This window comes from Secundilactobacillus paracollinoides DSM 15502 = JCM 11969 (assembly GCF_001311135.1).
Lineage (GTDB): Bacteria > Bacillota > Bacilli > Lactobacillales > Lactobacillaceae > Secundilactobacillus > Secundilactobacillus paracollinoides.
On the sequence record NZ_BBAG01000027.1, the window covers coordinates 1 to 41,039 of the forward strand.

Here is a 41,039-nt window from a genome sequence, read left to right on the forward strand (position 1 = left end):
ATCAATGCGGTACTTTGTCGCCGACTTCCTTCAGATTCCACCTCACGATGGACACCCTTGTCATTGACTTGCGGTTCCGACTACTACGGCCCGCAACGGACTTTCACCGTCTAGTTGGCGCCCATGCCGGGCGCACCGAAAAAAGCGCATACATACTATGTACGCGCTTCACAATTCTCATTTTATTGTTGCTACACAAACGGCCGCTTCACACCAGCGATAATCGATCTTTGTGAATCTTTAACGGGCCGAATCATCGTTTTCGGCGGCCAGCTTTCAATGACCTGATTATGTCCGAGGTATAGTGCCACGTGCCAGACCGTGTGCGTTCCTGGCTGATAATAGAAGATCAGATCGCCCCGTTGCCGATGGGCATAGGACACCGATTTTAGCTTTTTAGCAGCAAACAGATTCCGACTATTCCACTCATTGCCCGGATAGGCGTGATGAATCGCACTGACGGGTAGCGGATCGATTCCGCCTGCGTACAATGCCTGCATCACAAGACCCGAACAATCCGTGCCATACTTGGGACTAGACGATGAGCCAACGAGATAGGGGTTGCCCAGATAGCGATAAACCTGGTTAATCATGGCTGTAATATGGGCGGAACGACCATTCCACGCCTGAGCGGCCAGCGGTGCAACGTAATCGTCAATACTGGTCCACGATGATTTAGAAAAGCCCATTTTCACCCAAGTGGCCTCATTGACGTTTCCTGTCACCGGCAACCCATGCTTCCTTTGAAATGCCTTCACCGCAGTATACGTCGCCTGATTATATTTATCATAACCCGCATACGTGTGCATTTTTCGCATGATGGTCCACGTTTTTATGCCCTCGTAGTTGCGTTTGACCGTGTAACCGACAGTCCCATAAGGTTTGATTTGTTGATACTAAACCTGATAATACTTCTTAGGATTCTGATAACCGTTTGACTTAACAACATATGCAGTGTTTGCGGTGAGGTAGGTCTTCGATGTCGTTTCAAGCAAGGGCGCTTTCCCGCTCAGCGTTATCTCCGTGGCGATATGTGCAAAATCCCCCGCATGCAGCACTTTTGCGCGATGTGTTCGTGCCTCATCCGTATAGGTGTCGGTCGTCCTGACAATTTTCACGATTTTCGGCGCCGTTGTCAGATAGGTGCTGGCGTGCACTTCAATTGCCGCCATGAATCCCATACTAGCCGCAAGTATCGCAACAAGCACGCTTTTTTTCTTCACAATGAAGCCCCCTAAATTTAGTAGCTCAGTGCCCGATAAGCATCGCCCTTCCGATGACTCGTCATGTTGGCGTTCGTCATACTCGTCCGCTTCACCAGCCACGGGTCGTTGTAGTAGATCCGCGTGCTCGAATACCCGGTCACACAAACAGCGTGGTTACTGAACCCGTCCAGGTTCGCAACCCATAAAACGACCAGGTGGTTCTTGCGGACCTGGGCTTTAACTTTTGTCAGGCTGTCCCCGGTCATATTGATGGCTGATCCAGCGTGCTTCTTCACCAGTGCCATCAGCCGCCGGGGTGAATGTACCAACCGGATGTCGAGTATGGACTGCCAACGAAGCCTTATTCGGGTCGCTGCTGCGCGGCATTTCCTTGGCCAAACTCAACTTGGTGACGTTCGCGCCAGCAAACTGCAGCATCATTGTCGTGGCAGTGATTTCGCACCCTGTCGGTAATTCCGGGCGCTGACCAATCAGCGGTGCCATGGCTCGATAGTACGTCTTGTCAGTGCCGTTAACACCCATCCACCCCACTTGTTTGTGGTTGTACAGGAACCGGACCCACGTCCCCTGCGCCGTTGTTTCCGTTCGAGTGACGTGAATACTTACCGGCGTAATCCCGACCATGCGCGATTGCGGTGACGTTGGCGGCTGAGGTTTTGTAGCCGCCTGAGGTGTAGATGCCATAGTTGTGGGTGGTGTTGGCACCGACTTTAGTGTAGTAGTCTACCTTTTTTAAGTTGGCTACTTGGTAGTATGAGGTTGCTGCTTGTGCTTTTGGTGTTGCGCCAAACGTTGTGATGACGAGGGTTAATGCTGCTAGTGCTAATATGAGCCAGTTGCGTTTTTTCGGTTTTTGCATGGTGGTCACGCCCCTTAACCTTTTCTTAAGGTTTATTATAGGCTATGTTTTGGGTTTTTGGGTATTAAAAAAGCAGGATCCGTGGGGATTCTGCTTTTTTGGTTTATTGGTTTTTATTTTTAAGTGGTATTGGCGACGTGGGGTTATTTTACATTGCCGAAACGTGTTCCGCAAGGCAAGGGGCGGCCATGTAACGGACTCTGACAAAAAATCCAGAACCGGGATTTTCTGCCAGAGTCCGTTACATTCTGCCCCTTAACCGCCTTGCCCCACACTCTACCACAATCCCACCTTCCCCGCCAACTTAGCCCGATCCACATCTCTTTGTGACAAGGATGCTGATTCTAGTCGATTGTCGTTCGGGTCCTTTGGGCCGTTCCATGCATACTTGCCGTCCACTGCGCTGCTGAAGCCATCGTCGCTTGTTTCTGCATACATGATATCAGTCAGGTATGGCGTGTGATCCAAGCCCAGGGCGTGGCCCAGTTCGTGGGTCAGGACGCCACTCCAGTAGTCCGTTGCTGACGGTGCAGCCTTTTTCTGGGCTGCAATCAAGGCGTTATAGAGTTTTGTCCCTTCGTTGTAGTACTCCTGTTTCTTGGTTGCATTCGTTTCAGCCTTGTATTCCGACTTCACCGTTTCGTATTGGTCATACAAGCTCCGAATTTCTGGCGTATCCGCAACACTCTGCATGTAGCTTGGATCGTTCAGATAGTTCGTGCTGAGGTAAATGTGGGCGCCATCATACAGACCGTCCCATTCGCCAGAGGTCTTCGTTGCCATCACAATGTCGTGACTCTTCGCTGTCCCGGCAACAAACACTTGCTTGCCAAGGGCTTTGTTCCAAGTGTTCATGGCATTTTGCGCGTAGGTCTTCATCGCACTGGATTCAACGTAAACGCGTGCCTGTCCCTTGCTGCTAAAGTGGGTCAGGCTCGTCGACATCAGGTTGAAGTTCTTTTCCAGTGTTGACTTATAGGCGTTGTAGAAAGCACTATTTTGACTCAAAATTGTTGAAGATGGGTCAAGGTCAGTGCCGTTTTTAATTGCGGTACTTAACGCACTCGACGACATGATCTTAACCGAATTCAAATAAGTTCGGTTGATCCAGCCCGCCTTTTTCTTGTCGGCCGACTGCACATAATAGTAGTAACTATACTTACCGTTAACTTTGATCTTCTCGTGTTGTTTCGTGTAGAACACGGTGCCGCCGTAGTTGCTCAGCTTAAACACATGCTTAAACGAGCTCGAAAACGCGTAGGCGTTCTTTGCCTTACTTGTGTTGATCTGATACGTGTGCGACCCCATTGCCTTTCGCCAAACAACCTTGATCGACGATGCTTGTGCGTTGGTCGTTTCAGTGCTTGGTAAGACTGCTGTCGCCGTCAACCCAAGTGTCATCGCTGCCACCGCTAATAGCCCAAATTTACGCATGTGCATAAGCCCCCTAATGCCTTGTTGATTTTAGATTCTAAATTTTGTAGGTGTTATCGCTATTTTACCACAGTGGTGCAAGAGTGTGGAGCAAGCCGGGTAGAGGGCGGAGCCTAAGCCAACTCTGACGGAAATGCCTGAACCTGGCATTTTCGTCAGAGTTGGCTTAGGCAGTAGCCTCTGGCTTGCGGAACACGTTTCGGCAATGTAAATAAAAAGCGCCAAACCACTGTTTCGAGCATTATCGTATCATTTAAGGCGTGAAACATAAAGCGGAAAATGTTTAAGCTTTTTGACACTGGATTTGGTTTGTGTATACAGCATGTGTTGAATAAAGTGAAGTCAAGAATCCGGATGCTTAATGAAGTGGTTCTATATCCGCAAAGGCTCTGAATCCGACTGCTTTCAATCGTCTTCCCCGGCTATATCATTTAATCTTTCTAGTCAGCAGTGCCGAAACGCGTTTCAGAAAACAGAAAGCTACATGTAAGTCTACTCTGGCAAAAATGCCAAATTCGGGCATTTCTACCAGAGTAAACTTACACTCCGCTTCCTACCGTTTTCTTCCACGCTCTGTCCTCGAGTCTAAACGCGCTCCGCCCCTTAACCGCCTTGTTCCGCGCTCTGCTCCTACCAAAATCCCAACTTCATCCCCAACTTAGCACGACTCACATCTCTGCTTGAAACTGCCGGCTTCATCAAACGGGTTGATTTCGGGTCCTTGGCACTTGACCAGGCATACTTACCATTCACCGCAGAAGTTAAACCGTTGTTACTCTTTTCCGCGTACATAATGTCAGTTAAGTATGGCGTATGGTTCAAGCCTAACGAATGGCCCAATTCATGAACCATGATGGCGGACCAATAGTTAGTCTTAGTTGGTGCGGCTGACTTTTTGGCTGCTAACAATGCGTTATAGTTCTTCACAACTGTACTATAGTAAGCGACACGGGCCTTGTTGTTCGTCAACTTGCTGTACTTGGACAAGGAGTTCTTATACTGGGTAGTCAGGGAACGCGTCTTAGCTGAGTTCCCAAGGTTTTTCAGATAGTTGGCGTCATTTAAACGATTACTATTTATGGTCAACGTCTTACCGTTGTTCATCCCATCCCAGGCGGTGCCAGCGTTTTTCGTGGTCACCACAAGATCATGCTTGCTTGCTGTTCCAGCAACGAAGACTTTTCGACCCAGGACCTTGTTCCAGGTGGCCATGGCTTTGGTCGTATAGGTCTTCAGCGACGGACTCTTGACGTAAACGTACGTCTTATGATTATGGAACGTCGTGATCTTCTTACTCATGTTAAAGTTCTTGGTCAACGACGACTTGTATCGGGTATAAAAACTGGCTGGTTGTGACAATATCGTTGCGGACGGCTTCAAATCAGTCCCCTTCTTGATAGCCGAATTCAACGCAGCTTGCGTCGTAATTGTTTTTGCAGCAGTTGCCTGCTGCGGGTTGACTGCAGTTATGCCTACTCCTCCCAGTAGTAGACCAACCATGGTCACGGCTCCCCACTTATTCATTTTTACTCCCCCTAATTCGTGATAGGGCCTTCCCCTGCCCTCTAACTATATAGTATCATGAGTAGTAAGTTTCACAAACATAAATGCATTTTTATTTTGTTCTGTAAGATGGTGTTCACAAATGTGTAACATTGGTGTAAACAACGGTATACCAGCTTTCTCATTATTATTAAATTAGGAAATATGTTTACTGTTAAAGGTATCATAACTGTGAAAAATTAGTTAGTTTGTGAATAAAGTTCCACTTTATTTTATGCATAAAATCAGCCCTAATTCGTATGAAATTACATTTTTTATTTTGCTCAGTTTTTTAGGGAAGCGTGTAAAATAAAAAGCCTTTAAATTAGTATTTTTAAGGCTTTTTTTTGAGTTTGTTCAGTTTTTTGTTTTTTGAGTTGTTTTGTTGGGATTAGCGACGTGGTTCTCGTCCACATTGCCGAAACGTGTTCCGCAAGGCTGAGGGCTAACGTGTAACGGACTCTGGTCAAAAAGTCAGGCCCAGACTTCTCTATCGCATTGTTTGGCGATGTGGTTCTCGGCAACGGAGCCGAAACGTGTTCCGCAAGGCGAGACTAACGTGTAACGGACTCTGGTCAAAAAGTCAGGCCCGGACTTTTCTATCGCATTGTTTGGCGACGTGGTTCTTGTCCACATAGCCGAAACGTGTTCCGCAAGGCACGGGGCTAACGTGTAACGGACTCTGGTCAAAAAGTCAGGCCCGGACTTTTCGACCAGAGTCCGTTACACACCGCCCCTAACCCGCCTTGCTCCACACTCTTACTCTACTCAATTCCCAAAATCAACCGAATCTCATCATCCGTCAACGATCCCTTATTCTGTGTCCCACTCAGCACCTGATCCACAAAGTTGCGCTTCTTTTCCTGCAGCTTATAGATCTGCTCCTCAATGGTCCCCTTTGTGATCAATCGATAGACTTCGACCGTATTCTTCTGGCCGATTCGGTGGGCACGGGCGGTTGCCTGGTCCTCCACCGCCGGGTTCCACCAGAGGTCGACCAGGATGACCATGTCGGCCCCCGTCAGGTTTAATCCGGTTCCCCCTGCTTTCAGGGAGATCAGGAAGATGTTATTCTCGCCGCGGTTGAAGGCATCGACCATCGCCAACCGGTCCTTGGGCTTGGTATCGCCCTTCAAAACATAGGTTGGCAAGCCGCTGTCCTTCAATTCATCCTCAATGATGCTCAGCATCGTTGTGAACTGCGAGAAGATCAGGATGTGCCGGTCGGAATCGACCGCTTGGCGGATGAGTTCGTTCAGCTGTTCGAGCTTACCGGACTCGCCCTCGTAGTCGTCCATGTACAAGGCTGGCGTGTCACAGATCTGCCGTAAACGCGTCAGCCCCGCCAGGATTTCAATCTTATTCTTGACGAACGCCTGTGACGACAGTCCGCGCACCTTGACCTGCATCTGTTTGAGCTGAGCGAGGTAAACGGTCTTTTGAGCTTCCGTCATTTCGTTGGTCAAGTTGGATTCGACCTTTGGCGGCAAGTCCTTCAAAACGGCGGCCTTTTCCCGCCGCAGGATGAAAGGTTTCACCCGAACGGCGATCTCTTCAGCCGTCAACTTCTTAAACGCCCGTTTATTTGGCAGCAAGCCAGGCATCACCAGCGCGAAAATGGACCACAGCTCTTCAGCACGGTTTTCAATCGGTGTCCCGGACAACGCAAAGGTGTTCTTTGGCATGAGTTTACGCAGGCTCTGATTGGTCTTGGTGCCACTGTTCTTCACGAACTGGGCTTCATCCAACACGAGGTAATCTAGGTCTGACTCCTGGTACATCGAAATATCCAGACGTGCGCTGTTGTAGCTGGTGATCAGCACATCTGCGTCCTGATCCGCGATGATCTCACGGCGGTTTTCCTTGGAGCCGTCGACCACCACGGCGCGGATGTTGGGTGCGAACTTTTTGAATTCTTCCAGCCAGTTATAAATGAGGGAAGCTGGGGAAACAACCAGATCAATGTGATTGTGATTCAGATGATTATTTAATAACGTGATCATCTGAATCGTTTTCCCAAGGCCCATTTCGTCGGCAAGAATCCCGCCGAACCCGTGGGAGTCCAGCATTTCAAGCCACTTAACGCCAATCGTCTGATAAGGACGCAGTGTGGCGTTGACCGGCGCTTCGTGGGCAATGTTAAACGATTCTGGATGGGCCAGGTCATTCGTCAGGCGTTTGAACGTCTGGTTGAACTGGGCATCCTGGCCTAACGCAGCTTGCACGGCCATGGCCTGCGCCGCGTGGACTTGAACCTGCCCATGATGCATGTTGCCTTCGCGGCGGATCCGTTTCAGGGCACCGCTGACCCGCCGAAGTTTATCGTCCAGCAGGACCAGTGTGCCATCCGGCCGTTGAATATACGGCCGGTTGACGTCGAGCTGTTCCAACATGTCGTCAACCTGGTCATCGTCAATGCCAGCAAATGAGAAGTTCACGGACAACAGCCCGTCACCTTCTGAGACTTGAATGTCAGGCGTCAGCGTATCGCCAGAGCGCACGAGGTTCTGGAGGCTGTCAGAAACCGTCACTTTCCCGTTGCTGCGCAAGTTCGGCAGCTCGGCAACGAAGAACTGGTAAAGCCGTTCCGTATCCGTGCAGTCCTTCTCCCAGCCGCCGTTTTCATAAACAAAGCCTAGGTCTTCCAGGTAGCTGGCTGACTGGTTTTCCTGTTCAATGTTCCGCTGATTATCCGGCAGTGTCTTCACTGTATCAGTGTCGTACAGCTGCCCATCGTATTCGTATCCTAATTTGAGTTTCAACACCTGTGCGTCATTGCTCAGGTCAAAATGGACAACCATGTTCTGTCGTTTCAACGCATCCGGCAAGTCCACCACCGCGATGTCGTTGATAAAATTAATAAAGTCGATCAGGTCGTTCACTTCAGCTAAGCCAAAGTGAATGTGCCGGTTCGGTGCCGGTAAATGCGACACGCGGCGGGCATAACTGTCCGTCACCCGGTTAAACTGTGATACCTGTTGGGTCGTCATTTGATACAGCGTGTCTTGTTTGATCACCACTTGTTCGCTGGGGACGATCATGTTGAAATTCTCGGTCAGGGTCAGATCATAACCACTGCCAACTTTGGTCACTGTGGCCTCTAACAGCCCCTGTTTAGCGTCAAACGGTTCGAGGTTGAAATGATCATATTCGAGCCCCGACTCCTCGATTTCAAAGTCAAAGTACTGGAGTTGCGCAAAGTCAGCCTTGATCTGCGTGAGTACACCCGGATTCAGCAGGAGTTTCTTCTTATCTTCTAAGGGAATTCCGTTGTCAGTGCCAGATAAGGCCACCAGGTGGTCCATCAATTGAGCTTCCGGTTCAAGGAAGTGGTCGCGGGTCAGGTTAAACTGCTTGCGGCCGCCAGTTTGGTACATGGCTTCTTCCTGGTAAGCGGTCAAGAACGACTCAATGTCCTTGATAACGTAGAACCGGCTGCCGTCGCTGCCCACACGCAGTTGAATGAAGAAGCGCGCCTCAGAGTTGTCCCAGCCCCAGCCGAGACTGCCGACAAGCAGTGTGACTTCAAGCTTTAACCGGTCATCTGCGTCGGTCGTAGTCAACGGTTTGAAGTACGTCTTTTGGGGAATGTTCAACCCGAGTAAAAACGACTCAGCAGTGCTCATCTGCCGTGACGGTTCGGTCGGCTGATCATCGTATAGGCCACTGCCATAAAGGCTGGCGTAGTCGATGTCATCATCCGGCTCTGGCACGTCGTCAGCGTGATGATTCAACCCGTTAAAGTAGTCCTCGATAGCCTGTTGCTGGGCGTTGGCTGCCCGTTGTTTCGGCGTATCTGGCGTAACTTCGTCGTTGTCGTGTTGCTTGAAGTAGTCTGCCCACTGGTCGGGTGTGGCGCGCAACGCATTGTAGCGCGCCTTGTCACGATACAGGACATCAGCAGCGTTTGGATGTTTCGCCAGTTCGGATTCAAACTTGAACCCCACTGACAGACTGTTTTCTGGATTCTTAATTTGTAACTGATCCGCAATATCGAGATCCACAAACAGGCCATTGATATCGCGGTGCTGTTGACGGAGGAGGATCTCGAGGGCGGCCAAGTGCTTACAATACCCGTGTTCAGGAAAGTAGGGACACTCGCAAAAGTCGTTTTCCGAATCCTTTGCCAACGTGACACCATACGCATCCGTCCCAAAAATGGTCCCGTCAACCTCTTCGCGTTCGTTATCCACGAAATCAATCTGCGCTTTTCCGTTTTTGACAATGTCGCGTCCTCGCTGCCAAATCACATCAGGCATATTATTTCTGGCCATGGTCGTCCTCCTCAGTTATCAGTTACTATGTACTACCGCAATTTTGCGCCAATCTTCATTATAACAGCTAATCAGCGTGATTGTTACGATGAGACAATAAAAAATTGGCACCAGCAACAACTGATTCCAATTTCCTACAGTATACAACTATGGTTATTCCAAGAGCCCCTATATTACTTTCGGAATAAGTGTTAAACGGTCTTAATGAAGAAACACTCACACTGTCAAATGACAATCCCCATTGCGCATTCACGAGTGACAGTAGTTCTCTTTCAACTGCATTTCGGTTTGACCTTAAGCCGTGGTGGTTCACATCGTAGCGTTACCGCTCCGTACATCTGATACTAGTCCATTTTACATACTGCCGACTTCGCGTATCCCCATACGGTCCGTCCAAATCCTCCAAAGATTTGATTAACGCCGGGTGTCATCTAGAACCCAGCCGTTAACAATCACCGTAACAGGAATTACAGCAACTGCCCCATGTGCACAAGCAAGCGGATGATGGATATCCGCTTCTTTGTACAGATTCTAGTATAGCACAGCAGATGAATAAAATAAACAAAAAGTTCGAATTTGTTACTTATGCCAATTTTAAATGAACATGTTCGAACGTTTTCTCACATACTACGGCCGCAAGGGATTTCGTGGAATCAAAAAATGTGAAGTCATACTAATTTAATCACAATTAAGCGAAAAATTATGCACCTTTTATTCATTATCATGCGGATTATTCGTGTTTTATATCGTTTTACCTGTATTTTATGAGAAAATAGATGCTTACATTACGTAAGTGACGTTATCCAACAATTGTCCGTTATCCTAACCTTGAACAGCTGTTATAAATTCGAACAACTTCACAATGTTCCTTTTATTTATTATTGGTATATCACATATTCAAATGATTGCTGAAATAAAATCGTTTTAAAATGAGCGGCACGTGTCCTACTTCGGCTTTAGTCGCTTTATCTCCCATGGAGAAACGCGATGGTTCGTGATTTAAATTGAATGGCGGGGTACCGCCTCACATGGCGCCGAAGACATGCGAAAAACCCCAGCTGCCGATTCATCTTGAATCGCAACTGAGGTCCGTTGAGGTAGCCTTACATCTACCAGTTCCCCCTTAGTTTAGTAGTACGTTGCCACCTGATACAACTGATCAGCAAAGGCCTTTTGCGCCACGCCATCTTTGACTGGTGTCTGGTTGCTAAAGACAACGGCTGAATGGTAATTTCCTGTCGTGGCTTAGTAACCAGTATGGTAGCCAAACCCATCAAACGACCCGTTGTTAAACTTCACCCCGCTTCGAGTGACGTAGAAGCCGCCCGAGTAGGTGCTGCCATAACTCAGTAGCTGATGGTACTGGGTCTGACTGAGCACTTTACCGTTCTGTAGGCCTAGAATAAAGGCCATGTAGTCGGTCGGTGTCGTCAAAATATTACCGGCGCCCGGAATCGCAGAGATTGTTGGGTAGTTGATCATTTGCGGTTTCGTATACTGGGTCTTGCCGCTTAGCGTGTATGAAGTGGCGACGGTACCCGTTAAGGTCGGCACCGTTTGGTTAACGATAAACGTGTGGGTCATCCCGGTCGGCTTTAAGATCCGTGACGTCACATTACTGCTGTACGACTGGCCAGTCACCTTAGAGATGATGCCAGCCAACAACACCAAGTTGTCGTCCGAGTAGTTAAAACTGGTCGAGTTGCTGACCTTCAACGTTTTGATGGCCAACGCAATCGCCTGTGACTCGGTCGGATCCGTCTTTGGATGCTGTTCAACATCGCTGATACCCGAAGTCATCGACAGCATCTGTTTGATCGTGATGTGGTTACTGTTTTTGACCTGCGGATAGTACTTGGACAACGGCGTGTTCGCCGACAATTTTCCAGCACTGATCAGCTGCTGGATGATGGCCCCCGTCATCGCTTTTTGCAGCGATGCCAGCGGGTACAGCACGTTACCAGTACTGCTGTTCGCAAGTCCCTTGGCCTTGTTGGCATACCCCGTGTTCACAACGGTCGGCGTCTTCTCCCCCGCGGAAATTAACGCTGCCGACCCAACGAAGCCGTACTGCGTCATAGTGCCCTTAGCGACCTGTGAGAAACTGACCGCCTTGATGCCATGGACGTTCATCCAGCCAAGCGTTTTGCTGTAATACCGCAATTTGACGTAAGTCCCAGTCTTAGTCGTTTTCGTTTGCATGACCCGCACATAGTCGTTCTTGTACAAACTGCCATTCGCGTCACGCGTCTGGGTAGACTTGCTAGTGTAGTAGGGACCGGCAGTATAGAGTGCGTAGCCGCCCTTCCCCACTTGGTTCACCACCTGCGCGTCATAGTGGCGATTACTCGTGGAAGTGACCTTGTTATAGACGTTGCTGGCTTTCATATCGTAGACGTGATACACGCCAAACGCGCCGGCCAGTAACACACCACCTAAAAAAAGCAGCGGTGCCTTCCACCTGTGAGACTGTCTTTCATTAATTGTTGTCACCTTCTCGCTGCAATTTTTGGATCAGCATCCTGTTGCCAGTGTTTGCTGTAAAATTGCGGGTTAATATGGTAGTGCGGTTGCGATACCGATTTTGTCAAGAAGGGATCGATTGCCCGGTCCATTTTCAACCACCCGCGCCAGCCAGGATGAATCGTATCCGTCATGAGATACGGCACGTGACTGTCATTCGTGAGGTCGTCAATGTGGGTGAACCCCTGTGACCGCAATTGATACGTAATTTTTCGGTCAAACTGCTGCAGCATCGGCTCCGACAAGCCGGTGTAGTTTTGCCAGCGGCTGTTGATCGGCGGAATAATGAAGAGCACCTTGGTGTGGTCCTTCGCAAACTGGTTGAGGACTAACTGAAAATCGCTGTACTCTGGCGATTTCAAATAACTCAAATGCTTCTGGAACCCACGCAGGCCCTTGACATGCCGCTTCAACTTTTGATTCCAGAATTGGTTACTGATATGAAACGGATTGTTATTCGTCTGCGACTGACCGATCTTCCTGCTAACTGATCAAGCTTTTGATAGTTATAGACACTTGGCAACTGCCGCGCATCCTTGGCAATCAGACGTTCATTATGAGTGCCATCATACGTATCCGCTTGAAATTGCGAGAAGACCTCATCTTCATTTAACAACAGCCGATTGCGATACTTAATGTAGACCATCTGCATCGCAGTCGGTCGTTTACCAGCCGCAATTCTCGTCAACGCGGCAGCGATGATCTTGTCAGACCGCCCAGAAGGCATGTCCAGCAACCGAGTTGCCGCATAACGGTCCATCCGCGAACCCGTTTCACGCTGCAGCCAACTGGTGGTCTGCAAGGGTGAGTAGTAGAACGAAAACGCGTTTGGATCTTCCCCCGGCTTCACAAACCACTGGGGTGACACGAAAAAGACAACTTTTTTGCCCTTAACCTGCTGATTGATCGACTGCAGGTTAAAGAACTGGGTCAACGACTGTGTTCCTCGCGCTCCCATGAGGAACGGCCGGTAAGACCGATGATATTTTTGCGCCAAGACAGACGGGTGAAATGGATCAAAGCGTGACCATTCCGACGACCCCATAAAAGCAACGTAACCGTGGGCAAGCGCACTGCTCTTGATCAAACGTCCCTTCAGTACCATGGGTGAAATGGCGGTGGCCGCGCTACGATCCACACGCGAACTGACGTGGTCATCCTTAAGCCAAAATGGAGATAGAAAGATGGCAAATAACAAAATGACCGCCGTGATCACTGGCCCAAAAATGAGAAACAAGCGTTTTTTAACGCTCATTGAGCCGCTTCAGCCTTCGCAATAATTTTAGCTGGAGTGTCCCATTCGGAGCGGTTAAATTCAGACACCGGTGCATCCACGCCTAATTGATCCTGCAGCGCCAACAGCAACTGCACGGTTCCCATTGAATCGATCAACGCCTCATCAAAAAGATTCGTCTCCAACTGGTTCGAAAAATCCTCCCCTGTCAAATCATTTAAAATTTGCAATACTGTTTCCTTTACGTTATCCATACTCTTCAACTCCCAATTTTTTAGTTATGTTTAAGGCAATGATGGTACTGTAATGCTTAATCGCTTTACTATTACCGCTGCGTTGCGCCGCTCGGCCCTGCAGGCTGTAGTCAGAGTGTGGAGCAAGCCGGTTAACTCCCGGAGTGTAAGGCGACTAACCGGAAATTCCGGTTTTGAATTTCTGGCATAGTCGTCTTACACAGTAGGGAGTTGGCTTGCGGAACACGTTTCCACCATGTAAACAAGAAATTCAAGGATCTCCTCCGTCTCCCGTGTTTGTAGGCGAGGAAAAGACCCTCGCCAACAAACACCGACACTACTGCCTGCAATGCCGACCGGCTCCACTCCGCTACTGTTGATGTTGCAGACGACTAGGACAGATGAAACATCATGATGCTACCTTGTAAATCGACAATTAAATGTTACTTTCAATTTGAGCCACGAACGTTTAAAGCATTGCTATCAATGTGTTTTAAGCAGTCGAGGGCGGATTCTCTTCGAATAATCTTTAACTGTCGTTTGATATTTAACTACTGTTAGCTTCATGCTCACAATGAGTGGAACGCAGCAATTTGGCACGGAGCTGTGGTGTCGATGGCACTTAATGGGCGAGGTTTTCGGCCATTTAGTGCCATGCGAGACGATGGAGATCCATTCGAGAGCTGCGCAGCAGAAATCGAATTAGCTTCATCGCGAGCCACCACACGGAGTGCCAAATTGCGGAGTGCAACGGACTTACACAGACTAGAACTTCCGCGGCACAAAGAACAGCGTGTTCAAAAACCCAGAAAAGATCAAAAAGCTAAAGCAAACCACGTTGAACGTCAAGAAGGTCGCAAAGAGCTTCGTGAAGCGGTTGGACGGAATCTTGTCCTGGTGCTTTTTCTTGTACCGCAGCCAGGTGTCATTGATGACGATGGCGACACCCTGGAATAAACCATAGGCAATGTAGTACCAGGTCTCGCCATGCCAGAAGCCCATGATCAGCATGTTGATGATGTAACAGACATTCGCGGTGGTGATGGTGCTCTTGAAGACTTTGTGCTTCATTAAGAAGAACACTAGCCGCATGTAAATGTAATCGCGGAACCAAAAGGACAGCGACATGTGCCAGCGGTTCCAGAAATCCTTGATGTTTTGGGACTTAAATGGCTGGTTAAAGTTCATTGGCGACTTGATGCCCATAAGGTAACTGACACCCACCGCAAACAAACTGTAACCGGCAAAGTCAAAGAACAGATCCATGCTGTAGGTGTACATCACACCCAGTAGCGACCAGGATATCCCGTGTGCCATGAGGGCCATAAATTCGACCTTCGGCAGCAACACCGTCCCAAAGAAGTATGCCAAAATGAATTTGTACAGAAATCCCATGAAAATGTAGCGCACCCCAGTTTGAATCATATCGAGGTACGTGTCACGCTCCGGCACACTGTTATAATCAGTTTCAAACCGGCGATACCGGTCGATTGGCCCCGACGAGATGGTTGGGAAAAATAACAGAAATTGACTAAACAAGACTGGGTGGAATTCTTTGATCATCCCGTCTCGCGTTTCCATGATGGTCTGCACCACTTTGAAGGTGATGTAGGAGATGCCAAGAAACCCGATGATGGATTGTTTTCCCGCCTCAACTGCCGGCGTAATTTTAACGATCACTAACGGAATGATGGCAAGAATCACCGCTAAAACAAAGACCCAGCCCTTGTTTGACGAACCGTCACGTTGTCGGTAGTGGGAATAACTGCCGACTAAAATCAGTTGATAGACGAAATAGATGATGAGCGCAATCCCCGTTCGCCAGCTTGGTCCCCCAAAGGTCAGCAGTAAGAAAAAGAGGGAGATCAGCGTTTGATACCACTTCATGCGTTTGCCGTGCAGCAGGCCGATCATTAACGGCAACAGCGCCACGGCCAACCAGATGAAGTAGGTCGGATTACCGTACGGAATGTACCACTTCATTTAGGCATTGACCTCGGCCATGACCGTTTTGACGTCGATCTTACCGTTACTGCTGAGCGGTAGCCGTTCCTTATAAACGAAACGTTGCGGGATCATGTACGCCATCATCGTGGCTGCAAGTCCCTTTTTAATGGCGGTGGTCAGCGCCAGTCGATTTTCAACCGGCGCTTCATTCGGTACGACATATGCTATTAGCATGGCGACCTTGTGTTGCGCATTATACTTAGGGACGACCACCGCCTGTTTGACGTGGTCCTCCTGGCTGACAAGCAGCGATACGTCTTCAAGTTCGATGCGAAACCCGTTTAATTTAATCTGAAAATCACTGCGGCCAAGATAATGAAGAACACCTTCGTCATCTAGACTAGCCACATCACCAGTTCGGTAAGCTTGGCGCCCTTCAAAGGTAAAGAACGCCTTCATCGTCCGCTCCGGGTTATTCAAATACCCCTTTGCGACGCTATTCCCGTAAATGATGAGTTCGCCGCTTTTGCCGGTTGGCACGGCATCACCCGCCTCATCAACGATTCGCGCTTCCATACCGGGCTTGACGCGGCCAATTGGTAAGCGGTCGTTAGTCGCTAAAATATCATCCGTGATTTCAATCTGCGTCATCGCAACCGTTGCTTCCGTTGGGCCGTAAGTGTTAAAGAGTCGTGCCTGCGGGAAACGCTGCTTAAGGGTCGCCGCTGTTTTGTGCGTGAGTTCTTCCCCGCAGAACAGAAAACGCGTCAGGGAAAAATGGCTGGCATTAAACGTGGGATCCATCAAGCAAATATCAATAAATGACGGTGTTGAAACCCACGTATTCATGGGCAACGTCGGTAACAGTTTAAATAATACTGGAAAGTTGTCAGTCATCTCTTTATCCAAAACGTGCAGTGTCCCGCCTGAATAGAGCGTCGGATACAGACTCATCACGGATAGATCAAATGAGAAGGCCGGTTGCTGCAACATCTGCAGATCAGTTGGCAACGCAAAGTCCGGCCCCAGCATCCACCTGACAAAGCTTGTCAGATTGTTGGCACTGATCGTCACGCCCTTGGGGACGCCGGTCGTGCCGGAAGTGAAGATGATATAAAACGTGGCGTCATCCTGCACGCTGTGGGTCACCTCATAGGTCACGGGAGTCGCTGTTATCTGTGTCAGATCCGCTAACGTAATCGTCTTGATGCCCAGCGTCACCGGCAGTGGCGAAACAGCAACCACCACTCCTGGCTGAGCAATCTTTGCGATCATCGTCAACCGGTACTCCGGCGAGTTCACATCAACCGGAATGTACGGGTGCCCCGACTTCACAGCGGCCAAGAAGCTCACGATCATTTCAACTTGTTTACCACCAAACACCATAATTGGCTGACCAGCTGATAAGTCTAGCTGATCAACGTAGGAAGCCAGCGCATCCGAGCGTTGTTTCACTTCCGCATAGGTGTACTGTTCATCCGCTAAGTGATAGGCAATTCTTTCTGGATCCGTCTTAGCGTACGAATCAATTGTTGCGATTAAATCCTTCATCATAACCTGTCCTCCACCGACAGCCCCAACCCCTGGCTGCCTTTAAAAATCGTTGTAAATAAACTTCGCCTGATTCATGCCACTATACCCGTATAGGTAAAGCAGCACGATCATAATGGCGAGGTAGAACACGGTCGTGGCAATGAATCTCACAACCGGTTGCTGAAACCAATGTCGCACCTCGTCGCCCCCTTATAGCTTGCCTTTCGTGAGGTCATCAAACAGTTTTGTGGCCGCCGGTTGAATCGACGCAGCCGGACGCCGGTCATTCGTCAATAGGATGACACCGGATTTGCCGTTGCGCGTCAGCAGCGCCGATGATTCGAACCCATAACCCACACCATGCAGGCGGATCCCGTTAGCCTGGTTATAAACACCACCACCGTACGTTGACGCACTGCCAGCCTGGTGGAGCTCACGCACCGCGCGAACGGGAATCACGTCACCGCGAAGAATCTTGTGTTCGACCTTAAACAAGTCCCAAGCAGTCATGTAGACCTGACCAGTACCCAATTCATTTGCCATTGAAGCACCGGTTTCTTGGTAGACCTTGTTGTAGTCTGGCGCGATCTGTTTCGTCGAGTGATACCGGTACCCCGTCGTTTTAAACGGACTGCGGTTCCAATTCTGGACAAAACCGGTGTGTTTTAACTGCAGCGGCTTGGTCAACGTGCGGTTAAACAAGGTCGCATAGGACGCATGCGTCAAGCGCATCATGATGCCCGACAGCAAGACAAAGTTCACGGGTTGATAGGCCCACTTGCCGCGGTTTTTTGGTGTCGATCTCAACTGTTTCACATCGTAGCGCACGACCTGTTTTTCCGACAATTTCTTGGGTGAGCCAACACCGTTGAGCGTCAATCCCGACGTCATATCTAATAGATTACGCATTCGGATCTGCTTAGCCCCCTTAATTGTCGGATAAAACCGTGATAACCGCGTGTTCAAAGACACCTTGTGCGCATCGACTAAGGTCATAAATAGCGTTGCAGTGAGTGATTTTTGAATCGACAAGATCTGGTACTGTGAATTCACCGTATTCTTTTCTAGCCGGCTCTGGTCCGCATAGCCAAACGCCTTGCGATAAACGATATGGTCGTTCTTAACAACCAATGCCGACCCAACAAAATGGTGCTTCGCCAACACCTTAGTCACATAGCGTGTGGTTGGCGAAGCGGTCTGCTGCTTAGCGGCAGCTGCCTGTCTTTTGGCTGTTTCCTGCGATCTTTCCGCATTCGAATACAGCGTTCTGTGACGCGTTAATATCTGATCATCATGTACGCGCGTGCCCCAATAACCGAGCCCGCCGCCGACTTCCAACGCCACGATCACTAGGCAGACGTTGATGAGTCCCTGACGATGTTTCATTCGATCAACCCCATTCCGATCAATAAAATAATATGCATTCTGTAACAGTCTGGCTGTTCTGTTACATTGCTGTCATATTTGATAGGCTCATTATGCCTGTAAAATAAATAATGGCAAGTGAATCCCGCATTGTCAGGATTTACTTAACCCAAGATTTAAACTCTTGTCAGTTTGTTAGGAATCGTTACCAAGTCTTTATCGAAATTAAGGAACGCTTAATACATAGAATATAGTGAATATTATTAGTTATTATTGATATTCATTCAGCACATTTTTAGACATGCTGATTACGTTATGAACGAAAAGCGTCATCCCGAATTTGGGATGGCGCTTTTTCATTTTTGTTTAGTTGGTTAGTGCTGTTAAGTGAGCTATCAGTCCGCTTCGTTCCACCGTTCGGCCCTGCAGGCTGAAGTGGGGTCGCTTCGGAGCTATTGAATGTCTTGGCAGAAATTCAAGGATCTCCTACGTCTCCCGTGTTACTAGGCGAGGAAAGAACCCTCGCCTAGTAACACCGACACCACAGCCTGCAATGCCGAACGGTCCACTTCGCTACTATCACTGTAATTGTTAATATTGATGGTTAACTTTCACACTTGTTTCAAACCTGTCAGTTAATCATTGATATCAACAGCAAGTGATTTAAAGCATTACTGTCGAGAGACTTACTTGCGGTCGAGGGCGGATTCTCTTCGAACTAGGGTTAATACTATTGAGATGTTTATCCAACGGTAAGAAGTAATCTCATTATCAGTGGAATGGAGCGATTTGGCACGGAACCGTGGTGTCGATGTCACTTGATGGCCGTTTTTTGGCCATTTAGTGACATGCGAGACGATGGAGATCCATTCGAATGGCGCACAGCGACAGTCGAATTAGCTTCATCGCGAGCCACTCTCGGTGGAGTGCCAAATTGCGCAATGCAACGGCCTCTACCACAAACCGTCTTCCTCTGCTACCTTCTAAATATCCGAGGTAAAAACATCGGCACCCGCCGTTCAGTTTCTCGAATGCGGCGGTTAACGACTTGGAAGATCTGGAGCATGGTGAAGATGATTGAACTGCGTTTCCGATAGGCAATATACTTGGTTCCCAGTGGTCGACGTACTTTTCCTTATATGACCGTAACCCCTGAAAACTGTACAACCGTTGCCCATACTCGTAAATCAGGTGCGCCACTCGTTCCTCAAAGAAACTGAACCGCGAATCACCAACGTTGGAAAGTGACGTCATCCCAAGGTTAAAGTAGTGATATCCCGCCTCACGTGACTCCTCAAACAACTTAACGAAGAGACCATCCATAATACCTGACGGCGCTTCCTTGCTGGAGCGCATCAAATCGATGGAGGTCGTTTCCTGTCCGCCCGTTGGCATGAGGTTCGCAAACGCAACCAGCTTGCCGTCCTTATCTGCCATGACCGCAATGGGCGCCTGCTGAAGGTAGAAGGCATCAAAGAACCCAAGTGAGAACCCCTTCTCCACCTGGTCGCCCAACCATTCATCAGAAATGGCCTTCAAGTCAGCCATTGTCTCATCAGAAAACGGTGGCTGCAGGATTTTAAATTCGTAGCCTTCACGGTCGAACTTATTGACGAGTGCCCGTTCACCGCGGCGGCGCTTGCCCACCAGCGTAAAGTCCGGCAGGTCCACAAACCCTTCTTCACCGGCCATGATAAAGTCAAAGCCCATGTTGTGCAGCTGCATCGTCAGAGTTTCGTTGACTTGGTAGAAGACCAGCGAGTAGTCGTACTGGTCCGCAAGCGTCATAAACGCGTTCAACGCAGCACCGACCTTCTCCTGGTTGCCAAACGGCTCGCCCATCACAATGAGTTTGTTGGCCTTTTTTCGAAAGAGAAAGGCAACCTGGTCTTCGTCATCTTCTTGGTAGTAGTAAACATCCTTGTCCTTTAAAAACGCAAGGTGGCTGATCTCATTGCCACCATAGTGGTCGATCAGCGCATGCATCCGCTCGGCGTTCAACGGTTCACCGATAAAGGGGAGTTGTTTCCCCGATAGATAGCGGGTCACCGCCAGCAGGATGAAACCTGATAGCAGGATGCCGATCAGACCGGAGATCCAAACGCTTTGGGAGGGAAACAAGACTTGCTTGGATAGTTTCAAGTGCGGATGCAGGACGTTCATGGTAAAGAGCCCCGCAACCGCGTAAACGATAAACGTGCCCGCGAAGATTGCCCCATCGGCAACGCTGCCGCCCCACGAATACGCAAGGTGCTCGCGATAAAATTGGCCGCGGGATAACCACAAACAGACCAGAACGATGCCTAAGAAGAGCGCCACTTCACCGGGAAAATTCTCCTGGTATAACGTGTTAATGATCGATAAGACCAGCACGATCACGGTTGGCCAAAAAGCGCGTTTGACCCGTTCGCCCACACCGCGAGCCAGGCCGATCAGCAAGAAGCCGATCACGATGCTGGTCAACTGGTTTAAATACATCAGCATAAACGGCACAAGGTGCAGGTACAGCCGGTTTCCCAGCATCAAGTTGGGCACCACGGCAAACAACAGCAGCATGATGCCAGCAAAGTACATAAAAACCGTCAAAAACATCTGGGCACCGCGAGTGATCGCCTGTTTCAGCAGCCCATCAAAATAGTCGTTTAGCTGGTGCCCCATGTCGTGAACGAAGAAAATCGCCCCAACGATAAATGGCAGCACGTAGTAGAACAGCCGATAAAACAGTAACCAAACCACGGCCACACTGGAATTGATACCCATCATGCCCAGGCCAAAGATCATGAACACATCAAACGACCCAAGGCCGCCAGGGACCATGGACACAACGCCGAAAACGGATGCCACGATGAACATCGGATAGACGGCAAGGAGGTGTTGCTGGTCCATGAGGTAACCGATCAGGAGAAAGAACCCGCCACAGGCACCCCATTCAAGCGTTGACCCCACCATCAGACGGAGTTCACGTTTCAGGGTGAGGTCGTCAAAGAAGCTGGCACCGCTCACCCGGGTCACGATGAAAATCACCGGGAAGTACAGCGCCCCGCCTAGCAACCAGTACCAGTACTGACTGTAATCCGTCCCGATATGAAAGCCGAAGATCAGCGCTAGTGAGATCCAGCAGCCAAACGACAGGCCGGATAATAAGAAGAGCGCAATTTTTGAAATGGCCGCCATCACCTGAGCCTTTGTAGCGTTCTTGGTGTAAAACATCGCCCGTAAACTCGCCCCAAGAAAGCCGCCAAAGCCTGCCAGATTCGTAAACGTATTGACGACCCACCCGCTGCGGACCACGTAACGCTTTTCATAGGTGCCCGGTAGCAGATCGGTGATCGTAAAATCATACGTCAGCATCGGCGTGACCGCAATGAAGCCCACCACCAGCATGATGATCAAACTGACGGGACTCTGGCTCGCAAAACTCGACTTGATCTGCGCGGCACTGACTTCGTGCGTGATCCGACCAATTTCACGAATCACAAACACTAAAATCGCCAGCACAAATAACAGCCTGAGTACCGTTGCGTTTTTCTCATACCACTTACTTATTTTTTGCCAAACACTTTTCAAGGTCCCCACCTCAATCATTTAATCTTGGTACTAATTATCCCAATCTTAAGCGTTTTAAACAACTCAAGCGACCAATTCAACTGAATCTTAAGGTTTCAGTCCACAGAATCGCGGAATCTGTTTACGGACAACCGTTGCCTCAATTCTTTAATCCAGTATTTCTACGCAAACATGCCTATAATGGGATTATCTTATCAAGGGAGGTGCCTGCCATGTCACGACGCGCGATTCATATCATCAAAAAAGTACCATCCTTGGCGCCTGATCGGTTGGACCGCCTGGCAGGGTTTCATCCGCCACAGCATTCGGCCACAGCGACTGACGACTCGCCAACCGGACACCACCTACAGTGCCATGCCAACCCTGTTGATTCCCGGCTGGTTGGGCTCTGGTTGGAGCTATAACCAGCTGATCGACTACTGGCAAACAGACGACGTGGCTGAAAAGAGGCTGACGGTCGTGGTCGGCGTCACCGGCCACATCAAAGTGCGCGGTGACTGGGATAACGAGGCTAAAAATCCCCTTATTCAAGTGATTTTTGCGAATAATATTGCGGATTTCAACGTGCACACCCGTGACCTCATCCGCGTACTGACGTATCTTCACACACACTATGGCATCACGGCGTACAACGCGGTCGCGCATTCCTGGGGTGGCAACGCCATGTTGAATATCCTGTTTTCAGATAAGGTCCAGCAGCTGCCGAAATTACAAAAACTGGTCTTACTTGGTGTGCCGGTCAACGAGGGCATCATCAACCAGACGCTGCCGTTTTCCAGCTGGCCGCGGATTCAAACGCCGCAGTACCGCAAACTAGTGGCCAACCGGCACTGTCTTGAGCATCAGCCGCAAGTGCAGATCACGCACTTTTATGGTGCGGTGGCGGATGCCCGTGGGGATGGTGAGACTGGGTTTGCCGAGGCTCTTGCGCTTGAACCGTTAGTGAAGGACAGCCCGGTGACACTGACTTCGGTGAAGTGCCCGGGTATGACGCATACCCAGTTGCACCGGAGTTTGAGTATGAGTCAGCGAATCGCCAAGGTGTTGTGGCAGGCTGGTGACTAGTTGAATTACGTTTCAATATTTACTCTTATTTCAAATATAACTATAATCATTATTTAACTATCCTGTTTTATCCTGTATACTTGACCTATCACGACTATTGGAGGGATTCAGTTGAAACAGTTGGTTAAAGGGCTATTGGCTATGGTTATTGCGCTCACCTGCCTAGGGGTTTCAAGTAATAATCACTCTGCCAATGCAGCAACGCGTCACTACACCACTATTCCCGTGAAACTACGAGGAACTTGGTATCGCCGCGACGGTTATGGGTTCGACAAGGTTGTCTTTTCAAAGTATCGCTTTTACTTCAAAGGCGCTGAAGAAACCCACGGTACTAGTATTTACGGTAACCATTTTCATAAGTATGGCATGGGGCATAGTGATTTGTTTGTGACGTATTATAAGAACGGCTACTATGATATTGGTCAGTACGCCTCAGATGAGTGGCCCTTTTGGAAACGAAATGGTGCTCACATCACACAGTTCATGCCTGGATTAGGCGGTCCATCACACTTTTACGCCTACTTTAAGGCCAGTCACTTTAACTAAATGATAGCGACAAAAAGCACCACTCGAGAGCGATGCTTTTTTGTTTTAGTCAAATTGCATTTTCGACTTTGCAATTCAAATTCTCTGCTACTTCACAGACTGGTTGACCCAACTAATAAAGTTCGTTAAATAGTTGCCGCTTCGTTCAGCAGTCGTGTGTCCCTCACCCCAGACTGTAGCGAAGTTCACGCTTTTGACCTGCTTATTTTGCTGCAAAGCCAATTTCAAGTTCGTTTCGGTAGTCAGCGCCGTATCGGTCTGGTCGATCCCGGTTCTGATCCGCCAATACTTGGCCACGTTGGACGTGTTGTAGCCCTTGTAATAACTGTTCAAGTAATACAGTGGACTGTACAGATTCAGCCGCTCCTGCATGGTACTGCCTTCCGCATCCGTCTTCTTCAGATCAGCCTTAAAGCCTTCCCATAGCTCGACTTGTAATTTTTGAGTTTGGCGTACTTACTGCTGTTATTATTGATCAGTTTACTCATCGTTGAATCAAAGTGGTTGGTGCTGCTGCCGCTTGTCGCAAACAACCCGTTTTCAGTTTCCTGACGGGTCAGGCCATCGAACGCACCAACATCTTTTGAAGGAGACTTACAATTCTTGATGAAGGCTGCCACACTTGTGATCGTTGCCGTATTGGTCTTCGCATTATACTTGACCCACGTGCCGTTTTTATTCAACGATTTGATGTATGCCTGAACTGTTTTGTAGGTCTTATTACTGGTGCTGCTTGACCCACCGGGCATGTTACCGGACGGCTTTGTGCCGCTTGTGGATTTCGCTCCGGACGGTGCTTTACCTGAGGGCTTAGTCCCCGATGGCGCGGCACCAGTTTTCCCACTCGTATTCGAACCGGAAATGTTCATCCCGGCCGTCATTGAATTAGAGGCCTTGTATGGGAACTTAGTATCCTTCAAGAAATTGTTGAGCGAGGTCTGAATCTCATTTTTCAAGTATCGTTCGTACGAGCCAGACGTGTAGATCCCGGTCTTAGACTTCTTTAGGGTCAGCGTCTTGCCAGCCTTGTCTTTCAAGCCAATTTTATTGATGTACTGGGCAAAATTCTTAGCCATATCATTTGAGAGTGCCTTGGTCCAGGTACCGGACTTTCTGGTACCGCTGTTCGAGTACTGGCCCATATTCCACTCATAGGCTTCATTAGCGGTGTCCAGACTAGTAATTGGACACCAAGCCATGGCACCATCAACGTTATCGCGAGTGTGTTTCCCAGAAGCCGTCGCCATTGGGGCACCAATCGCCTTCAGATACTTTGTATACCCGCGACTATTTCCAGTAGCACCGACCACGGCACTTTCAGCGCCGCCGCCACTCATGCCAAAGGTGAAGATTCGCGATGTGTCGCCCGCAAGTCGGTTCGCGTTTAAATGCAATGTTCTGATGGCCACTTTCAGATCCGTGACGCCCCAAGGCGAGGAGCCGTTTGACTTGTCCGTATTGTTGAGGCCCCGGAAGCCTGCTTCAACATAGATGAACCCAGCCTTGGTAAACTGCGCTGTGGAGCTGTCATAACCGGTTGGGGCAGCTTGAGCTGAGTACCCGGGCGCGTTAACCGGCATGACAATGGGTGCCGTTTTTGCCGTATAGCCCTTCACCTTATTTTTCGTATTCAGTGTCAGCGTATAGGTCTTATCCCCGTTTGACTTAGCGGTCACATAGCTCGCTGGGACATAGATACCCATCGATTCATAAGTGGAGGTTGTCTTGGTGCCGTATTTCAGTCCAACTTGGTAGTACACCTTATTTTTAGCGTTATACCGCCACTTCTTAGTACTGATCAGCAGTTTCTTTGCGTTACTAACGTCGCTCTTAGTCACATTTTGACTAGTGGTCGTTACGGGGGCTTTCGTTGCGGTGCTGGATTTTTTGGTTGACCCACAAGCCGTCAACACTAGTGCTACAGCACTCGCACACCCCAAAATGGTTAAAACACGTTTTGGTCGCATATCCCTGAACCTCTTTCGTTAGTAGTTGCAAACCACGCGTACTGAGCTGGCAGCCCTGCCTTACCTGTTACGACGCGCTAAACGAGTTCGTGCGTCTCCCCTCTTTTCATTAGTACCAGCAGTTCACAGGTTTAGTTTACCAGAAAAAGGTTAAGTAAATCTTGAACGGTGACCTGAAAACATGACACATGTTCAATAAGTCAGCAGTGATACGACGTTTTGAAAACAAAATACGGTTCAAAAAAGCACCCAGCGATCATAAAATCGCCGGATGCTTCTTTAATTTTAATGATTATTTGTAGAACAACGTAATGTTGCCAGTGTAGGTCGTGTTACGTTGTGCAGTAGTTGTGGCATCAAAGGTGTAAGTCCCACCATTTGGATTAGCAATACTGTAGAGGTCGCCACCTGGTAAGAAGCTGCGCTCGTCCAAGTGCTTGCTGGAATCGTTTCGCCGGTCTTACCACTGAGCAAGGCCTTGTCAGCAGCGCTCAAGGTTGGGTTAGTCGTGCCAACTAAGGCTTGACCTGAACCAGTGCTGAAGAATGAAACCGTTTGGGCAGTGTTAGCAGGGATGACCTGAACACTAAACGAACCACCCAAAGTAGCGTTGTCAGCAACAGTTGAACTGTTCGTTACCGTGTAACCAGCAGGGACATTCTTAACGGCTGTGCTCCAAACGCTGGTTGGGTCAGTCAAGATGTCACTCAACTTCGTGCCAGTAGTGGTGGCAGCACCGCTCTTCAATGCTGAAACAGGAACGCCCCAGTTGTAAGTGCCAACGACTTGGCCAGCGGCGTTGTCGTAGTTGATCGTCACGTTGCCGACAGCAGCGTCACTCTTCAACCCTCCAGCGTAGATCCAGCCAGTAATTGAAGGCGTCTGATCATCAGTAACTTGGTAATATAATGACCCTTAGCGCGCCTTAGTTTCAGCAGCCTTAACCGTAAGGGTATCGGTTGACTTGTAGGCGTTCATGTTCACCTTAGAAGCCTTGTACTGGGTGTAGCCAGGGTAGTTCCACAATGTGTTGGACTTAACGTCTTTGATCGTGTAACCAGTAGTGGCTGCTGGCAGTGCAGCAGACTTTGTGGTGTTGACAGCAGAGATACCGCCGCCAAAGGCAGACGTTGACTTACCACCGTAGATCCAGCCACGTTACTTGCCATCGAAGGAAACGATCTTGTAGTAAACTGAACCGCGGTTAGTCGTTGCAATTTGGTATGCCCGGAAGTAGTTCTTTGAACTCTTTGAGCTTGCTAAGCCAGCCATCGTTGACTTTGAAGCCACGACCTTAGCACCCTTTAAAGTGCCGGCCTTGGTGTACAATGCGTTGGTGCCATTAGGCGCAACGTTACGGCTAGTAGCAGCCGTGGTCAATGTCTTGTTTGATGTTACTTTTGCATATGATGCAGCATCCGCCTTAGTGGCGAACCCGGCAGTTGCCAATACAGAAACAGCAGCTAAACCGAAATACAGTGATTTTTTCAAACCTGATTTCATTCTTGCACGCTCCCCAAATCATAATCTATAATAGAAGGTTTTTAAACCACTAACACACACTGTTAGCCTCTTTAGAATAGCATTAAATAATGATTAGTACAATTTATAAAGGTCATTAAATTGGAGAGAACTGTGGTGGCAATCATTAATATTACAATGTACTTTTTTCTTCAAAGCCTCGTCATTCACTTCTTGTTTTTTAAGCTTTTATAGCCAATTTTTGTAAAACGTGCTCTTTGTCGTTAAAGGGTACTACATCGATTTTATGTGCGGAAAGGCTTTGTGCAAACACAAGCTGTTCCTCAGGAATGTCTGGCACGATAATACTCAGTGGTACATTCTCCTGATTATGGCTTGTCCGATAATTAATTGTATCTGCCCATATTCCTATCAGTTGTTCAACCAGTGATTTTGATAAGCTATTATACACATTAACAAACTTTCGCTCCGTCACTGTACAATTAAAAATAAAATCAATGTTGTATTTTAACTTTGTTTGCCCTTGCATTGACATTCCACGAAGGACACTATAATTTTTATTTTGAACAGTGAAATACGTATTTACATCATCTAAGAACACACTCCGAGTATTTTTACGGCTTAAGTAAATAAGATCTGAAACTTGAATAAGTGTCTGTGTAAGATCATTAATCGTCTGTGGAACATCCTGACGTGTAGCGTGGCCAACAATAGCACCATTGGTCTCTAACCGGGCATTGTTTTTCATTAAAATGGCTTCAAGATTTTTATACCGATGTGATTTTTTATCTGTTAAATCAACCCCATGCATCTTGAGATTCCATAACGTATATCCCTGATCAGAAATTGTATAAATATCATTGGAGAGGACAATGAGTAATGAAATACTGTCACCAAACGGATCTGTGAATGGCGTGTTCACTCTTAATTCCGTGTCACTCACCATCTTGAATTCGTGACTTTTTTTAATAAATGACAGCCAATCTCTTGCAATGCTGTCCATTTGCGTAACTAGCTTGTTCATAAAACGCCTCTCCTTTCCAAAGGACTATAACGCCAAATGTGACTTAATTGTGATAGTAATCCTGTTTTGCTTATGCGTATTGGTATAATTCAAGAGTTCTTTCAAAGCAATCAAAAAGTCATCAGTATCCTGTATGCCGTCAAATGGAAGTGAATGTGCTTTAATATGCGTAAATGAATCATTCTTTTTATAAAATTCGTCTTCAGAAAAAATTTCTACTCGGTGTCCCCAAACCTTACCATCTGAATTATTGTGAAACCTTGAATCCAAATTTATTCGAACTAAGGTGAGTTTGGTTTTAGCATCCATCAAATTTATATGACTGTTGTCCGTCGCATAAATGTAATTAAGCTGGAAAAGTCGCTGCACTCCCCCCTCCTTTGATTCTAACATGAACTCTCCCTTTTCGTTTTCAGATAGATCATTGACATGGTCTTTTAGAACATTTTTAAGCACTTTGATAAAATCTTGGGCCTGAGCGTCATTTAATTGAAGCTTTTTCATATTGTTAATTTCCCTTCATGATAAGCTTTCTACGTTTACACATCGATTATGAGTATATAATAGGTAAATTCTACTAAATTTGTAATTAAAAGTATGTCGAATCATAGGATATTAATTACACTTCAGGCATCCGCGAGTAATCCCCACCTCAATCTCCCGCAACCCCAACCGCAGAAAAACAACATCCACCACTCGGTCAACCAACGAAACCACCCGCCGTGCCCAGCGTAACTGAACGGCTTTGCGCACACGGGATTCCGCATCCGGCCCCAGTACCGCACTTTTCCCCAAAACATCCCGACTAGGCAACAACGCTCGGCCATACCCTTGCAAATAACTCACCAACCGCCGGCAGTTCAGCACCCGTCGTTTGATCCGCCGCTCCGACACTGACCATAGCAGCGGCACGCTGCCCAGCCGCGTCAGCATCGTCCCATCCGGGCGGTAGTCCCAATTCATCTCTGCCGGTTGCAGTTCACCCAGGAGTGGTTGCTGGCCGCCTCCTGGTCGACTGGCAGCAGGCACAGATCACTTGCGACATACGCGACGTTGCGGTGAATCCCCAGCACCGGTTCCATCACCTGGCGGAGCATTGCATCGTAGTGTGGCCGACCCTGCTGGTGCAGGATGCGCAAAATGCTGGCAGGACTGTTTTTGAGTTTAAATACCCGGTTATCCTGCATGATGACGATGGTGCGGTACGGCTGAACGGCCGCGTCCCACTGATCAGAAATGTTCACGAGGGCGAAACAGCCCGCCCAATCCACCGTTGTCGGATTGGTCTCTACGGCCACCACGTCGCTGGCCTGCAAGCCATCAATTGCGAGGTAGCCGGTATCCCGCACATGGCGGTAATAGGCATCGGTGACGCCGCTTAATAAAAGGTGTTCGTTAGGCACTTAACCGGTCCTTTCTGTCGACTTGAAGGGCGCGCACTGCAGTGGCTGGATCAACGGCTAGGCCGTACTTGCGGTTGAGTTGTGCAATCTGCCGGGCGGTCATGGTCTGCGTCAGCGCGGCAACGTCGAGCTGGTCTTCTGGCTCACCAGCTGGGACCAACTGTGAGACCAATGCCAAATGATATCGTGCCACCAGCGAACCGTGGTGCCGGCGTTTATCGAAGCGCTTCTGGGACAACGGCCATAGTTGCGGAACACCCCGCCAGTGGGCAACCGTCATCGTTTGATTGTCAAACGCAAGGTCGTGGTCGTCATGCAGCCAGCGCAACCAGGACCTATTGTGGCCGTCGAGTTCAGTCATCGGAAGTAGCCAGAAGTCACCGCAGATATATGGCGCTAATTTATGAATGCCGAGTACCGGACAAACGTCATGTTTGAGGTGTACGTAGTCTTCAGGGAACACGTCACTCAACTGATGCAGGAGTTGGTTGATGGACGGTCGAAGCGCATAGATGTTGTTGTCCAAGGTGACGACTGCCGTCCGATACGGTTCTCGTGGGTCGTTGATGTTGATCAAAGCGGAGACGTTTTGGAAGTCAATCGTTTGGCAGTCTATGCGTTTATCAGTGATTTGGTCCAAGGTTATCCTTGCAATATCCAGGTAGCCTTGCTGGCGTACCTGCTTCTGGGCGGTTGGGGTGAGTCCCTTTAACGTTAAGGACACGGGAACGGCATTGGCATTCATTGCTCCTTATCATGGCCTGCTGGACGTGTCTATACCAAATTTGTTGGGTAAACGGTAACATGATCTTCAAACAAGTGTAAACCCCTGTTGCACGACTGACAGGTGTCTATGAAATGCGCGTGTTCAGGTGAGTAATTGGGTGTAAGGTGCTAACGTTCTAATCTCGCACTTACCTGCTATTGATTTAATGGACACGCGTTCCATTTTATACATAGTGCTAATTGTTTCTATTATTATTGAGTGATAATTGACGACTTTTTCAGCAAAACGTGGTAATCTGTCGGCGGATATGGATTTCGGGGATTTGGGAGTTGTTGTGGTGTGTTTCTGGGTTTTATTTTGTTAATTCCTTTTTTGATACAACTCCTTGTTACCTTTGACTTCTTTCTCTGTTACATTGCGGAAACGCGTTTCGGAAGGCAGAGGGCTACTGCATAAGCCCTCTAACCGCCTTCCTCCACGCTCTGGAGGAAAAATCCATGCAAATCCTAACCGGCGTCAGCGACACCTTCAACAAAGACGTCAATCGCCGACGCTACCTCGACATTACGACGCTGTCCCTCAGCAAGGTCACTGGGCGGCGGTCGTTTAGCCTGACTAAGGCCGGCTGGCAGAACGTCATTGCGCTCATCGATGTCAGCCACACTGATAGTGACCTCAACACCATTGTGATCAATCGAAACAATATCATTTTTGCGATTACTTCAACTGTTGACCAACTTATTCAGCAGCTGCAAAACACCTTTCCGTTTGACTATGTTACCAGCATCAAGCACGGCATCGGGCCGGAACTCGACCTGGAAGATCCGCCGCCATACGTCGCTGGCGACTTCTGGATCAGTCCCTACCCCGGCAAGGAACCGGGTGAACAAAACTGGTTAGTCTGGGCACCGTGGGACATGACCTGGCATATAAGGCAACCAAGCCTTTCTCAGGACTGCCGACAGCGTGACGCTGCTGTGGCCTGCTTCGCGGGAGCTTATCGACCAGCAGATGCGCGCCATGTACTACCTGACGCAGTATAACGACCGATTGGCAAAGGCACTGACGACGAGTCATAAGGAACGTGCTAAAACACGCTGGGTCAAGCTGGATATGCCCGCGATTCCTGAAATTCAAACCAATGTCCGTCACCGTTATGTGGATGAGGTGTTGTTTCAGTTATCAGGTCATTATCCAAGCCAGGCCGACTTTAACCGGTTTGTGACCCGGTTGGAAACAGATACGGATGAACGGTTGAATGATGATTCGGAACCCTAGTATGTTGAAAAGGCCTGAGCAACTATGCTCAGGCCTTTTTGTTAGTTTAAACGCGTAACTGTTTCAACTTCTCACGCACTTTCCGCCGCCACTGATACACTGTCTGCCGAGAAACGCCGTGCTTTTCAGCAATCTCAGTTGGTGTCATCTGGTGGACGACCGCATCAATGAGATATTGGCGTTCCGTGCCGACACACCGTGCTAACCAGCCATCCAGCAACGACCGGTCAACAATATCCGTTTCCGTCGTCAGCAACGCCAGCTCTTCCCCCACTTGTTCCCAGTCGGCGCATCATCCGTCACGTTGTCGTGTTTCTGCAGCCGCATCCGCTCGTTCAACGACCGCCGATACAGCGCCACGTGCGCATACGCCAAGAATGACTTCGGCTCCGACCACGGATTACCCGCATACTTCTGGAAGATCTCAGAGAACCACAGCCAGCAGTCCTGCACATAGTCGTCATACGCGTCATCGCTGGGACGCATGCCCAGTTTCTTCAACGCGGAATGGATAATCAACACATGATCTCCGGTTGCTAAAAATTCAAATGCTGTTCATGTTTTGTGATCATACTATGAACCCCTTTTTTATGGAGATCCACAGGCGCCTATGGTCACGTGTAACTGTACCAAGGGCGGTGGCAAATAAAAACGCAGGATAATGGTATGCCTGTCTGAGAATGAAATTAGACGTTCTCATGAAATAATGCTGAATAAAAGTAAAAAGCGCTTAGCCGTCATCGATTGGTGGGGCTGAGCGCTTCTCATTTTGTTGGTATTATGAAAATCGTTTTCAGTGATATTGCCCGAATGGACAAGTTATCGGTCTGTGGTGAAAAAAGATATCTTCCGTTTACAAAATCTTATATCAGGCTTTAAACCGCTGATCAATCAAATCATACAATCCAATATATCCTTGTGGGAAAGTCGTAATCTGATTATATTTTCGAAGACAATCCCGCAAGTTGAATGCAGTCCAATATGTCTCGTTAAATGCCCGACTTTTAATATTTTTTCCTTTAAACAAGGTTTTTGCATAATCACTAGGTTTAATATCATGTAGTCGTTCGAAATCTTCAAGCTGACCCTCACTGATAATCAGTAACATCTCAATCTCTGGCTTCGTAATCACGTTGTGAATACTCACCTTTTCTTGATAGGGTTTGGGCAATTTGAACTTTTCAGTTTTAGAATCAAGAATCCGATAAACAATTACTTTTTCTTCAAAACTATGATTCAAATGTTGATGTGCAAATCTCGAACCATTTCGAATACGCAATACTTTATTATCAATCAGGTCATCAACCGAAAAGATCAATAAGCCAGCTGCTAACAATTTGGATAAAATCACTTCTTCTGCGGTTCCCTCACAAAGGCAAGCAACGATCATTACCGACTGTCCTCCTGGATAGCACTGGATTTTGAGGTAATCTCTTTAGCAAATTTTCGAATCTGCATATAGGCTTGGTAGGATGGTGCCGTGCCACCCAGAACGTCACTTTCGTAAATATCACTTTTCTTAGCATCGTCACGAGTGATTTGGCTGTTAAATCTTTCCAGAGAAATTTTGCCAGTCTTTCTCAAAGAAATGTAAATATCATCATTCCTGTCAAACTCATCAAGAATTTGTGGATAATGTGTCGTAAAAATCAGGGTTGCTCCATGCTTGTTGATACTTGGATCTGAAAATAGTGAAATCACTGTCTGGACAATAGCTCGGTGGAAATGGTTCTCGATTTCGTCCACCACCAAATAACTACCGGAGTTTAACGCTAGGAAGACATCGTTAAACAAATTCATACCTTTAATGGTTCCAGCTGATACATATTTAAAGATGTCAATCGTATTTGCAAAGTGAACATCCGGACTGTTTTTAAATTTCACTTCAAATAACAGACTGTCATCTTTTTGAGGATCAGTCAGCGTTGACCGGACATAGTCAATACTCGGATCCAAATAACTCATGATGCCAGATTGCAGTTTAGCATCACGAGAAATTAAGGGTGATGATAGTAGGTTCATATTATTATAACCGCTAAAATCATAGAGTTCTCGTCTATGCGTCAATTGGTGTGTCGTTATTTTCCTGAAATAAGTATTATCATCCGGCAATAACGACTCAGTTGGACGCCTGTCAGTATGGTTGCTCTCAGCGTCAAAATCAAAAAGATTCTTTTTATTTGTTTTTGCAGTGCATTGTTTTGAATCAATAACTTCATCAGAGAAAAATAACCAACCATCGCTCTTTTTTTCAATCGTTGAGACAACGCGATAGATTTTTTGCTCACTTTCTTCGAAAAAACCGAGTTCAAACACTAATACTTCGCCAATGATTGCGTCTCTATAATGTGAATGATTCATTGGCGTATTATTCACAAAAACATCGTAGACAAACATGATAATGTTTAATGCCATTGTCTTCCCAGATGCATTCTTCCCTGCCAAAGCAATCACATTATTTTTATAGATTCTGTTAAAAATCTGTTGCACACTATCGCTATTTAAGTCGGTCACATTTTGCTCAGTCATAAAATTGAATTCAAATGTTTTATCGAATAATCTAAGACCATTTACTTTCAACTGTAGGATTTCCATAGCTGTCCTCCTAATATAAACGGATATTCCGTTTATATTATACCACGACAACAATTTAAAGATGATGAAACAGCTCTATAGCAAAGCCTCAATGATTTCTCGTTAAAAAAGAAAACCCAACCTTCCTGTTTTTTGGAAGATTGGGGTTTTTGTAACGATTCTCACTAGTCCTCGTCCGTCCGAGCAATCCGCTTCAACAGCTCAATGCACTGTTGCTGATTCTGATTCGGCAAAAACGACTTCCGCACAGCCAGCTGCATGTAACAGTGAATCCGGTCTTTCTCTTGCAATGGAATCTTAACCACATTTTCGTCTAAATAAACGGACCCATCGATCACAAAACCAACGCCAAGGTTCAACGCTACCATCTTTTCTACTAGTTGATTCGTATCCGGCTCATAGAGAATCTTCGGTCGGAACTTCCCAACCCGACAAAAGGCATCCAGCGCTTTTCTTGGTAAGGTGTGCTTTGGTCGCACCAGCATTGAGACATCCTTCAGATCTTCGGGTGAAATCACTTCCTGCCGACTCAAAAGGTTGCGTTTATTAACCAGCACACAAAGCTGATGTTTCTCTAACTCCGAGACGCGCAGATCAGCCGATTTCTCAGGGTCAATACTCGAAAATACCGCCGCATCCAACTTCCCATCACGCAGTTCAGTCAGTAGTTTTTCAGAATTAGCCATCTCAGTTGTGACCTGATCAAGCAAGTTGTTTTTCGTAAAGAGTTCAACAACTCGTGGCAGCCAAATGCCACCCGCGATGTTTGAGAAACCCAGCCGAACTTGACCTTCGCTGGCATGCTGGACTTCCAGTTTAACCTGGTCGTACTCGGTGATCATCTTGCGGGCTTTGATATAAAGCACCCCACCAGCAGCCGTTGTCACCAGCTTTGCACGATGATTCCGCTGACGCAACAACGGCGTCTCATATTCCTTCTCCAGGCGCTTCACCGCAGCGGAAACTGCTGGCTGCGTGATCTGAAATTTTTCAGCCGTTGCCGTGTAACTGCCACTTTCAACGAGATCACAGAAATAGTTTAAATCACGGTTATTCATGTCCGGGCTCCTTCATCGTTTTCCATTATTATAACCCATGAAAAAAGCCTCGTACCCAAAAGTACGAGACCTATGCATTACCATAATCCAATCGCTTTAGTCCATAACAGACCGCCGCCAAGCCAAACAACGTTGAAAATGACCCCAATGATGGCACTCAATTTCCACCAGTCGCCGCTCTTCACGTAACCAGTGCTAGAAAGCAACGCAGCGGGACCTGCAGAATATGGCGTCGTTGACAGGTAGATCGACCCACAAAAGGCGAGCATCAATGCCGCCAAAGTATGAGGGACACCCACGCCAATGGCGACTGATAAGAAGCCAGCATATAATGCGGAAATCTGCGTCGACACACTTGGGAACAGGTAGTGCAGGTAGAAATATGCTAAGAATAAAATAATCAAGACCCATAGCCAATTCATCCCGCTCAGCATGTTACCCAAAGTCTTCGAGAACCATGGAAAGAAGCCAAGTGTCATCAACTTCTGCGACATCATCATGACAACTGACAACCAAACCAGAATGTTCCAGGCAAATGATTCACCCAAAAGATCTTTCGTGTCCAAAACGCCAGTGATCAATAAAATAACGACCGCGATAAAACTTACTTCGGTAGCATCGACGCCGACCAACCAAAGAATAATGGCTAAAGCAAAGGTACATAACATGATTTTTTCGCTGATCGTTGTTTTACCGATCTCACTGAGCTTCTTATCTGCCCATTCGTGCGCGTTAGGGGTTTCCTTAACTTCGGGCGGATAGATTTTGTACAGCACATACGGAATAATTAATAAACAAAGGACGCCAGGCACGACGGAGGCTTCGAACCACTGCATCCATGAAATCGTGATGCCCTGGGTCTTCGCAAGACCAAGAGCAACCATGTTGCCGGCTAACCCTGTCAGGAACAACCCGGAAGTCACGTTGTTCACTTCGTATTCATTGAAAATCAAAAACGATCCAAGGCGGCGTTCAGTTCCCTTTTCAGGATCGGACCCCATTTCCTTTGATAGATTATCGATCAAAGGGTACATCAGCCCGTTCACACGAACATTGTTACTAGGAATCCCAATCGCTAACACCGCTTCAACGGCCGAGAGCGCATAGGCTAGTCCCAGTGTTTTCTTCTCGAAGGACCTCACGAATAGGTAAGCGATTCGCTTCCCTAATCCAGACTTGATAAAACCAGCTGCCATGAACATACACATGGCAACCATCCAAGCTGTTGAGTTCCCAAAACCGGCTGCGACTTCATCCATGGTGAAGATTCCTGTGACTGTCGCTACCGTAATGCCAATCAAGGTCGTTGCCATCATTGGCAACGGCTTAGTAATACAGGCAATGATTGTTGCGATAAAGATTGCAAATAAGTGCCAGGCTGCTACGTTAATATCAACCGGCTTCACCGGCGTCAGCGACCAAATCCCGATTCCAAAGATCAACGGGAGAATAAAGCCTTTCCATTTGACTGGACTTAACATCAGATACCGTCTCCTATCTCTAAAACACGCTAGTCAGAACTCCAAAAGTTTGAACAGCATTTCACATACGTATACACAACGATGCGCGCGTCTTTTTGAATTTCCAGAATGTATCATAACTTAAACCGTTAGTCTGTCAATTTTATTTTTAGCTGCTGAGCTACTTTGATTTTATGGAATTAGATGTAACCGTTGTCATTGCTATGTTTAAGACGATTATATTTTTAAAATCATTTTCAATTTCATCAATAGTTCAACGTTGTTTTACGTACAACTTACTATTTTTCCATAAATTAATTTAATCATTCTAAAAATATTAATTGTCAACCATACTCATTTTTTCACTATCTTGGCTTCTTGAATCAAAAAAAAGCCCGCTATTTTTCTTGATAGCACGGGCATCTTTGCATCATTCAAAAAATAAGTGTTGTATTTATCAATAATCATTCTATATTGACCCCATACACAGCAATGTTCAGCGCGTCGAATTTTTAGACTATAAATAAAGGGATTGATACTTATGAAACTTGTTGCCATCGTTGGGACCGCTGCTAAGAAGTCCTATAATAGAGAATTGCTCCACTATATGCAGACGCATTTCAGTACCACTACTGAGATCACCGTCGCTGAAATTGATGAGATTCCCCTATTTAATGAACCTGAGCCAGGCAGCCAACTACCAGCTGCCGTCCAAAAGTTAAATCAACAGATCTCTGAAGCTGATGGTGTGATTATCGGCGTTCCTGAATACGACCATTCGATTCCTGCTTCATTAAAGAGCGCTATTGAATGGTTATCCTATGACGTTCACCCATTTGCAAAAAAGCCGGTGATGCTGGTCGGTACTTCCATTGGCGTTCAAGGCACCTCACGCGCCCAAACGGAGATCCGGTCGATTCTGAATACACCAGGCGTTGATGCCTACGTGCTTCCTGGCAACGAATTTATGTTGAGCTACGCCGCTCAAGCTTTCGATACTTCCGAGAACTTGGCTGAACCAAAAACTGTTCGTTTCCTTGAAGACTGTTTCAAACACTTCACTGAATACATCACCACACTGTCTGGTGACAAGCAAAACGGCAATCAGCTTAAAGTTGATTGGGATGGTAACTACGATGTCGTTGTCGTTGGTTTCGGTGGTGCCGGTGCTTCGGCTGCCCGCTTCGCTGCTGATAACGGTGCTAAAGTGCTCGTTGTTGATGCCGCACCATTTGGCCATGAAGGTGGGAACACCCGTTACTCTGCCCAACACGTGGTTATGGGTAAAGATGTCGATGATTTGACCGACTACTATCACGCTTTAAGCGCCCCATTCAAGTTGCCTGAAAAGACGCTCCACGCTTACGTTTCCGGCATGAGCAAAATGCCCGAATACTTTGATAAGTATCTGGGCATCAAGGCGGTCAGCTATAAGTATGATGTGAATCCCGGCGACTGTGAACTACAAGAAGACCATGGCTGAATATCCTGAATTAAAGGGTAGCGACACCGTTGACTTTGCGCTGGTTCATAAACGTGATAAGGACGCCGCACTTTGGAAATTATTACGGCAAAAGGTGCTCGACCGGACCGATAACATTGACGTTTGGCTATCGTCTCGGGCACAACACCTGATTCAAGAACCTGGTTCGAAGATCATCCGTGGTGTTCAAATCGAACGTGACGGCAAGTTGTTAAACATCCACGCGAACAACGGGGTCGTCATGACTTCCGGCGGATTTGAAAACAATCCAGAGTTAGTTCAAACTTACCTGCACAGCGTTCGACTCACCCCACTTGGTACGTTATACAACCGTGGCGATGGGATCCACATGGTGCAAGAAGTCGGTGCCAAGCTCTGGCACATGGCTAACTATGAATCTCACGGAATCCTGCCTGGTCTGACCTTCAAGGAAGGTGAAAATGAGCGTGGCCGTCAAATTGCTTGGCCACTCTTGAGTCACGGTAGTATTTTTGTCATTGCAGATGATGGAACACGTTACTTCCAAGAAGACGCCAAGCACCGTCATGGTCACATTACGACCCACGGCTCATGGCTGATTCCAATGAACAATCAACATCCGTACATTGTGTTTGATCAAGCTCAATACAATGATTTCAAACAACAACTAGACGATGAAGGCCGACTCCCCTACCCAGAATTCATGGATAAGCTGGTCAAGGCTGATACGCTACCCGAATTAGCGAACAAGCTAGACGTCTCAGCCGCAAATCTGGGTCAAACGGTGACTGATTTCAACGCTTATAAAGCAGAAGGACGCGACTTTGCGTTTGGCCGGAACCCTGAATCCATGCGAGCATTTGATGGCGGCCCCTACTACGCGATTGCGGCAGCCAACGATGTTTTGAACACGCAAGGCGGCCCACAACGTAACGAAAATGCCGAGATTCTCGGTGTCGACAACAAGCCGATTCCTCACCTCTATGGTGCCGGTGAGCTTGGCGGTATCGTGGCAAACTGCTACCAAGGTGGCGGTAACTTAGCTGAATGTCTTGTCTTTGGCAAACTGGCTGGTGAACACGCAGCGGTTGTAAAGACGGATGCTGATGTGGTTGACGCTGACGAAGCAAACGGCATCAACGATTTAGCTGACGGCGAGAATTTGTCGAACGTTAAGCTGGACGCTGACCAGTACCTAGGTAGTTCTAACGCTGGCTTAGGCGGCAAGGTCGTTGTTCGGTTGACCTACACTGGTAACAAGATTCAAAACGTTGAAGTCGTGCAACACCACGAAAGTGAAGACGCTGGTCTGGTTGCTGTTTCGGAATTACCTAAGGAGATCGTAGCGGCTAATTCGACGGATGTGGATGCCATTTCTGGGGCTTCTGCTTCTAGTCGGGCAATTAAGGAAGCTGTTAAGGATGCTTTGGGGAAGGCTGAGGCGATGCATAACTAAAGCTTTTCAAATCTAACTCAAGAAAACTTATTAACAAACTTGCATTTAAATATTGATTTGATATGAGTGAAAGTTCATGCCTTTTAGTTCCTATCAAATTAAAAAAGACCTGAATCGAAATTTGCATTCGGGTCTTTTTTTGATTGTTTATTAATTTAGACAGAGTGTCATCTTTGACTATTTTTGTCTAGTTTTACCCCTTGTCTGTTTTTCCTACTGACGGGTTGCTAGTAGTTGTTGTAGTTGTAGTTGTTGTAGTTGTGGGTTCTGCAATAGGTTCAGTATCACCACCATCCAGGATGCTTTTTGAAGCTGGTTGGATTGTGGGATCTTTAGGTCCACTTTGCTCTTTCACTTTAAAATATCGTGTATTAGAGGCAGCCGTATTGTCAATTTCGTCAGAGCATACTTGAGATCCAAAGATATTCTTAGGGCGTGCTTCAATATTTAGGATCCCATTGTTTTCGAATACCGACATAGCCTTTTCATTGTCTTTTGTATAATAAAATACCGTCATTTTTTCTAAGTAAAAATCTGTATTTTTATAATCATAAAAAATAGGTGTAGGTATCACAATCGCACTATTCCTAGCATTTATACTAGCAACCTGAAATTTCTCAAGATATTCCTTCCCGGCATTTTTAAAATTTAATACAATATTGCAATTATACATATCAGTTGGCCCTAAATTATTTAATTCTAAGAGACCATGTTTCTTATAATAGCAAGAATTATCAACCTTATACGCGTGTGGTCATCTCGAGTCATGGCAACTAAATCTTTATCATTAACACTTTTGTCAAATTCCGGGACCTCATATCTATTTGAATAGACTATTTCATCCTTATTCAAAGAAAACCTATAGTTAAAGCTTAACTTTGGCCGAGCGTCTTTACGAGACTTAAACCTGTCGATGGTATGTTGCATAAACCAAACTATGAAACTACCCCCGACAGTTAACACTGCACCAAAGTATGCTCCCCAAAAAGAAAGCCAATCGCCATTTGGCTTTCCAAGAAAGGAATTCACTAATCCTTGGCCCCATCCTGGTAAAGAAAGCGAAAAGATCATCATGCCTAACCAAAGTACACTACCCCAAATTTCCAAACTTACTTCTTCCTTCCGATGTTGAATCATATTTTAAAAACTGACAGCAAGATACTTCAATCTATCAATAAGCGTTCAAATTTAACATGCTATGGACACGGTATTTTCACACATCTTTAAGCTCTCACTCCACCTATCATCGCTTACAGCTATAAAGGAAGCGCTGAACAATCATATTTGATATAGTTTAGAACTTCTAATTCTATAAATTCATTTGCAATTTCAACATTCTAGTGAAGCACTTACATAACCAGTTATTTAAGTGTTTTATCCTCGCTAATTTTTCACTATTCAAAATACAACCTATTCACTCATACAGATGAACAGATTCTTGCGAAATTTTTTCTGGTAATTTACCAGCAAGCTTTCGATTGAAACTTAAAATTGCAATTCGATTAATCCTTAGAAATCAAGTCTTCAGCTAAGGAACTTTATATTTTGACTAAAACATCTGCTCAGAGTCAAACGAGGTCCGGATGTTTTGGCTCAATTCATCTTCATTTTTAAAAGCGGAATCAGTTACTTTTATTAACTCACTAGAATTCAAGTCACACACCATATCCATCTTATAATTTAACATCATCTGTACAACATTATTACGGTTAAACTCAACTATTTTTCCATCATCAGGTGTCTTATAAAAAAGTCTATTTCCATAATTCTCGAGTGTTT

At 47.2% G+C, this 41,039-nt stretch carries 37 protein-coding genes and 2 pseudogenes; 5 read left to right on the top strand and 34 right to left on the bottom strand.

Annotated features, from left to right (window positions below; translation table 11 throughout):
- Positions 1–191: 191 nt before the first annotated feature.
- The 16 genes and pseudogenes from JCM11969_RS20725 to mprF form a co-directional block, all read right to left on the bottom strand.
- Positions 192–818 carry a C40 family peptidase gene (locus JCM11969_RS20725; protein WP_404814635.1) on the bottom strand — a complete coding sequence of 209 codons (627 nt, stop codon included), beginning with the start codon at positions 816–818 and terminating at the stop codon, positions 192–194.
- A gap of 78 nt (positions 819–896) precedes the next feature.
- A complete protein-coding gene (locus JCM11969_RS20730) occupies positions 897–1,223 on the bottom strand; it encodes a DUF5776 domain-containing protein (protein ID WP_404814636.1) in 327 nt (108 codons plus the stop codon).
- Positions 1,224–1,240: 17 nt separating this feature from the next.
- The gene (locus JCM11969_RS19010; protein ID WP_225353221.1) at positions 1,241–1,471 is read right to left on the bottom strand and encodes a C39 family peptidase; all 231 of its coding nucleotides are present in this window, start codon (positions 1,469–1,471) and stop codon (positions 1,241–1,243) included.
- Entirely contained in the window at positions 1,443–1,850 is a 408-nt protein-coding gene (locus JCM11969_RS19015; RefSeq protein ID WP_225353222.1) for an SH3-like domain-containing protein, read from the bottom strand. Before JCM11969_RS19015 ends, JCM11969_RS19010 begins: the two co-directional genes overlap by 29 nt.
- Positions 1,738–2,085 (bottom strand): hypothetical protein, encoded by a 348-nt coding sequence (locus tag JCM11969_RS19020; RefSeq protein WP_225353223.1) that lies wholly within the window; start codon positions 2,083–2,085, stop codon positions 1,738–1,740. Before JCM11969_RS19020 ends, JCM11969_RS19015 begins: the two co-directional genes overlap by 113 nt.
- A gap of 276 nt (positions 2,086–2,361) precedes the next feature.
- Positions 2,362–3,519, bottom strand: coding sequence for a matrixin family metalloprotease (locus tag JCM11969_RS09605; protein WP_054710828.1), 1,158 nt, complete (start codon positions 3,517–3,519; stop codon positions 2,362–2,364).
- A gap of 630 nt (positions 3,520–4,149) precedes the next feature.
- Positions 4,150–5,043, bottom strand: a complete 894-nt coding sequence (locus tag JCM11969_RS09610; protein WP_054710830.1) for a matrixin family metalloprotease — start codon at positions 5,041–5,043, stop codon at positions 4,150–4,152.
- Between the two features lie 782 nt (positions 5,044–5,825).
- Positions 5,826–9,335: an SNF2-related protein gene (locus tag JCM11969_RS09615; protein ID WP_054710832.1), complete on the bottom strand. Its 3,510-nt coding sequence runs from the start codon at positions 9,333–9,335 to the stop codon at positions 5,826–5,828.
- Between the two features lie 1,245 nt (positions 9,336–10,580).
- Positions 10,581–11,828 (bottom strand): serine hydrolase domain-containing protein, encoded by a 1,248-nt coding sequence (locus tag JCM11969_RS09620; protein ID WP_225353224.1) that lies wholly within the window; start codon positions 11,826–11,828, stop codon positions 10,581–10,583.
- Positions 11,825–13,113 (bottom strand): annotated as a pseudogene (gene dltD, locus JCM11969_RS09625) (D-alanyl-lipoteichoic acid biosynthesis protein DltD). Before dltD ends, JCM11969_RS09620 begins: the two are co-directional and overlap by 4 nt.
- Complete coding sequence (gene dltC, locus JCM11969_RS09630; RefSeq protein WP_054710833.1) at positions 13,110–13,346, bottom strand: D-alanine--poly(phosphoribitol) ligase subunit DltC; 237 nt, start codon at positions 13,344–13,346, stop codon at positions 13,110–13,112. Before dltC ends, dltD begins: the two are co-directional and overlap by 4 nt.
- Positions 13,347–14,090: 744 nt before the next feature.
- Positions 14,091–15,308 (bottom strand): D-alanyl-lipoteichoic acid biosynthesis protein DltB, encoded by a 1,218-nt coding sequence (dltB, locus tag JCM11969_RS09635; protein WP_054710835.1) that lies wholly within the window; start codon positions 15,306–15,308, stop codon positions 14,091–14,093.
- Positions 15,309–16,826 (bottom strand): D-alanine--poly(phosphoribitol) ligase subunit DltA, encoded by a 1,518-nt coding sequence (gene dltA / locus JCM11969_RS09640; protein ID WP_054710837.1) that lies wholly within the window; start codon positions 16,824–16,826, stop codon positions 15,309–15,311. It lies immediately after the preceding gene.
- 39 nt (positions 16,827–16,865) lie between these two features.
- Entirely contained in the window at positions 16,866–17,003 is a 138-nt protein-coding gene (locus tag JCM11969_RS09645; protein WP_054710839.1) for a teichoic acid D-Ala incorporation-associated protein DltX, read from the bottom strand.
- A 12-nt stretch (positions 17,004–17,015) separates the two neighbouring features.
- Positions 17,016–18,191, bottom strand: a complete 1,176-nt coding sequence (locus JCM11969_RS09650; protein WP_054710841.1) for a serine hydrolase domain-containing protein — start codon at positions 18,189–18,191, stop codon at positions 17,016–17,018.
- 819 nt (positions 18,192–19,010) lie between these two features.
- Positions 19,011–21,737, bottom strand: a complete 2,727-nt coding sequence (mprF, locus tag JCM11969_RS09655; RefSeq protein WP_439709740.1) for a bifunctional lysylphosphatidylglycerol flippase/synthetase MprF — start codon at positions 21,735–21,737, stop codon at positions 19,011–19,013.
- Between the two features lie 180 nt (positions 21,738–21,917).
- On the opposite strand from mprF, the gene JCM11969_RS09660 reads away from it, so the two are divergent.
- Together JCM11969_RS09660 and JCM11969_RS09665 are read left to right on the top strand one after the other, a co-directional pair.
- Complete coding sequence (locus JCM11969_RS09660; RefSeq protein WP_054710843.1) at positions 21,918–22,802, top strand: alpha/beta hydrolase; 885 nt, start codon at positions 21,918–21,920, stop codon at positions 22,800–22,802.
- A gap of 111 nt (positions 22,803–22,913) precedes the next feature.
- Positions 22,914–23,348 (top strand): hypothetical protein, encoded by a 435-nt coding sequence (locus tag JCM11969_RS09665; RefSeq protein WP_054710845.1) that lies wholly within the window; start codon positions 22,914–22,916, stop codon positions 23,346–23,348.
- Positions 23,349–23,435: 87 nt separating this feature from the next.
- On the opposite strand, the gene JCM11969_RS19025 is transcribed toward JCM11969_RS09665, so the two are convergent.
- The 9 genes from JCM11969_RS19025 to JCM11969_RS09710 form a co-directional block, all read right to left on the bottom strand.
- Entirely contained in the window at positions 23,436–23,720 is a 285-nt protein-coding gene (locus JCM11969_RS19025) for a hypothetical protein (RefSeq protein WP_054710846.1), read from the bottom strand.
- Between the two features lie 26 nt (positions 23,721–23,746).
- Positions 23,747–25,315, bottom strand: a complete 1,569-nt coding sequence (locus tag JCM11969_RS09675) for a subtype A tannase (RefSeq protein ID WP_054710848.1) — start codon at positions 25,313–25,315, stop codon at positions 23,747–23,749.
- 285 nt (positions 25,316–25,600) lie between these two features.
- Positions 25,601–26,161, bottom strand: a complete 561-nt coding sequence (locus JCM11969_RS17765) for a hypothetical protein (RefSeq protein WP_054710851.1) — start codon at positions 26,159–26,161, stop codon at positions 25,601–25,603.
- A 312-nt stretch (positions 26,162–26,473) separates the two neighbouring features.
- Positions 26,474–26,818: a hypothetical protein gene (locus JCM11969_RS17770; RefSeq protein ID WP_054710853.1), complete on the bottom strand. Its 345-nt coding sequence runs from the start codon at positions 26,816–26,818 to the stop codon at positions 26,474–26,476.
- A 199-nt stretch (positions 26,819–27,017) separates the two neighbouring features.
- A complete protein-coding gene (locus JCM11969_RS09690; protein ID WP_054710855.1) occupies positions 27,018–27,821 on the bottom strand; it encodes a DUF1828 domain-containing protein in 804 nt (267 codons plus the stop codon).
- 24 nt (positions 27,822–27,845) lie between these two features.
- Positions 27,846–28,325: a DUF6978 family protein gene (locus tag JCM11969_RS09695; RefSeq protein WP_054710857.1), complete on the bottom strand. Its 480-nt coding sequence runs from the start codon at positions 28,323–28,325 to the stop codon at positions 27,846–27,848.
- 111 nt (positions 28,326–28,436) lie between these two features.
- Positions 28,437–28,784: a hypothetical protein gene (locus tag JCM11969_RS09700; protein WP_054710859.1), complete on the bottom strand. Its 348-nt coding sequence runs from the start codon at positions 28,782–28,784 to the stop codon at positions 28,437–28,439.
- Positions 28,781–29,224, bottom strand: coding sequence for a hypothetical protein (locus tag JCM11969_RS09705; protein WP_054710861.1), 444 nt, complete (start codon positions 29,222–29,224; stop codon positions 28,781–28,783). Before JCM11969_RS09705 ends, JCM11969_RS09700 begins: the two co-directional genes overlap by 4 nt.
- On the bottom strand, positions 29,217–29,969 hold the full coding sequence (locus JCM11969_RS09710; RefSeq protein WP_054710863.1) for a hypothetical protein: 753 nt from the start codon (positions 29,967–29,969) through the stop codon (positions 29,217–29,219). The genes JCM11969_RS09705 and JCM11969_RS09710 overlap by 8 nt, the downstream gene beginning before the upstream one ends.
- A gap of 479 nt (positions 29,970–30,448) precedes the next feature.
- Here JCM11969_RS09710 and JCM11969_RS09715 point away from each other — a divergent pair, with 479 nt between their 5' ends.
- Both JCM11969_RS09715 and JCM11969_RS09720 read left to right on the top strand, forming a co-directional pair.
- On the top strand, positions 30,449–30,994 hold the full coding sequence (locus tag JCM11969_RS09715; protein WP_054710865.1) for a hypothetical protein: 546 nt from the start codon (positions 30,449–30,451) through the stop codon (positions 30,992–30,994).
- Positions 30,972–31,229 carry a hypothetical protein gene (locus JCM11969_RS09720; RefSeq protein WP_054710867.1) on the top strand — a complete coding sequence of 86 codons (258 nt, stop codon included), beginning with the start codon at positions 30,972–30,974 and terminating at the stop codon, positions 31,227–31,229. The genes JCM11969_RS09715 and JCM11969_RS09720 overlap by 23 nt, the downstream gene beginning before the upstream one ends.
- Before the next feature lie 46 nt (positions 31,230–31,275).
- On the opposite strand, the gene JCM11969_RS19030 is transcribed toward JCM11969_RS09720, so the two are convergent.
- From JCM11969_RS19030 to JCM11969_RS09750, 6 genes are all read right to left on the bottom strand, one after another.
- On the bottom strand, positions 31,276–31,485 hold the full coding sequence (locus JCM11969_RS19030; protein WP_054710869.1) for a helix-turn-helix domain-containing protein: 210 nt from the start codon (positions 31,483–31,485) through the stop codon (positions 31,276–31,278).
- Positions 31,479–31,748, bottom strand: a complete 270-nt coding sequence (locus tag JCM11969_RS09730; RefSeq protein ID WP_054710871.1) for a sigma-70 RNA polymerase sigma factor region 4 domain-containing protein — start codon at positions 31,746–31,748, stop codon at positions 31,479–31,481. Before JCM11969_RS09730 ends, JCM11969_RS19030 begins: the two co-directional genes overlap by 7 nt.
- A gap of 349 nt (positions 31,749–32,097) precedes the next feature.
- Positions 32,098–32,619 carry a hypothetical protein gene (locus tag JCM11969_RS09735; RefSeq protein ID WP_054710874.1) on the bottom strand — a complete coding sequence of 174 codons (522 nt, stop codon included), beginning with the start codon at positions 32,617–32,619 and terminating at the stop codon, positions 32,098–32,100.
- Complete coding sequence (locus JCM11969_RS09740) at positions 32,619–33,824, bottom strand: AAA family ATPase (protein ID WP_054710876.1); 1,206 nt, start codon at positions 33,822–33,824, stop codon at positions 32,619–32,621. Before JCM11969_RS09740 ends, JCM11969_RS09735 begins: the two co-directional genes overlap by 1 nt.
- A 164-nt stretch (positions 33,825–33,988) precedes the next feature.
- A complete protein-coding gene (locus JCM11969_RS09745; RefSeq protein ID WP_054710878.1) occupies positions 33,989–34,882 on the bottom strand; it encodes a LysR family transcriptional regulator in 894 nt (297 codons plus the stop codon).
- Positions 34,883–34,959: 77 nt separating this feature from the next.
- Positions 34,960–36,363, bottom strand: a complete 1,404-nt coding sequence (locus tag JCM11969_RS09750) for a DASS family sodium-coupled anion symporter (protein ID WP_054710879.1) — start codon at positions 36,361–36,363, stop codon at positions 34,960–34,962.
- 520 nt (positions 36,364–36,883) lie between these two features.
- On the opposite strand from JCM11969_RS09750, the pseudogene JCM11969_RS09755 reads away from it, so the two are divergent.
- A pseudogene (locus tag JCM11969_RS09755) lies at positions 36,884–39,260 on the top strand (NAD(P)H-dependent oxidoreductase).
- Between the two features lie 193 nt (positions 39,261–39,453).
- Here JCM11969_RS09755 and JCM11969_RS09760 read toward each other — a convergent pair.
- The 3 genes from JCM11969_RS09760 to JCM11969_RS19040 form a co-directional block, all read right to left on the bottom strand.
- Entirely contained in the window at positions 39,454–39,933 is a 480-nt protein-coding gene (locus tag JCM11969_RS09760; RefSeq protein WP_054710881.1) for a hypothetical protein, read from the bottom strand.
- A gap of 26 nt (positions 39,934–39,959) precedes the next feature.
- Complete coding sequence (locus JCM11969_RS09765) at positions 39,960–40,367, bottom strand: hypothetical protein (protein ID WP_054710883.1); 408 nt, start codon at positions 40,365–40,367, stop codon at positions 39,960–39,962.
- A 442-nt stretch (positions 40,368–40,809) separates the two neighbouring features.
- On the bottom strand, positions 40,810–41,039 hold a 230-nt coding region (locus JCM11969_RS19040; RefSeq protein ID WP_225353225.1), incomplete at its 5' end, for a hypothetical protein.

Bases quoted from the DNA above. Each gene is read 5' to 3' on its own strand.
- JCM11969_RS09700 (WP_054710859.1), bottom strand. From the start codon at position 28,784: ATGAATTGGGACTACCGCCCGGATGGGACGATGCTGACGCGGCTGGGC.
- JCM11969_RS09605 (WP_054710828.1), bottom strand. From the start codon at position 3,519: ATGCGTAAATTTGGGCTATTAGCGGTGGCAGCGATGACACTTGGGTTG.
- JCM11969_RS09650 (WP_054710841.1), bottom strand. From the start codon at position 18,191: ATGAAACATCGTCAGGGACTCATCAACGTCTGCCTAGTGATCGTGGCG.
- JCM11969_RS09745 (WP_054710878.1), bottom strand. From the start codon at position 34,882: ATGAATAACCGTGATTTAAACTATTTCTGTGATCTCGTTGAAAGTGGC.
- JCM11969_RS09750 (WP_054710879.1), bottom strand. From the start codon at position 36,363: ATGTTAAGTCCAGTCAAATGGAAAGGCTTTATTCTCCCGTTGATCTTT.
- JCM11969_RS09735 (WP_054710874.1), bottom strand. From the start codon at position 32,619: ATGATCGTTGCTTGCCTTTGTGAGGGAACCGCAGAAGAAGTGATTTTA.
- JCM11969_RS19020 (WP_225353223.1), bottom strand. From the start codon at position 2,085: ATGCAAAAACCGAAAAAACGCAACTGGCTCATATTAGCACTAGCAGCA.
- JCM11969_RS19010 (WP_225353221.1), bottom strand. From the start codon at position 1,471: ATGACCGGGGACAGCCTGACAAAAGTTAAAGCCCAGGTCCGCAAGAAC.
- JCM11969_RS09740 (WP_054710876.1), bottom strand. From the start codon at position 33,824: ATGGAAATCCTACAGTTGAAAGTAAATGGTCTTAGATTATTCGATAAA.
- JCM11969_RS09610 (WP_054710830.1), bottom strand. From the start codon at position 5,043: ATGAATAAGTGGGGAGCCGTGACCATGGTTGGTCTACTACTGGGAGGA.
- dltB (WP_054710835.1), bottom strand. From the start codon at position 15,308: ATGAAGTGGTACATTCCGTACGGTAATCCGACCTACTTCATCTGGTTG.
- JCM11969_RS20725 (WP_404814635.1), bottom strand. From the start codon at position 818: ATGCGAAAAATGCACACGTATGCGGGTTATGATAAATATAATCAGGCG.
- JCM11969_RS19025 (WP_054710846.1), bottom strand. From the start codon at position 23,720: ATGCAGGAGCGGCTGAATCTGTACAGTCCACTGTATTACTTGAACAGT.
- JCM11969_RS09720 (WP_054710867.1), top strand. From the start codon at position 30,972: ATGTACTACCTGACGCAGTATAACGACCGATTGGCAAAGGCACTGACG.
- JCM11969_RS09615 (WP_054710832.1), bottom strand. From the start codon at position 9,335: ATGGCCAGAAATAATATGCCTGATGTGATTTGGCAGCGAGGACGCGAC.
- JCM11969_RS17770 (WP_054710853.1), bottom strand. From the start codon at position 26,818: ATGAAATCAGGTTTGAAAAAATCACTGTATTTCGGTTTAGCTGCTGTT.
- JCM11969_RS19015 (WP_225353222.1), bottom strand. From the start codon at position 1,850: ATGGTCGGGATTACGCCGGTAAGTATTCACGTCACTCGAACGGAAACA.
- JCM11969_RS09675 (WP_054710848.1), bottom strand. From the start codon at position 25,315: ATGCGACCAAAACGTGTTTTAACCATTTTGGGGTGTGCGAGTGCTGTA.
- JCM11969_RS09660 (WP_054710843.1), top strand. From the start codon at position 21,918: ATGGGATTATCTTATCAAGGGAGGTGCCTGCCATGTCACGACGCGCGA.
- JCM11969_RS09715 (WP_054710865.1), top strand. From the start codon at position 30,449: ATGCAAATCCTAACCGGCGTCAGCGACACCTTCAACAAAGACGTCAAT.
- JCM11969_RS09690 (WP_054710855.1), bottom strand. From the start codon at position 27,821: ATGAACAAGCTAGTTACGCAAATGGACAGCATTGCAAGAGATTGGCTG.
- JCM11969_RS09710 (WP_054710863.1), bottom strand. From the start codon at position 29,969: ATGAATGCCAATGCCGTTCCCGTGTCCTTAACGTTAAAGGGACTCACC.
- JCM11969_RS09760 (WP_054710881.1), bottom strand. From the start codon at position 39,933: ATGTATAATTGCAATATTGTATTAAATTTTAAAAATGCCGGGAAGGAA.
- JCM11969_RS09695 (WP_054710857.1), bottom strand. From the start codon at position 28,325: ATGAAAAAGCTTCAATTAAATGACGCTCAGGCCCAAGATTTTATCAAA.
- dltA (WP_054710837.1), bottom strand. From the start codon at position 16,826: ATGATGAAGGATTTAATCGCAACAATTGATTCGTACGCTAAGACGGAT.
- dltC (WP_054710833.1), bottom strand. From the start codon at position 13,346: ATGGATAACGTAAAGGAAACAGTATTGCAAATTTTAAATGATTTGACA.